This window comes from Nocardiopsis nanhaiensis (assembly GCF_054778635.1).
Genome location: NZ_BAAGZJ010000036.1, coordinates 1 through 57671, shown reverse-complemented (window position 1 = coordinate 57671; position 57671 = coordinate 1). Strand labels below are relative to the sequence as shown.

Here is a 57671-nt window from a genome sequence, read left to right as displayed (position 1 = left end):
AACCCGAAGTACAGCTGCTGGCCACCGAACCCCCGGTTCAGCCCGGTCGGGGTCTTGTTGCTGACCACCGCGCGCGAACGCAGCTCCACGGCCTCGATGCCGTAGGCCCCGGTGATGTTGCCGAAGCAGCGGTAGAGCGTGCTCGGTTCCGGCGGGCGCAAGTAGGCGCCCACGTTGTCCACCAAGTCCACTCGCAGTGCCCTGATCCGGGCGTCGGCGCCGAGTGCCGCCTCGAAGGACATCGACCGGTCGGACCCGGCGGAGCTGGCGGTCAGGTGCTCGATACGGTCCTCGGTCCACCGGACGGGGTGGCCCGCGTGCCTGCTGGCCAGGGCCAGCAGCGCGACGTAGGGGTAGATGCCGGCCTTGATCCCGAAGCTGCCCCCGTTGTCCGGCGGGACGATGAGGCGCACGCTGGAGGCCGGGACTCCCAACGCCCCCGAAAGCACGGGGACCATGGAGAACGGGCCGTGGAAGTTGGCCCAAGCGGTGACGGCGGGGCCATCCGCTTCGTCTCGCCACTCGGCGATCACGGAGTAGCACTCCATGGGGGTCGAGGAGTACCGGGGGAACTCGTAGCTGCCCCGCACCGTGCGTTCCGCGTCGGCGAACTCCTCCTCGATCGGGCCGAAGGTGAACGTGCGGTCGGTCGCGACGTTGCTGTTCGCCTCGTCGTGTAGCAGGGGAGCCTCGGGCTCGAGCGCACTATGGGTGTCCACCACGGCGGGCAGCGGATCGTAGTCGACGTGAACCAGCTCGGCGGCGTCCTCGGCAGCATAGCGGTCCGCGGCCACCACGATCGCGACCGGTTCGCCCACGAACCGGACCTTGTCCGTGCCGGTGGGGTAGTAGGACATCGGTGTCGTCACCGAGAGCGGGAAAGGGCGCAGCGCCTCCAGGACCTCGGTGGGGCCGACCACAGCCGCCACTCCCGGCCGGGCTAGTGCCCGGCTCGTGTCCACGCCTCGAATGCGCGCGTGTGGGTGCGGACTGCGCACGATGGCGGCGGTGAGTGTTCCGGGCAACGGGTCGATATCGTCCAGGAAGCGGCCCTGGCCGCATAGCAGGGGCGGATCTTCGATCCTGGCGGTCACGGGATCGGTGTTCGCTTTCGGGCTGGTGGCCATGCTTTACCTCTCCCTCCCGGTACGGGCCTCGGCAAGGGGCGAGTAATCGCCCGCGGTGAGTTTGCGGCGCAGGATCTTCCCGACGGCCGACTTGGGGATCTCCGGTACGGCCACCAGGCGCTTGGGCCGCTTGAAGGAGGGCAGCGGGCACTCCTCGCGCAGGTAGACGGTGAGCGCCTCGACGGCGTCCTGGGGTGCCATTCCGGAGCGGGGGACGATAAAGGCGGTGGCCGCCTGGCCCCAGCGGTCGTCTGGCAGGCCCACGACCGTGACCTCGGAGACAGCGGCGCAGCGCACCAAGGCGTCCTCGATCTCGTCCGGGTAGAGGTTCTCGCCACCGGAGTTGATCATGTCGTCGACCCGCCCGCTTACCCACAGGTCGCCGTCCTCATCGGCCACGGCCAGGTCACCGGGGAAGTACCAGCCGTCCCGGATGCTCTTGGCGTCCGCGTCGGGACGCAGCCAGTAGCCCGTGAACGCCTCGGGGCTGTCCATGCTGGCCGCGATCTGACCGGTCTGGCCGGGTTCGACCAGCTCGTCGGCGGTGGCGCCCGGTTCGGGTGAGACGAGCCGCACGTGGCCGAAAACCCCGGCTCGGCCCGCGGACCCGGGCTTGGCGACCACGTCCGGGCCGATGGTAAAGGTGTAGAGCTCGGTGCTGCCGTAGTGGTTGACGAACGACTCGGGATTGACCGCCTCGGCCACGCCCGCGGCCAGCGCCGGTGTCATGGCCGCCCCTGCGTAGGCCAGGTTGCGCAGCGACTTGGCCTGGTCGAGCTTGCCGGTGCGTAGCAGGTCCCAATAGAGAGTGGGCACCAGGTAGAGGGAGTTGATTCGCTCGTCGTGGATCAGTTCCAGGCACTCATCGCTGTTGAAACGCACCTGCGGGACCCAGGTGCCCGCGCTGACGACGCTAGCCAGTAGTGTCCGCAGACCCATCGTGTGGAACATCGGCATCACGCCGAGCGTGCGGCTAAAGCATCCCAGACCGGTTTGCACCAGGTGCGCCACAGCCGCCTGGTGCTCGGCGTAGTGGGTGCGGGGCACCCCCTTGGGGCGTCCCGTCGTACCAGAGGTGTAGAGCATGACGCTCACGTCGGAGTCTTGCACGGCGACATCAATACGGCTGTCGCCCTGTCTCTGGGCAAGGTGTTCTACCGTGCCGCTCTCCGGGATCGCCCCGTTCGTGCTGGAGTAGACGTGTGGTACCCCCGATTCCCGTATGGCCGGGTCGGCTGAGCCGGCCATACGGGAATCGGTGATCAGCAGGACGGGGGCGGCGTCCTTAAGGCAGTAGGTGAGTTCGTCCGTGCCGAGCCGGAACGACAAGGGGACGGAGATCGCGCCGACCTTCTGTGCCGCCAGGTGCAGGCTCGCCAATGGCTCCCCACCGGCCAAGAGTAGTGCGACTCGGTCGCCCCTTCTTACTCCCCGATCCAAGAGAACTCTTGCCAGCTGGTTGGTTCGGGAATCCCACTCCCGATACGTCATCGGCCGGGCGCCGCCCACCGCACGACGATGCGGGTACCTCTCGGCAGTCCAGCTCTGCACCGTTCCCAGGTCCATGAGCACTCCTCTGCGGGGGTTTCACCATGACAGTATGAAACATACGGTCTGTTAAGTACGGTTGGAAACGTACGGTATAGTCCGGGGAGTGTCAACAGCCCGTCTCTCCACCACCTCGTACGTGATCATCGGAATGGTCGCCATGCGCGGTCCCTCGACCTCCTACGACCTCAAACGCGCCATCGGCCACTCCGTCGGGTACTTCTGGAACTTCCCGCACGCGCAGCTGTACTCCGAACCCAAACGGCTGGAGAAGCTCGGGCTGCTGGAGTCCGAAGAAGAGGTTTCCGGGCGGCGGCGCCGCACCTACTCGGTCACGCAAGCAGGGATGGATGCCCTGCGGGACTGGCTACGGGAGCCGACCGAGCAGCACTTCGAGCTGCGCGACGTCGCCGAGATCAAGCTCTTCTTCAACGAGTTCAGTGAGCCCGGGGACATCGCTCGCCTGGCTGCCGACCAGCAACGCCAGCATCAGAAGCGGATCGAGGACTACGAAGAAATGAAGGCGCGCTTCGGGGAGCGCACCGATATCGCCTCCCGGATGATCACGCTGCGCCTGGGGCTGGAACTGGAGTACGCGGCCCTGCGCTTTTGGAAGACGATCAGCGAAGAGATCGAGAACCAGGATTTCCCGACGGGTCCCTCAGAGGATCCTTGATCTCTGAGGTGCACAGATGGCCTCACCTTGGTTCGGTGGGCAGTGAGGTGATCCCAGCGATTTTGGAGCGGGGTGAAAGCGGCAAAACGAACACAAAGGGAGGAATGTCCGTTCGGCAGACATAGACGTGGAGCCCCAGGTAGAAGGCGAGGTGTCGAATCTTGCCGGGCTACCGTGAAAGGCTCCACGTGGTCACCTATGTTGCCACCCTGGACGTCCCCAGGGAAGTTGTTCTCTTCCTCTCCCGCCTCCTGGCCGCCGAACGCAAGCTGCGCGGCACCCGCAAGGGAACCCGTGCCCTGACCTGCTTCCACCAGGCAGTCATGGCTCTGCGCCACTTCCGCGAGGGGACCGACCCCGCCACCCTGGCCCGCGACCACGGCATCGGCCGATCCACCGGCTACCGCTACATCGACGAAGCCACCGATGTCCTGGCCGACCCCCTCCGTCAGGCTCAAGTGGGACACCCAAGGACACGGAGCCTTCGGGTCGCGGCGGTGGACCCCTCGACCCTGCCGGGTCGAGGGGATTGTTCTTTTCGGCTCTTCAGAGATGAGGTTGTAGGGGGTGGCGGCGCCTCGCTGGTCCAACCATGATCGGCGTTCTTCGAAAGACGCGGTGGGAGGGAGCCTGTCACGACGATAGCGGTTGATCCGAGCGAGCCGGCGTCGCGGCGGCGGGCGATTGCACGCCGTAGAAGCGCTCGGCGGTGTGGGACCAGAATGCCTCGGCCTCGGCGGGACTCAATTCGGTGACGAGGCGGTCGGTAAGTGCGACCACCTCGGTGTAGGCGAGGAGCTGGCTGGAGACCGGCCAGTCGCTGCCGAACATGACGCGGTCGGCGCCGAAGGTCTCGAATAGAAAGTCCGCGTAAGGCTGGAACTGCGCCGGCGACCAGCCGGGGCCGACCTCAGTGAGCATCCCGGAGAGCTTGCACCAGGTATTAGGCCGCTCAGCCAACCGCAGCATCCACTGCCGCCACTGGTCGTCGGCGTCCGGCCGGTAGGAGGGCTTGGACAGGTGGTTGATCACTGCCGGCAGCTCCGGGACTGCCTCCAGCGCGGCTTCAAGGGCGGGCAGGTGCTCGGTACGGGTGAGGGCCTCGAACCGCAGCCCCAGCTCGTTGAGCCGCTCAAGGTTGGCGTGCACCTGCGGGCGTGTGACCCAGTTCGGGTCGGGCAGGTCGTGGATCATGGGTCGCACCGCCCGCAGATACTCATCGGCGGCGAGCCCGGCCAGCAGCTCGGCGTCCTCGGGCCGGTCGAGGGCCACCCACCCGGTTACACCGAGTACGAAGTCGGTGGCGTGGGCGGTCTCGAGCAGGAACCGGGTCTCCTCCACCGACTGTGCGGCCTGCACCACGATCGTCCCGCCGACCCCGGTGGCCTCGAGGGCGGGGGCGAGGTGCTCGGGCAAGTGATCCCCGCGCAGCGGCCCGTCCGTGGGCATCCAGTGGTAGTCGCCGCGCTCGACTCGCGCAGCGCTCCACAGGTGGTGGTGTGCGTCCACCCGCCTGCCGGGCAGAACCTCAGGGAGATGAGTCATCGGCACACCTTTCCTCTCCGCCTCTAGCGGCTTCAGATTCTCAGCCCGTGGGTCAGGCGGGGTTGAGCACGACCTTGGTCCAGCCGTCTTCGCGGGCGTCGAAGTGCTTGTAGGCCTCCGGCGCTTCCGCCAAGGCCAGGTTGTGGGACAGGATCCGGGAGTAGGCGACCTTGTCGGCGGCGATCAGGTCGCCCAGGTGGCGGTTGTAGCGCTTGACTGGGGCCTGCCCGCAGGCCATCTGCTGGCCCTTGAACCAGAAGTCTCCGAAATCGAAGCGGACCTTGCCCTGCCGGGACAGCCCATACGGGCCGCCTGGGTCCTGGGAAATGAACACCCCGACGGTGCCGATCCCGCCAGTGAACCGCACCGAGGCCACCAGCTTATTCAGGGTCGCCGCGTTGTCCTGGTTGCCCTGGGGGGCCTGGGCCCGGTGACGGACACACTCGGCACCACGGCCGACACCGACCCCCTTGGTGTGCTCCATGACCTGCTCGACCGGGTCACCCTTGGAATCATCGATCGCGATCGCCCCGACCCGCTCGGCCAGGCGCAGCCGGTCGGGATGGCGGTCAACGACCATCACCTTCAGCACCCCCTTGACGCTCGCGGAGAGGGCGGCCATCAGCCCGACCGGGCCGCCGCCGTAGATGACGATGGTTTCGCCCGCCTTCAGGCCCGACATCTCCACGGCGTGCCAGCCTGTCGGGAAGATGTCGGAGAGCATCACGTAATCGATCTCTTATCGCGGGCGTCCTCGGGCAGGCGCAAGCACTGGAAGTCGCCCCACGGGACACGCAGGTACTCGGCCTGGCCGCCGATCCAGCCGCCCATGTCGGCGAACCCGTAGGCGCCGCCGACCATGCCCTCCACGTTAGCGGCCAGGCAGTAGCTAATCAGCCCGTGCTCACAATTCTGGCAGTGTCCGCAGGAGACGTTGAACGGCACCGAGACCATGTCCGCGACCGCGGTCTTGGCGATCCCGGCGCCGACCGCGATGACCTCGCCGACGTTCTCGTGGCCGAGGATGCGGCCCTCCTCGAAGTCAGTGCGGCCCTCGTCCATGTGCAGGTCCGACCCGCAGATGTGGGTCGCTGTGATCTTGACCAGGACGTCAAAGGGTTGCTCGATACGCGCGTCCGGAACGTCAGCGATCCTCACGTCGTGGGGTCCGTTGCAGACAAGTGCCTTCATGATGATCGCCTTATGCGAACTGTAGCCAGGTCAGGTATGGGCGCCGTACCGGCTCGGTCCCGACAGAGTCGCGGGCGAGCTGATCGCGGGCAGCGACCACATGGCGTGGCTCTCCCTCCAAGACCTCCCGAGGTTCTGTCCAGTGAGCAATCGCGATCGGACGGCCCAACCCCATGCTCCACCATCACAACCCGGCTTACAAGCGTGTGCACCCCGGCCGGTGAAGTCCTCGATGCGTGCCGCCGACGGTTCCAACAGGACGCACGCGGGCATCGTGGCCGCAAAGTCGCCCCGTAAGAGCCTCTTTTTCTTCGGCGCTGTCCTTCGAGGGTTATTCAGCGGGTCGCGTAAAAATGTAGGCCGACTTCGGCCGAGATCGCTGAAGTGAAAGTCGATATCGGTCGGCGATAATCTATGTGCATAATTCTCCAGGGGGTTGCCGGAAAATAAGGCACAGTCTTGGTCATGGCTCCTACCGACCAAGGCTTCCAGGGCCCTGGCTGTGAGCGCGGTGATCGGGGCCGCTGCGACCGTATGCCGCAGACCATCGAGCACAGGGACGATCTCCAGCACCGCGTCTCCGACCGCTGCGGCGGGCGCGCTGAGCAACCGCGTCAGCTCGCCCTTGCGCGTCCTCCACCGGAAGTGGATGAAGGTGACCTGCAGCCGGTCCGACAGCGAGAGCGGTCCTCGTCGCAGTGCTCGGTGACGGACCCGCTTGTGGTGCAGGCTGATCGGCGGATGGTCGAGGATGTACCGCTCGGCGTCGGCCAGCAGCGCCGCGAACTCGTGTGCCTTGAGCCCGGTGAGCATGACGTGGTGCAGCCAGGCGGGCGCCCAGTCCTCGGGTTGGGTACGGTCCTCCTGCCTCGGAACCGGTGTCGGCGCGAGCTCCTGGGGCCGCAGCGTGTAGTTCCATGCGCCGTGCCAGTCGTGCCCGGTCAAAGGAAGGGCGTCCATGACCTCATCCGGCACAGTGAAGCCGGTGGGGTAGCTGCCCGGGTCGAGTTCGGCGTGCACCCTGATCCCGGTACGGGTGGTGGTCGCGCCGATGGTGTTGACCACGACCGCGTGGCTGGTCAACGGCCTGCCGCGTCAGTTGGTACTAATTGCGGAGAACAGCCGGTGCTCAATCTTGTTCCATTTCGAGGTGCCCGGCCCTCCAGCCCGGTCTCGTAGGCGAAGTCGGCCAGGTGCTTCTGCACTCCGTAAACTCCATCGGCGAAAAGGGATACATCGGCGTTGGCTTGATAACACCGTTCCGGAAGCCACGAGGAGGCGAGCTATTGGGCGGGCAAAAATAATTCAACACGAAGATCAATAAGATTCGCTATGTGATCGAACGGTCGATCACGAACTTCAAGACATGGCGGTGTATGTTCACAGTCTATAGAAGGCCACTTCGCACCTATGCCACTGCCTTTCGCGCCGTCTGAGCACTCCACTTCTTCAAGCTACTTTTTGCATAAGCCTCGCTGTTCCAGCGCAGTTCGGGCTGGTGGCCGAGCTGGATGTCGTTGGCGTCCAGTAGCACTTCGTCCTTGCGCGGCGCTTGCTCAGCTGTCGCGACCCCGAAGCCCTGTCCCCGGAAGGTTCCGCCTAAACGGGCGAGAGCGGCCGCCAACCACGGCCTACCAGCGGCGGGGATTGGGGACCCGGCGTCCCGGCTCTCCTGGCGGTCAGTCACGGAACCTTGACGTGTCTTGTCCGAATCATGGGCGTGAGGCTGTTTCGTCCCGGTGCTGGGAGAGCAGGGGACAGATCAAGGGCAGGTTCCCCACCAGTCCGAGTCCGCCCCGCACCCACGCTTGGAGAAGATCATGAAGGCCCTTGTGTACAACGGATCCCGCGATGTCTCCGTCGAGGAGGTCCCGGATGCCCGGGTCGAGCGTCCGACCGACGTGCTCGTGCGCATCACCGCCACCAACATCTGCGGTTCCGACCTGCACATGTACGAAGGGCGCACCGACCTGGAGCCCGGCAAGGTGCTCGGGCACGAGAACCTCGGCGTGGTCGCCGAGGTCGGTGACGGCGTGGAGCGCGTCAAGGTCGGCGACCACGTCTGCCTGCCCTTCAACATCGGCTGCGGGTTCTGTCGCAACTGCGAAACCGGCATGCCCTCCTACTGCCTGACCGCGAACCCTGACTCCGACATGGCCGGGGCCGCCTACGGCTTCGCCGGGATGGGCCCCTACTCCGGCGGGCAGGCCGAGTACCTGCGCGTGCCGTTCGGGGACTTCAACTGCCTGAGGCTGCCCGAGGACGCGCAGGAGAAGGAGGACGACTACGTCATGGTCGCCGACATCTTCCCCACCGGCTGGCACGCCACCCGCCTGGCGGGCCTCAAGCCGGGGGAGTCCTGCGTCGTCTACGGCGCGGGTCCTGTCGGACTGATGGCGGCCTACTCCGCGCTGCTCCAAGGGGCGTCCCAGGTGATGGTGGTCGATCGCCACCCCGACCGGCTGCGCCTCGTGGAGAGGATGGGGGCGATCCCTGTCGACGACTCCAAGGGCGACCCGGTCGAGCAGATCCTCAACCTCACCGACGGCCGCCGTGCGGACTGCGGATGTGAGTGCGTGGGTTATCAGGCTCATGACCATCTCGGTGTCGAGCACCCCGAGATGACCATGAACAACCTGGTGAAGTCGGTGAAGTTTACCGGCGGCATCGGGGTCGTGGGCCTCTTCCTGCCCTCCGATCCCGGAGCGGCGGACGAGATGGCCCGCAACGGTCGGCTCACCTTCGAGATGGGGACGTTCTGGTTCCAGGGGCAGAGGATCGGTACTGGCCAGGCGCCGGTGAAGGCCTACAACCGGCAGTTGCGGGACATGATCCACCGGGGCCGGGCGAAGCCGTCCTTTATCGTGTCCCACGACCTGCCGCTGCAGAGGGCGCCGGAGGCCTACGAGCACTTCGACAACCGAGAGGACGGCTGGACCAAGGTGGTGCTCAAGCCCGCGCTGGCGTGAGCGGGGCCGCTGGTTGGCCCGTCGGCCACGCAGCCGACACCACGGGGGCACGGAGGAGCTTAGGTTCTCATGGTGGTGGCAACACCTTAACTTCCAGGAAATGGCGACGACCGTGTCGTTGTCGCGGGAAGAGCGGTGATGTTGCTTCGGTTCGATGGACAGATCGGCATCGTCACCGAGGTAGGCCGACTGATCGAGATCAACCGGTATACCGCTTTCGGGTGGGCTCGTCAGGCCGGACCGCGCTCACGCCGCAGGAAACGGCCGCACCCAGCGCGCCAGGAGTACGAACGCCTGTGTACAAGTGCCCCGCGACAGACCGCGTGAGAAGTCGGGGTGAACGAGCGCACCGCAAGGGACTGGGACCACAGGGCACGCAAGTCCGGTAACGGTCGGCTCTACACCGACGGGTGCCGCGTGGACTCCCTCACCGGGTAGACGACCATCAAGTCCCTGGCCCGCTCTCCGCCGACGCTAGCCGCGCTCGAAGCGCAGGTGTACCCGCGTTTTCTGACTCTGACCGATCGGGGCCGGAGCGCGGATCTGCACCGCCAAGGCCAGAGCCTGCCAGCGATCGGCCGCCAACTGGGGCCCCTGCCTCGACCATCAAGCACACGCTCGGCGCTGTCACGACCGCAGTCAAGCAGTTCAGAAATCATGACAAACCGGAAGGCCAACTGGAGTGCCGGTCGTGACGCTGTGGGCACACCTGAAGGACCATCTGGTGAACCGGGCGTTCCGGGGCTTGGAGGAGTTGGGGTGGGTGCTGCGGTCCCATCTGCGCTCGGTCCAGCGACAGCCGGGTTGCTGCACGGTTTCGTCCGATCGGTCCGGTTGGATCCGTTCCCTATCCCGTCAAGCGCCTAATCAAAGATCAGTAGGACCGAAGTGTATCCCGTTGAGCGGCCGACTACACTTTTCACTCTTCCCATATCAGATTCCAGTAGGGGATCAGATACCGTTTCTGAGGCAATGAGGCCTGTGTTGGCGAAATTCATGGTCTGGTGTTTGCTTTCAAGGCTTGTGAATCAGCTTTCCCGGATTATTCTTATTCAATAAGAGAGGCAGAGTCTTGGAGGCTTATTCATAAGGCCTGTTCGCCGCAGAGGTCCGACCATCCGTCGAAAAAGCCAAAACGGGACGATCCGGACGCGTTTTCGCGTTCTGACCACACAGCAACGGCTCCTCCGCTGAAATCTGGGGTTGAGAAGACCAACCAGACGAAGCGGAAGAGCCGTTGGACCTGCAGCGTATAACCGGACTGACCCACGAACAACTCACCGACATCACCACCCGCGTCCACCTCCGGCTCGGGCCCCTGATCCGCCCCGGAGGCCGACCAGCCGCACTGGGCCTGTACCGATCGACCGCCCTGGTCGTGGCCCTGCACCGCCACAACCTCACCCAGGAACTGGCCGGCGCGGCCTTCAGCGTCTCCCAGGCCACGGTCAGCCGCCGCTGGGACTGAGGGGCCCTGCTGTTTCCGGACAGGCTTTGAACCGCCTGTCTCACGCGGCCAGTCGCATCTCCTGATGCGCCGCGTAAATCTCCGCGGGCGTGTTGTATCCCAACGCGGAATGAAGACGCCTGTGATTATACCAGTGCTCGATATACCGTGTGATGTCCCTCTGGGCGCGCTCACGCGTGGGATACACCACCCGATTGACCCGCTCGTTCTTGAGTGCTCCGAAAAACGACTCAGCCAGGGCGTTATCGTAGCAGACGCCCGTTCGCCCTGCCGGCCGTTTCAACCCGTTCCCAGCGAGGAAGTTACCAAATTCGCGTGACGTGTAGTTACTGCCCCGGTCCGAGTGAAAGATCGCCCCTGCGGACACCTTCCCGTTCCGCTGGGCGTTCTTGACCGCCTGGATGATGAGCGGGGTCCGGTAATGGTCGCCCATCGCGTATCCGACGACCTCTTTGGTACAGCAGTCGATTACGGTCGCCAGATACAGCCATCCCTCCCAGGTGGGAATGTAGGTGATATCGCCGACGAGTTTCACCCCGGGGCGCGGGGCGGTGAAGTCGCGCTGGACCAGGTCGGGGATCGCGGCGGCCTCGTCGCCGTCGGTCAGGCAGACCCGGGCCGGGCGTGGCTGGCAGGGCTCCAGGCCCATCTGGCGCATGAGCAGGCGTACCAGCTCGGGACCGGCCTGGACGTCCCAGCGCTGGAGCCGGGCATGGATGCGCCGGTACCCGTAGGTCTCATCGGAGTCCTTGAACGCTTGCCGTATGAGGAGCTTGAGGTGTTCCCTGCGTTCGGCGGTCGCCGACTCCGGCCGGTTTCTCCATTCGTAGAAACCGGAACGGGAGACGTCGAGCGTGTCGCACATGAACGTGACAGGGTAAGCGTACTCCGCGTCGCCGATTTTCTGAGTTTCCATGAACTCGTACTTGGCGGCTACCGGTGATCCTTCGCGAAGTACGCTGCGGCTTTTTTTAGGAAGGAGTTCTCGCGTTCGAGTTCGGCGTTGCGCCGTTCGAGTTCGCGCAGGCGGGCCCGGTCGCTCATGTCAAGGGTGGGTGCTTGGTTGTGGTGATCGCGTTTGTGCCGTCGCACCCAGTTGCGGAGTGTCTCGGAGCTGATGCCGAGTTCCTTTGCGACCTGGGCGATTGGCTTTTGTGTTTCGATCACCAAGCGTACCGCTTCCTCGCGGAACTCCGGTGAGTACTTGCTTGTCCTGCCCACGTTTCCCCTCGTTTCCTTACGAGACCATTGTATTGGGTCCCTGTCCGGAAACCTCGGGGCACCTCAGACCTCCTTCGCCCCCTCATCGGTGCCGAACTCACCGCCCTGATCCCCGACCCGGCCGACATCACCGGCGCCTCGACCGTCCTGATCGACGGCACCCTCGCCCCCACCTGGGACTGGAAGGCAGCCCAGAGCATGTACTCGGGCAAGCACGAGACCACCGGGTTCAACCTCAAACTCGCCGCTACACCCGCGGGCCACATCGCCGCTGTGGGGCCGGTACCGGTCCCCGGGGCACGTCACGACGCCCACGCCTACTACGCCAGCGGCCTGTACGACCTGGTCAGCGAATCGAACGGTATCTTGGGCGACAAGGGTTACCAGGCCCACGCCGACATCAGCCCGACCAAGAAGCCCTCCGGTGGGGAACTAACTGACCAGCAGGAGGCCAACAACACGGTGGTCGATAGTGTGCGGGCCGCCGTCGAGCGGGCTGTCGCTCACCTGAAGACCTGGCGCATGCTGCAGAGCCGTTACCGTGCCCCGCTGTCCAAGTTCAAAGAAGCCCTCGCGGTGATCATCGGTCTGTACTTTTACACCCGCTACTTCGGGGCTAATGAATAAGCCTCTTGGCCGACGCAGAACGCCAGAAGGGCCAGAACGAGAGCCGCCTCACGGTCGGTGTGCTCGCTGATCCTGTCGCCATGCCAGTTCTGATCGGGGAACAGCTCGCTCAGGACCTTCCACAGTTGTTGACTCAACAAGTCGACTCAGAACAAAGCTGGGCCGCCCAGGCACACTGGGAACACCTGCCGCCCAGCGACAGCCGCCACACGGCGATGATGGAGCTCGCCGAGACCAAGTTGGCCGAGCACGGCTGGGACATGGTCGTGTGCGTGACCGACCTGCCCATGCGCAGCGGCGGGCGAGCGATCATGGGTGACATGAACAGCCAGCGGCGCGTAGTCGTGGTCTCGTTGCCGGCCTTCGGGGCCATGGCGCTGCGGCGCAGGGTCGGTGCGGTCGTGGCTCAGCTCGTCGCTGATATGTACAGACCCGGGACTCCCCAGGAGGGGACCGCGCAACACGCACGAAGCCGGATCCCCCTACTAGCGGGGCGTTTTCGGCGTCACACCCCCGACCAGCCCGGAGTCGATGCCCGGATCTCCTCCAGGTGGGGGGTCTGCGCTTGTTGTTGGGAATGGTACGAGCCAACCGGCCTTGGCACCTGATCTGGAGCTTGACCAGCCCGCTGGTCGGTGCCTTTGCCTTCAGCGCATTCTATTTGCTAACGCCGGGACTGTATAGATAAGGGTGTAACTCCAAGAGGGTAGGAGTGCACCATGAGTGACAAGACGCAGGTCAAGACGGATACTGGCAGGTCGGACGAGGCCCTGGTCGCGGAACTGGTCGCCAAGGCCAAGGCCGAGGGCATCGAGCTGGTCGGCGAGAACGGGCTGCTCTCACGGCTGACCAAGACCACCCTGGAGAACGTGCTCGAAGCCGAGATGGACACCCACCTGGGCTACGCCAAGCACGAGCGCTCCACCGAGACAGCCGGCAACGCCCGCAACGGCACCCGGTCCAAGACCTTGACCACCGAGGCCGGGCCCGTCGAGATCGAGGTACCCCGCGACCGGGACAGCTCCTTCGAACCCCAGATCGTGCGCAAACGCCAGCGCAGGCTGAGCGGGGTCAACGGGATCGTGCTCTCGCTCTCGGCCCGCGGACTCACCCACGGCGAGATCTGCGCCCACCTGGCCGAGGTCTACGACGCCAACATCTCCAAGCAGACCATCTCGGCCATCACCGATGCCGCTATGGAGCGCATGTCCGAGTGGCAGAACCGGCCCCTGGACCCGGTGTACCCGGTGCTGTTCGTCGATGCGATCAACGTCAAGATCAGCGACGGCCAGGTCGCCAACCGGCCCATCTACGTGGTGCTCGGGGTCACGGCCGAGGGCGAGCGCGACATCCTGGGCTTGTGGGCCGGTGACGGGGGCGAGGGCGCCAAGTACTGGGCGCACGTGTTCACCGAGCTGCGCAACCGCGGGGTTGAGGACGTGCTCATGCTCGTGGCCGACGGGATCAAGGGCATGACCGAGGCGGTGGAGGTGGTCTGGCCGCGCACGGTGGTCCAAACCTGCATCGTGCACCTGCTGCGCAACAGCTTCCGCTACGCCTCGCGCACGGACTGGGAGAAGGTCGCGCGTGCCCTCAAGCCGGTCTACACCGCCGCGACCGAGGAGGCGGCCCTGGAGCGCTTCGCCGAGTTCTGCGAGGACTGGGGGCAGCGCTATCCGGCGATCGTGCGCTTGTGGGAGAACGCCTGGGCCGAGATGGTGCCGTTCTTGGCCTTCGATGTGGAGATCAGACGGATCATCTGCACTACGAACGCGGTCGAGTCGATCAACGCCCGGATCCGCCGTGCGGTCAAGGCGCGCGGGCACTTCCCCAACGAGCAGGCCGCGCTCAAGTGCGTCTACCTGGCGTTGCTGGCCTTGGATCCCAAGGGAACCGGGCGAGCCAAGTGGACCAACCGGTGGAAGCGGGCGCTGAATGCCTTCGAGGTGACCTTCGAGGGCCGGCTGACCCCGACACGCCGCTGACCAGGAAAAATAGTTACACCCTTAACTTGACACACCCTGGAACCGCAGGTCACAGCACAGAACATGAGTCTCTAACCAACCCGGGGCGATTCAGGTGAGGACATCGGGGTGGTCGGGTCCCAGTACTACAGTTGCGCTTCCGTTTTGTCATGATTCCCGCGCTGCCCGTCTGCGGTAGTGAAGCCGTTGAGCTCGCGCTTGATGAGCGCGTCTGAACACCGACCAAGCCAACAGATGCTCCAGACCGTGCTCGACCTTGAAGAACCCGTGCAACAGGCGGGTGATCTCGTTGCAGGTCAGCGCCACCAATCCCGACCAGGGCGGGTAGTGGTACAACTCCCGCAGACGGCAGATGGCCAGGAAGGCGTAGGCGACCATCACCAGCAGGCTCCACCGGTGCCAGGACCTCCACGTGCGCACCTGGTGCTCGTCCAGCCCGGCCAGGCCCTTGCCCTGGGCAAAGGACTCCTCCACCCGCCAACGGCGCCCAGCCACCGCCACCAGCCGCGCCAGCGAGACTGCCTCGGGTGCGTAGCAGCGGAAGAACGCCAGCTCGGCGGTGGTGCGATTGCGGCGCATCAGCACCCACCGCACCCCGGCCTGGTCCGCGTGGTCGTCGATGAGTGCCCAGTCGTAGAACCGCTCGCCCTTGGACCCGGCCCCGGCGGAACGCTTCTGCCTGGCCCCGGCCGGGGCCAGGACGGCCAGCTCCTTGACCTTGATGGAACCGCGCGGGGTGGCGAGGCTGTCGGTAGCGGCCATCTCCATCACATAGCCGACCCTGCATTTCTCCAGGTAGGCGCGTAGGGCGGGGTTGCGTCCGTACACCTCGTCGCCGGCCACCCACGCATCCGGAGCGTGCTGTAGGGCAGTGGCGATCATCTGGCGGGCCAGCACTGGCTTGGTGGCGAACTCCACCTGTTCGGGCACGCCCGCTGCGTGGAGTCGGGACTGGTCCTGGGTCCAGCAGGAGGGCAGGTAGAGGCGGTGGTCGATCAGGGCGTGGGCATCGGGTGTGGTGTAGGCGAGGTAGAGTCGGGTAGGACCGCCGCATTGCTGCGACGGTCCCCCTCAGAACCGGCCGTGCGGGCTTTCCCCGCAGCTCGGCTCAAGCAAGCCCTGAAGGCTCACAGGCATGCAGCAGCACAGGACGAGTGGATAAGACGGAGCCGCACCCCGTCCGAGCATCCGATCCCGCGATAGGTGATCATCCTAGTGGTGATCGCCCGGCGGGTGACCCGCACCCATTGCTCCCACTCGGTGGGGCTGGACGGCGAGTCATCGGCGTGCAGCAACAGACCCCGGCAGATCAGACACTGCCCGTTCTGCGCCTGGAGCAGACGCAGGGTGGCACGGTCGATCGGCGGCGGTGCGCTGGTGCGGCGCCGTTGGGCCCAGTAGGTAGCCAGGGCAGGATCGTCCGGGGACGCCCCGCCGTGGACCATCTGGTGTCGGACGATCTTCGTCCAGGCGAATTTCAGCAGGTAGGCGCCGCTGTCGCGGTCGCCGAAGACCCACTGGTCCTGCCGGGACTTGTTGAACGTGCCGTAGTACCGGGCGGTGACCCAGTGCCGTGGCTTGTTCGGGTGAGCGCGGGTCGCCCACTTGTAGGTGAGCTTCCACATGTAGTCGTCCAACCCGGTGAAAACCTCGCTGGCGACCACACTCCGGTAGTAGGCCGACCACCCGCGGACGATCGGGTTGAGTCGTCGTAGCACCGCGGCGGCGTTGGCCCCGTGCAGGGACCGCACCTCGGTGCCCAGCCTGTTCCGGATCCGTCTGACGGCCTCGCGGCTGGGTTTGATCAGCAGCTTGCCGTGGTAGCGGCGGATGGTGAAGCCGAGGAAGTCACAGCCCTCGTTGAGGTGGACGACGTGTGTCTTGTCCTCGTTGAAGACCAGCCCTCTCGGGTTCAGCCACTGGGCGAGCCGGGCCTTGACCTGTTCGGCCTGTTCCCGTGAATGGCACAGGGCGACAAGATCGTCAGCGTATCTCACCAGCAGCGGGGAGCCCGGCATGGTGTCACCGGCGCGACGGCCGGACTGCCGGTACCGGACTCCCGCAGCCGTCTCCATCCCGTGCAAGGCGATGTTCAACAGCACTGGGCTGATCACACCGCCCTGAGGAGTGCCCTCCTCGGTCGGCATGAACCGGCCTTCTTCGACCACACCCGCTCGCAGCCACTGCCTGACCTCTTCCCGTGCGGGAAAGGACCCGAGCTGCTGGAGAAGGTGGTCGTGGTCGATGCGGTCGAACGCCGCTGCCAGATCCGCGTCCAGCACCCACCGGCGGCGGGCTCTGCTGCCCTTGGCCGTCCAGTAGATCGCCGCGATCGCGTCCTGACAGCCGCGGCCGGGCCGGAAGCCGTACGACTTCGGCTCGAACCGCGCTTCCCACTCCGGCTCCAGTGCCTGACAGACCCGGGCTTGCTCGACCCGGTCCAGGATCACGGGAATGCCGAGTGGGCGTTTCTTGCCGCCTGGTTTGGGGATGTACACCCGCTTGGCGGGCCGGGCCGTGCCTGGGCTCGTTCGGTGCTGGACCCAGTGGGCCAGTTCCGCTTTGCCCGAGGCGGTCAGGGCCACCTGACCGTCGATCCCGGCCGTCTTGCCTCCTGCGTTGATCTCCGTCACTCGCCGTACGCTGACCAGCGTGTTGGCTCGGGAACGGAGCATCAGTTTCTGCAAGTTGCGGACCCTTTTGAGGTCCCCTGCCTGTGATGCCGCGAAGATTCTCTGCCGCAGTCGCCGTACTGACTCCTGCTGGGCCTGCCAGTCGATGGCGTCCCAGTCGAGCGGGGTGTCCTCCGGTCTGTTCACCGGGTCGGTGCTGGTCGCGGCCGGATCAGCAGCGGATATGACCGTCACGGTGTCTAACGTGCCCTTCGGTTCCGGTTCCTTTTCGACAGGACTCTTCACAGGCTCACCCGGCCCACGTCAGCACCCTTTCGGGTCCGGGCATGTGCCCGTATCCGGCCAGTTATGCGGGACTCGGCGGAGGTGCCGGTACCGTCCCGGTTTCCTGTTGCCTTTCGGCGTGCCGGCCTTGGCTTCTTGGGCCGTCCTGCGCCCGCTGGGGACTTGGGCCTTCCTTGCGGTTGGCTGACCAGACCAGTGGGTCTGGACCCCAACGGGGTTGTCGCGTTCCGCACGCGTGAGATGCGACCGGGTTGGGCGCCCTCATTACCCCGGGACGGTGGTGTCCTCCCGGCCGACTCGCCGTCTTCGACCGGCACCTGCCGTTTCTCAGCGGCCAGTCCTGCGCCCCGCCCTTGCTTTCCATCTGCGAGGCTTGCCATCACGAGGCATCGTTGAGGGTTCAGGCAGCTTCACCCGTCCGGTCTTCCCCTTGCCTGTAACCCCCGGATGCAGCGGGGGTGTCCTTGGGCTTCTTCCCCGAGCTTCGCACCCCGCCGTTACCAGCGGTGCACGTCAGGGAGGGGACGGGCCTTGGACACTGGCCCGGGCTACGTCCTCGGCACCATGCCGACCTCCTTCCTTGCGTAGCCACTCACAACGTGCGACTTCGCTTCGCACCGGCAACCTGGCAGTTTTCGACCTGGCTGGTGACGCCCGTGTACTGGCGGGCCACGCCGACGGTGTCGCGGCCCTTCTTGATGTCTCCGGTCTCGTCGACCACCAGGACCACGTCGTGGGGTGCCCAGGTGGCCGATGACGTAGCCGCGCAGGGCCCCTCACAGGGACGCCTCGTTCATGGAGGCCTGGGACAGCAGGCGTTGGATCCGGTAGGGGGACCGGTGTCCGGCCTGTTCGGCCAGGGTCCAGCAGTTCTTGGTCGTGAGCGGGGCGAGCAGGCAGGTGATGACTTGGCGGGCGGTGGTGCGGGTCTCGGGGCGGGCCAAGTGCGGATCGATGACTGTTTCGGTGAGCTCGTTCAGTAGGCGCGGCCAGCGCTGGGCCGCTACGCTGGTGGCTGCGGCTGCCGCCTGTTTTTTCTTTGTCTTCACAACCATCGATGATCGGGCGGTGGCCGTTGTTGTGTCCGGCAAACGCTCAGATCCGCGACATCATGCCCGACCAGTTCACCCCAGAAGGCATCAGGTCAGGGCAAAACGGAAGCGCGACTGTAGTACCAGGATGCGCTGTTGGTCGGGTAGTAGTTCTTCGAGGGTGGTGGTGGCTGTGGTGGGGTTTCCGGCCTGGCCTTGCCAGTAGGCGAGTTCGTGGCGGGTGTCCAGGGTGGAGGGGTGGTCGGGGCCTTGGATGCGGGTGCGGTCGGGTAGTAGTTCTTCGAGGGTGGTGGCGGCTGCGGTGGGGTTTCCGGCTTGGCCTTGGAAGTGGGCGAGGTTGGCCCGGGTGTTCAGGGTGTGGGGGTGGTCGGGTCCCAGGATGCGCTGTTGGTCGGGTAGGAGTTCTTCGAGGGCGGTGGCAGCCGCAGCGGGCTCTCCTGCCTCACCCTGGAAGCGGGCGAGCTCGTGCCGGGTGGTGAGGGTGTGGGGGTGGTCGGGTCCCAGGATGTGTTGTTGGTCGTCCAGCAGGTGCTCATAGGCGGTGACGGCCGCAACCGGGTTTCCGGCCTCGCCTTGGAAGCGGGCGAGGTTGGCTCGGGCGTTGAGGACATCGGGGTGCTCGGGTCTCAGAGTGCGTTGATGGTCGTCCAGCAGGTGTTCCAGGGCGGTGACGGTGCCTGCGGGGTCTCCGAGCTCACCCTGGAAGTAGACAAGAGCATGGCGAGTGGTCAGGACATCGGGGTGGTCGGGTCCCAGGGTGCGGGTGCGGTCGTCCAGCAGGTGTTGCAGGGCGGTGACGGCCGCTTGGGGGTCTCCGGCCTCGCCCTGGAAGCGGGCGAGAACGGCCCGGGTGGTCAGGACATCGGGGTGGTCGGGGCCCAGGATGCGTTGTTCGTCGTCCAGAAGGTATCGCAGGGCGGTGGCAGCCACGGCGGGCTCTCCTGCCTGGCCCTGCCAGCGGGCGAGTTCGTGGCGGGTGTTCAGGGTGTGGGGGTGGTCGGGTCCTTGGATGCGGGTGTGGTCGTCCAGCAGGTGCTCATAGGCGGTGACAGCCGCAGCGGGATCCCCGTCCTCACCCCGCCAGCGGGCGAGAACAGCCCGAGTGGCTAGGACCTCGTGGTGCTCGAGTCCCAGAGTGCGTTGTTGGTTGGTCAAAAGCTGTTCCAGGGTGTGGACAGCTCCGGCCGGGTCCCCGGCTTGGCCTTGGAATCGGGCGAGTTCGTGGCGGGTGGTCAGGACATCGGGGTGGTCGGGTCCCAGGACGCGCTGTTTATCGGGCAGGAGTTCTTCGAGGGTGGTGGCGGCTGCGGCCGGGTCCCCGGCTTGGCCTTGCCAGCGGGCGAGGTTGTGCCGGGTGGTCAGGGTGGAGGGGTGGTCGGGGCCCAGGATGCGTTGTTGGTCGGCCAGGAGGTGTTGCAGGGTGGTGGCGGCTGTGGTGGGGTTTCCGGCCTCGCCGTGGAAGCGGGCGAGTTCGTGGCGGGTGGTCAGGGTGTGGGGGTGGTCGGGACCTTGGATGCGGGTGCGGTCGGCCAGGAGGTGTTGTAGGGCGGTGGCGGCTGTGGTGGGGTTTCCGGCCTCGCCGTGGAAGCGGGCGAGTTCGTGGCGGGTGGTCAGGGTGGAGGGGTGGTCGGGGCCTTGGATGCGGGTGCGGTCGGCCAGGAGTTCTTCGAGGGCGGTGGCGGCTGCGGTGGGGTTTCCGGCTTGGCCTTGCCAGTAGGCGAGTTCGTGGCGGGTGGTCAGGGTGTGGGGGTGGTCGGGGCCGTGGATGCGGGTGCGGTCGGGCAGGAGTTCTTCGAGGGCGGTGGCGGCTGTGGTGGGGTTTCCGGCCTCGCCGTGGAAGCGGGCGAGTTCGTGGCGGGTGTCCAGGGTGGAGGGGTGGTCGGGGCCCAGGGTGCGTTGTTGGTTAGTCAGGAGATGTTGCAGGGTGGCGGCGGCTGCGGTGGGGTTTCCGGCTTGGCCTTGCCAGTGGGCGAGGTTGCCTCGGGTGTCCAGGGTGTGGGGATGGTTGCGTCCCAGGGTGCGTTGTTGGTTAGTCAGGAGATGTTGCAGGGTGGCGGCGGCTGCGGTGGGGTTTCCGGCCTCGCCTTGGAAGCGGGCGAGTTCGTGCCGGGTGTCCAGGGTGTGGGGATGGTTGCGTCCCAGGGTGCGTCGTTGCTCAGCTCGGAGCTGTTGTAGGGCGGTGACCGCGCCTCTGGGGTTTCCGGCTTGGCCTTGGTAGCGGGCGAGTTCGTGGCGGGTGGTGAAGGTGCCGGAGTGATGGGGGCCGAGGCGTTGATGAGCTGTGTCGGCCATGTGCTGCCAGTAGTCCACGGCCTCGCCCACCCGGCCGCCTTCTCCCAGGCTGCGGCCCGCGCGGAACAGGACCGGGTGGCCATCGGGCTCCCACAACCAGTCCTCGCTGGTCGAGCCGTGTGCTGTGTGGTAAGTGCGCAGTATGGCGGTGTTGCTGCGCAGTAACTGGGACAAGGTGGTGTCGCGCTCGATCTCGGGCCAGATGTGCAGCAGGGCGTCGGCTAAGGAACGTACGTCTTCTCGGGTAGGGCGGGTGTGGGTGTGTTCGCGGGTGGCGCGTTGGACGAGTTGGTGGGCGCTGATCAACTGGCCACCGGGCTGGGGCGGCTCTTGGGCGCTGGATGGGTTGGTGCGGGTGATCAGGTTCAGCCGGTGCAGGCTGGCCAGACCAGCGCTGATGTCCTGGGCCGACCAGGCAGGTGCCGGTGCCTCGTCGGTGCGGCCGGTGCTTTTTACGGCATGTAGTGCCCGTCTGACCCTGTGCCACCAGCGTTTCGCGCTGGGAGCACTGTGGGAGTCGGTAGCGGGTTCGGTGGCCGGCGCGCGGCTACTGGCCAGGTACTCCAGGACCGGTGGGGCGGTCAGGACCTGTTCGGGGATGGCGGTGCCGTCCAGCAGGGCGATCAGTCCCATCAACGGGCGGGCCAGGCCCTGGGGGGTGAAGGTATCGGCCCGGTTCAGCGACAGGTCCCAGGTGGCCGCCAGCGGGGTCGGGGCCTCCCAGTCGGGGAACACTTCGGCCAGGGTGCGCACCCGGTCGCCGAACAGCTGCCGGTAGGCGGCGGGCTCCAGACCGAGTTCGGCCATGTAGGTCACCGCCTGGCCCAGGGCCAGGGGCAGATACCCCAGGTCCCGGGCCAGGCAGTCAAGTTCAGAAGCACTGTGGCCGATCCCGGCCTCGTCCAGGGCTTGGGTGAGGAAGGTGCGGGCTTCGTCGGGGGTGTAGACATCGACCTCGAGTAGGTGCCGTCCCTGCTGGGTCAGGGAGTGGTCGCGCCTGCGGGTGGTGACCAGGACCCGGCCCTGGGGCTGCTCTTGCGGGGGCCACAGGTCCTTGGTGTGTGCGGGGTCGGCCAGGTCGTCCCAGATCACCAGCCACCGTCGATCCTGGTGTTTGTTGGGGTCCTGGAGCCAGGACAGGAACAGCTGCGCGGCATCTTCGGGATCGTCGGGGGTGGTGGCGAACAACTGGCGGGCGGCCTGGGCGTAGGCGTCGGTGATCTGGTCGCGGGTGGCGGCGTTGGCCCAGATGAGCACGTCCAGGCGTTGTTCGGGGTCGGTGGCTTGGGTCAGGGTGCGGGCGTGGTGGGCGGCGAGTTGGGTTTTGCCGACCCCGCCGGTGCCGGACAGGACCTGGCGCAAGACGACGGTGCCGAAGCTGTTCAGCGCGGTGTGGAGGTGCTCGGCGATGTGCCGGTGCTGGTAGTGGGCCACCTGCTCGGGGATCGCGCCGATACGCAGGGGCCAGTCCACCTGGTGAGCCGGGTAGTGGTGGTGGTTCTCCTCCTTGCCGGTGACGGGTCCGTGGAAGGTGCCATGGCTGAAGTTGATGTGGTCGCCGTCGTAGGAAGAACTCACCTGTCTGGCTCCGTGTCGGGTTCCTTGTTGCTGTGGGGGGCGGTGCCGGAACGGTCGCCCTTCTTGCCGGTGACGGGTCCGTGGAAGGTGCCATGTTCGAAGTCGATGTGGTCGCCGTCGTAGGAGGTGCTGCCTGTGTGTAGGTCGCCGGTACTGCCTGTCTGAATGACGGCTCCTCCGGAGATATTCTCGGTGGTATTGGACGTGCGTGTGTGGCTCGGGAGCCCTGTGGCTTGGGGAGGAGAGGAGGGTGTGCGGGTGGTGGCCCAGATGATCGCGTTGACGGCGAGGGCCAGCGCGCAGGTGATGCCTGCTGCCCAGGCGGCTGCTTCCCACCCCGCTCGAGTGGTGGGACCTCCGCCAAACCACAGTCCCGCGCCGAGTGCAGCCACGATTGTGACGGCTGCTGCCATCGCGCCGATCCGCCTCGCTTTGGTCATGTGATTGATTGTGGCGCGTGAAGCCGCGCTGGGTAAGGGGTTGTGTCGGAAACGGTCATGTGGGGGCCACGGTGGCGGGGTAGGACGGGCCCGCTGCCGGGTATACCCCACGCGGGGCAGTCAGGGCGGCTGTGGGGCGCTGACGGGCGAGCCCAGCGTGTCGCGGTTCGGTCACGCGTAGGTCAAGTGCTCCGGGAGGTCGAAGCCCACCTGCACCCACCTTGTACTGGGGAGCACACCAGGAGCACACCTGGCCCCCAAACGCCGCGAGGACCTCTTTCGAGGTCCTCACGCACCCCGTCTGACCTGGGGTTTTGTGGTGCACCCGGCAGGATTCGAACCTGCGGCCGTCGGATTAGAAGTCCGGTGCTCTATCCACTGAGCTACGGGTGCGCGATTGAGTTGTGGCCCGGCGTGGCAGGGCGTGGTGACCGCAGTGTCGCCGGTCGTGGGGCCGGGAAGGCGATCCTACGGTCGGGAAGGCCCGTGCCGTGGTGTCTCTGGTGTCCCGAGCAGACATTCTAGGGTATTCGTCTGATGTCGCTCACGGGAGGGCAAAGCCTCACCAACTACGGTGATTCGTAGTTGCGTCTCGTTACCACGCGCGTTCCACCAAACCGGTCGCTTTGGGCCTCGCGCCCCACGTTACCGGTGATTAACACCTGGTGCGCTGCTGTGCTGCTGGCGTTTCGTCAAGTCCGGGGGCCGCCCCTGGTGAGGGGCGGCCTGCTAGGTCAGAAGATCCACCATTGACCTGCCAGGATCATCAGTGATGCCACAGCGACCAGCATGCGGTCCCCTCCCCGGGTCGACTGTAGGGCGCTCTAGGTGTATGGGCGAATACATTGCGTGGCAAACGTGGTTTTGCTGTGGTTTGGAAACGACAGGGAGTGCTGTTGACTGGGTGGCTGAGACGAGGGCTCGTTGGCGGGTTTCTGCTGGACAGAGCGGTTCCCGACCCTGAGCGAGGGCATCCGGTGGCGCTCTTCGGTGCCGTTGCGGGGCGCTTGGAGCGTTGGCTCTACCGGGACTCGGTGGGGGCCGGTGCGCTCTTCGCGGGCGCGGCCGTCCTGCCGGTGGTTCTGGCGGGATCGCGTGCCCGGGGGACCTTGGCGACGGCGGTGGCCGCGTGGACCGTGCTGGGCGGCAGCATGTTGGGGCGTGAAGCGGAGCGCGTCGCTGACGCTTTGGAAGCAGGCGACTTGGAGCGAGCCCGCGCGTTGGTGAGGGGGCTCTGTGGGCGCGACCCCGAGTTCCTGGACGAGTCCGGGGTCGCCAGGGCCGTGGTGGAATCCGTCGCCGAGAACACGTCGGACGCCGTGGTGGGCCCGTTGGTCTGGGGTTCGCTGTGCGGTGCCGGTGGGCTGGTGGGCTTTCGGGCGGTCAATACCTTGGATGCGATGGTCGGGCACCGGAACGCGCGTTACGAACGCTTCGGGAAGGCCTCCGCGCACCTGGACGACGTGGCCGGGTGGGCGCCCGCGCGGCTGACCGCGCTGCTCGCCGTGCTAGCCGCGCCCGTGGTGGGCGGGGATCCGGGGCGGGCGTGGCGCGTGTGGCGGCGGGACCGCCACGCGCACCCGAGTCCGAACGCCGGGCAGTGCGAAGCCGCTTTCGCCGGCGCGCTGGGGCGCACTCTGGGTGGGACGAACTCGTACGGGGACCGTGAGGAGCGGCGCCCTTTGATGGGAGAAGGGCTTCCGGTTGAGGCGGGCGACATCCGCAGGGCGGTCAGGCTGGCGAAGGCCGTGAACCTCGGTGCTCTGTTGGTGGCGGTGCTCCGGTGAACGCTCCCTCGGGCGGCGGGGGCGGGCCGCGGGTTCGTGGTGGCTTCGGACACCGACGTCGCCGCGGCCCGTGAGTCCCGGCTGGATGCGCTGGGGGATCTAGTGGAACACCACATGGACACCGGTGCCGTCTAGCGGCTGCTGGCCGAGGGTGCCCCGAGGGGTTGCCGGTCATCCCGCCGGGTGGCCCTGCGGCATGATTCAGCGGGGTGTTCCGGTCGGATGTTTTCGGCCTGTGTGGGCCCGGGTTCAGGCCGCGAGCGACCGTGCGTGGTTGACCTGCTGGTTGACGTGGTGCACGTAGGCCTTGTTGTTCACCGGGATCTGGGCCGCGTGGTAGTGACCACCGCCCTGGACGGTGACCTGGATGTGCCCGGTGGTCTTGGTCTCCTTGACCAGCAGGATGAGCAGGCCGAGCAGACAGGTCCACCAGAAGGTGAGGATGGCCGCGATGATCGCCCAGACGGGGGTGGACTGCTCGGTGCGACTCATGTCGGTCACGGTCCACACCGTCCCCCTGATGGGGAAGCGTCCGCCTGGGGTGATCACGGTGTTCTGCGTGATCGCGATGTCCCCGATGGTGTCGAGTGTGGGCTCGTTGGGCACGGGCTGGCCTCCGGTGTCGGCGGCCTGGTAGCCGCCGGTGCCGTAGGGCTCCAACTGGCCGCCGGTGTGCTGCTCAGGGGGCAGCCCCCAGCCGGGGGTCTCGCCGCTGGGCTGTTGCCAGGGTTGCCCCTGATGGGGATTGGGGTGCTGATTCATGGGGGGATTCTGTCAAAGGACGCTTGTATGTCCACTGTCAGTCTCAGTATGAGAACGGGGTGTGGCCGAATGTGGCCAAAGCCGACCGTGCGTGCTGAGTCCTGCACCCCAGGCACGCAGGGATTTTGCCTGGTGTGGCGTGGGTCACTCCAAACCACCCATTTTTCGCCGCCTTGGATCAGGCTGGCCGTAAAACATGAATGTCTTTCGCACTTTCCTTACTCGTGCGTAACATTCGGCTGATCCATCGCCCGCACCCCCAGGTGGTGACAGCACATGCCCCCATCCCTCCGACGACGGCTCCGCACCGGTGCCGTGGGCGCCGCCCTCGCGATCACGGCGTCCACCGTCGCCGCCCTGCCTGCGATACCGGCCTTCGCCGAACCCCCGACCTACGAGGACTACTGCGCGCCCGACGGGTGCCTCGACATCCTCCCGCCCGGCCAGAACGGCAGCGCCACGCTGGCCGAAATCCTCGCCCACCAGGCCTTCGGCACCCGGCCAGAGCACTCCTCCAGCCAGCTCGACATGTACGACGACCTCGTACACCACTACGACGGACTCACCGACGAGGGCCTCGACGACTTCTTCATCGACGCCACCTTCGGCGTGGAAGAGGACGACGTCGGCCGTGAGTACCAACCACGCGACGACGTCACGATCACCCGGGACTCCCACTACGGCATCCCGCACGTCCAAGGCACCACGCGCGAAGGCACCATGTACGGCGCCGGATACGCCGCGGGCGAGGACCGCCTCTTCCTCATGGACGTCCTGCGCCGCGTCGGCAGCGGTGAACTCACCTCCTTCGCCGGAGGCGCGGAGGGCAACCGCGAACTCGAACAGGACCTCTGGAACACCGCCCCGTACACCGAGGAGGAGAAGCAGGCCCAGATCGACCGGGCTGCCACGGAGGGCGGCGAGCGCGGTGAGCAGGCCCTCGCCGACGTCGACGCCTACCTCGAGGGGGTGAACGCCTACGTCGACGACGCCGACAGCGGCCGCTACTTCCCGGGCGAGTACGTCCTGACCGGGCACAAGGACGCCATCACCAACGCCGGGGAGATCGAACACTTCACACCCACGGACGTCGTCGGGATCGCCGCGATGGTCGGCGGCATCTTCGGCGGCGGTGGCGGCGGCGAGGTTCAGGCCGCGATCGTGCTCGCCAACTTCCAGGACCGCTACGGAGCCGAGGAAGGGCTCGAGCTCTGGCACGCCTGGCGTATGGAGAACGACCCAGAAGCCGTGGCCAGCGTCGACGGCGAGTTCCCCTACGCCCAGACCCCCGACGACCCGGTCGGCGAGGTGGCCCCCGACGCCGGCTCCGTGGAGCCCTACGACATAGTCCACGACGAGTACGGATCCGCCGAGTCCGACGCCGCGGCCGATTCGCTCGCCTCCAGCGCCGAAGACGTGCCTGGACCCGACGCGCCCACCGTCGACGAGCTCCCCGAGGAGCAGCAGGCGGAACTCGACGAGATGGTCGAGGACGGCGACCTGTCCGCCGCTGAGGGCATCTTCGACGACGGCGTCCTGCCCGAGGACTTCCTCGACCCGCGCGGGATGTCCAACGCGCTGCTCGTGTCCGGGGAGCACACTGAGAGCGGCAACCCCGTCGCGGTGATGGGGCCCCAGACCGGCTACTTCTCCCCGCAGCTCCTCATGCTCCAGGAACTCCAAGGCCCGGGCATCAGCGCCCGGGGCGCCTCCTTCGCGGGGGTGAGCTTCTACGTGCAGATGGGCCGCGGCGTCGACTACGCCTGGAGTGCCACGTCGGCGGGCCAGGACATCACCGACACCTTCGCGGCCGAACTGTGCGAGACCGACGGTTCCGACCCCGACACGTCCTCGCGTTCCTACGTCGACACGGCGGGGGAGTGTACGGACTTCGAGGAGCTGAGCGTCAGCAACGACTGGACGCCCACCATCGCCGACGGCACGCCCGAGGGCGGATACACGCTCACCTCCCTGCGCTCGGAGTTCGGCCTGGTGCGGTCGTTCGCCACGGTTGACGGCGCACCCGTCGCCTTCACCGAGCTGCGGTCCACCTACATGCGCGAGGTCGACTCGATCCTCGGCTTCCAGCAGTTCAACGACCCCGATGCCATCACCTCGGCGGAGACCTTCACACAGGCCGCCGACGACATCGAGTACGCGTTCAACTGGCACTACGTCGACGACCAGGACATCGCCTTCATCAACTCCGGCGCCAACCCGGTCCGGACCGAGGGCACCAACCCGACCCTGCCGATCGACGCCTACTCCGACTCCGGCTGGTCCGGCTGGGACCCGGTCACCAACGAGGCCGACTACCACCCGCAGGAGGATCACCCGCAGGAGACCAACCCGGACTACATCGTCAATTGGAACAACAAGCCCGCCGACGGGTACACCTCGCCCTGGTCCACCGGTTCGGTGCACCGCAACGATCTGCTGGACACCCGGGTGTCGGACCGGATCGGGGAGGGGCACCAGTTCACGTCGGCCTCGCTGACCGCCACCATGATGGAGGCCGGAGTAGCCGACCTGCGTGCCGAGGAGGTCCTTCCGGTGCTACTGGAGGTGATCGACACCGAGGCGGTGGACGCCCCCGAACTGGCCGAGACGGTGGAGGACCTGCGTGCGTGGAGCGAGTCCGGTTCCCTGCGCCGCGAACCCGAGCGCGACGCCGGGCACTACGACCACGAGGACGCCATCCGCGTGCTGGACGCCTGGTGGCCGCTGCTGGTCGAGGCGCAGTTCGAGCCGGGACTGGGCGAGGACCTGTTCACCGAGCTCAGCCGGGCGGCGTCGATCGACGAGGCGCCGTCGGGCGTAGGCCACGTGGGTTCGGCCTACCAGTACGGCTGGTGGTCCTACGTGGACAAGGACCTGCGCACGGTCCTCGGCCACGACGTCGAAGGGACGCTCGGTGACCAGACCTACTGCGGCGACGGCGATGTCGACTCCTGCCGCACGGTCCTGCTGGACACTCTCGCGGTGGCGGAAGCCACCCCGGAAGGTGAGGTCTACCCCGGTGACGACCACTGCTCGGCCGGTGACCAACTGTGCGCTGACACGGTGATCCACCAGTCGGTCGGCGGCATCGACATGTGGCCCATCGCGTGGCAGAACCGGCCCACGTATCAGCTCGTCTACCAGTTCTCCGGCGGCAGGTAGCCCGGAGCAACGGATGCGGCCCGCGGTGCCCCGAAGCGAACGGGGCGGCGCGGGCCGCAATCGTGTATCCATCTGGCTGATTTTGTGGTGCGCCGGGTCTGTGTGGGTAGCTTAAGGACTACCCGAAACCACAGCGGGAGGGCCACAGAAAAATGCCCTGGCTGATCTGGATCATTCTCGCGGCCGCCCTCGGGGTCGCCGAGTTCTTCACCATGACCTTCGTGCTCGGACTCATCGCGGCTGCCGCACTTGTCGCCGGGCTCCTCGGGGCCATCGGGCTCCCGTTGGTCGTGCAGATCATCGGTTTCCTCGCCGCGGCCGCCGCTGGCCTCGTCCTGGTCAAACCGATCATGGACCGCCAGATCGAGCGCGGACCGGACATCCGTTCCGGAACCGCCGCACTGGTGGGCAAGTCCGGGGTCGTCCTCAAGGAAGTCAACGCCGACGAGGGGAGGGTCAAACTCCAAGGAGAGGAATGGTCGGCACGCTGCCTCGACGAGGACCTCGTGATCCCGGTCGGTGCCCACGTCGACGTCATGGAGATCGACGGGGCGACGGCCGTGGTCTATCCGCGGGAGGCGCTGCCGGAACTGCCCGGGCTGAACCGGCCCGAAGAGAACTGAACCGGTCCGCAGAGCACTGCACCGGTTCGGAGGCAACGAGCAGGACCGAAAGCAGCGAATCGGCACGAAGAGTACTGATCCGACCCGAGGTGGACCGGCGTGGGCAGAACGGCCGCACCGGACCGGCGAGCAGAGTCCGCCACCCGTCACGTCAACGACAGACACCGAGCCCAGCCACAGCCACAGACACGTCCCCCAGACCTAGGCACAGGTGCCGAACGTGGAAAACATACCGTTCATCATTACCGCTGTACTCCTGGTCGCCATCGCTTTGTCGGCGATCCGTATCGTCCCGCAGGCGAGGGCGTACAACATCGAGCGCTTCGGGCGCTACATCCGCACTCTCGACCCCGGCCTGAACTTCATCATCCCGGGCGTCGACCGGGTCAACACCAGGTTCGATCTCCGTGAGCAGGTATTCAGCTCGCGTCCGCAGCCCGTGATCACCGAGGACAACCTCGTGGTCAACATAGACACGGTGCTCTACTACCAGATCACCCAGCCCAAGGCCGCTGCCTACGAGGTCGCCAACTACATCCAGGCCATAGACCAGCTCACTGTCACGACGCTGCGTAACGTCATCGGTTCCATGGACCTGGAGAAGACCCTCACCTCGCGCGAGGAGATCAACACCCGGCTGCGCGGGGTTCTGGACGAGACCACCGGCAAGTGGGGCATCCGCATCAACCGGGTCGAGATCAAGGCGATCGACCCGCCGCCCACCATCAAGGAGGCGATGGAGAAGCAGATGCGGGCCGACCGTGACAAGCGGGCGGCCATCCTGCACGCCGAGGGTGAGCGCCAGTCACGCATCCTCAAGGCCGAGGGCGCCCGCCAGCAGGCCATCCTGGAGGCCCAGGGTGACCAGCAGGCGGCGATCCTGCGGGCCGACGGTGAGGCCAAGGCGATCGAGCGGGTCTTCCAGGCCGTGCACGACAACAACGCCGACGCCAAGCTCCTCGCCTACAAGTACTTGGAGACGCTGCCGAGTCTGGCCGAGGGCGACGGCAACACCTTCTGGGTGATCCCGGGTGAGCTCACCGAGGCGGTCAAGAACGTCAGCCACGCCTTCGCAGGCGATGCCGCCCAGGCCACCCCCTCCACGACCAAGCGGCCCGACGCGGAGGAGGGGGAAGAGGGCGGACCGGCGCAGATCACCGGCCCCGACCCGGCGAAGGCCTCCGCCTCCGCGCAGGCTGCGGCGGACGCGGCCGAAGCTGCGGAAAAGGCGGTCGCGGACGCGCGCGACGATGTCCGCAGGGCGGGCGCGCGCATGGGCCCGCCAGCTCCGGAACAGCGCGAGGGCGACTGACCGCCCCGTAGGTGCGGCAAGTATCTCCGGTGCACAACTGACTTACCGAGGCACAGCGTAAGAACGGCGGTGGCGGCGGGTCCCGAACGGAGGGGCCCGCCACCACCGCCGTGAGGTCTGTGTGCTCGGGCTGTGCCCGGCCGGTCAGACCAGGAGCAGCTTGCCGGTGGTGCCCCGCGCCGCCAGGTCGCTCTGGGCCAGTCCCGCCTCGTCGAGTGCGTACCGACCGCCGATCCGCACATGAAGGCGGTCCTGCTCCACCAGGCCGAAGAGGTCTTCCGTCCGCCCCAGGAGTTCTTGGCGGTCGGCCACGAAGTACGCGAGCGAGGGGCGCGTCAAGTACACCGAACCGGCGCTGTTGAGACGCTGCGGGTCGACGGGGTCCACCGGGCCGCTGGACTGTCCGAACAGCGCCAGTACGCCGCGCGGCCGCAGCGATTCCAGGCTGGCCTCGAAGGTGTCCCGCCCGACCCCGTCGTAGACCGCGGCCACGCCCTCGCCCTTGGTGAGGTCGCGGACGGCCGGGGCCACCGGTGTCTCGGTGTAGCGGATGATCTCGTCGGCACCGGCCTCGCGCGCCACACGCTCCTTGGCGTCGGTGGAGACGGTGCCGATCACCCGGGCACCGCGCGCCTTGGCCAGCTGCGTGATGAGCAGCCCGGTACCGCCTGCTGCGGCGTGCACGAGGACGCTCTCGCCCTCGCCCACCGGGTGTACCGAGTGGGTGAGATAGTGCGCGGTCAGCCCCTGGAGGAGCAGCGCAGCGGCCTGTTCGGTGGATACCGCGTCGGGCAGGGGAACCAGAAGGGACGCAGGCACCACTGCCCGGTCGGCGTACCCGCCCGGGGCCATCGCCCAGCCGACCCGCTGGCCCACCCGCAGGTCGCTCACGCCTTCCCCGAGGCCGGCGACCACACCGGCGGCCTCCATTCCGGGGATGTGGGGCAGGGAGATCTTGTAGGCGCCGCTGCGCTGGTAGATGTCGATGAAGTTGACGCCTCTGGCCTCGACGTCCACGAGCACTTCGCCGGTGCCCGGCACGGGGTCGTCGGCGTCGGCCAGGCGCAGCACTTCGGGGCCGCCGTTCTCCTCGATCACGATCGCGCGCATGGTTCTCCTCACTGGGGGACGGGTGCTGGAGCGACTGCGAGGACCGGAAACGGACCGCGGCCCGGTGAGCTCAGTCCTCGACGTTGATCCTGTACAGAGCGTAGTCCGTGAACGCGGCGGCGAGCGGTTCCGTTCCGGCGGAAGGGCGCATGACGGCACCGACCCGGCGCCGGTCCTCGTCGTCGAGGTCGCCGTCGTCCGGAAGCGGGTTCTCGTCCGTGGCGGAGACCACGAGGCTGTCGTTGACCCACATGTTCAGGTCCATGTACGGGTCCTCGCCCTCCTCGTTCACGTATTCGCAGGAGAGCTTGAGGTTGTTGGTGACCAGGTCGGCCACCTGCACGTCGTAGGGCAGGCCCGTCACGGAGGAGCGCTCGTCGTAGAGGTCGAAGGTCTCGAAGCCCCCCACGTCCGTGGTTTCGGCGAGCGCGTTGTTGCCGCTCTCCTCGGTCACCCTGCGGATCTGCGCCTCCTCCCCGTCGAAGCGCAGCAGTGCCTCGTACTGGGTGCGCTCCTCCTCGCCGTCCTGGTCCCAGCACCGAACACCGACCTGTCCCTCGCCGGGCCCGTCCAGAGCGGCGACGTTGGTTTCGATGAGGACTTGCTCGGGGGTCTCCCGTTCGAACGGGACGACCACCCCGCGGGAAGGGTTGGAGTCGGGGTCGAGCTGGAACACCATCGCGTTCTGCTCCTCCCAGTGACCGTCCGAGTCCTCGGGGTCGCCCTGGTCGAAGGAACGGTTGCTGATCCAGTCGGGATCGGTGGCGAAATCGGTGGCGTAGATGCTGGTGATGTCCTCGGGAGTAGCCTCCGAACCGGACAACAGAGCCGTGGCTCCCACACCGATCAGCAGCACCACCGCGGCCGCCGCGCCGCCGATGAGCACCAGTCTGCGCCGCCCACCGGCGGACCCGTCGGCCCCGTTGGCAGCGGTTTGAGCGGTCGGGGGCTGGCCGGGGCCGCCCGAGCCGCCCTGTGCTCCGAAGACCGCCTGGCCATGGGCTGGCGACTGCCCGTGTGGGGGGTGTCCCATCTGCTGGGACCGCGGAACGGGCGGTTGACCGCCGCTCGGACCGTACGGGCCCTGGGGGTAGTGGCTGTGCGGTCCCTGCGGACCAGGGCCGCCCTGCCCCATGCCCTGCTGGGGCGGCAGGTTCGGGTTGTGGAACTGGCCCTGCTGGGGAGCGTTTCCCGGGGGGTAGGGCTTGCCCTGCTGAGGAGGTGGCATCTGCGGGTCGTGCGGTGCCGGCGGATGCGCCTGGGTGGACTGAACGCCGGCCTGCGTGGGCTGGTCACCGGTCTCGGTGGGCTGACCGGCAGGTGGGGTGGAACCACCGGCGGGTGCCTGTCCCTGCCCCGCCTGGGTTTCCTCGGGTGGCAGGCCGGGCACGGGGGCGCTGCTCGGCGGCGCCCACGAGGTGCTGATCGTGCGCCGCACCTCGGACTCCTCCGGCTCCGACTGGCCGGTCAGCCGGGCCAGGATCTGCTGCGAGGTGGGCCGGTTCCCGGGCTCCTTGTCGAGGGCGGAGCTCACTAGGTCGAACAGGCTCGGGTCGAGCCCGTCCAGTTTCGGCGGTGCCGAGGAGATGTTGTGCAGGACGGCGGGCACCGTGGCGGCGTCGAAGGGTGCCTTGCCGGTCCCGGCGAAGGTGACCAGGCAGCCCCAGGCGAAGATGTCCGCGGCCGCGGTGGCCTGCTCGCCCAGGATCAGCTCGGGTGCCATGTAGGAGGGAGTGCCCATGAGCTGGCTGGACCGGGTTACCGCGCCACCGGTGTCGTCCAGGGCCCGGGCGATGCCGAAGTCGATCACCTTGGGGCCGACAGGGGAGAGGAGGACGTTGGCCGGCTTGAGGTCGCGGTGGACGATACCCGAACCGTGGATGGCGGTGAGCGCGGCCGCCACCCCCATCGCCAGGCCCTCCAGAGTGCCGCCGTGCATCGGTGTTCCGCCGCGGACCGCCTCGTCGAGATTGGGGCCGGGCACGTACTCGGAGGCGATGAAGAGGGGCTCGCCCTCCAAACGGGCGTCGATGACCCCGGCGGTGGAGAAGCGGGCGACGCGTCGGGCGGAGTCCACCTCTCGGGCGAAGCGCAGCCGGAAGGATTCGTCGTCCGCCAGGTCCGGGTGGATGAGTTTGATGGCGACGGAGCGCTCGGTGGCGTCCTTGGCGAGGTACACGGTGCCCATGCCACCGCGTCCGAGGCGGCTGACGATGCGGTAACCGTCGAGTTCGCGTGGGTCCCCCGCGCGTAGGGGTTTGCCGCTTTCGTGCCCGTTGGACGTCACAGTTGGGGGTCCCTTGTATGGATCGTGAGTTTCGCGCTTATCAGCGTACCGATGCCGATACGCGGACAGGTTCTGGTGGTCCTCGGTCCGACGGGGCGTGGGCTGCGGCCGAGCGGGGGACCGAGGCCGGGGCGCTCTGTGGTGCCGGTGGTGACAGAGCTGGTGCTGAGAGCCGGTGCTATTTGAGGTGATGCCGGAAACGGGGAAACAGTTCCCTAGAAGCCTCACCTTCGCTATCATTCGAATGTGTGTTCGAACGCCTGGCCGTACTTCCCCACGGGCGGGCCACCCGGCGGCGCGCCTTCCCGCGCGGCCGGACGCTGAGGCAAACAGGAGCGGGTCGATGTTGAGGGGAACAGTCGTGGGGCGGTACTACGGGGCGGAGGTCACGGTCGTGGAGGACAACGGGCGGCCCACCCGTTTCACTTGGGACGGCAGGGTCTACGGGGTGCGCAGGATCCTCGACTACTGGGTCACTCTGCGCCGCGACTGGACACCCGGTGAGGGGTCCCAGGTGCCCGAGCGCAGGCACTGGCGGGTGGAGGCAGGGTCCGCCTACTCGCAGGGCGTGTACGAACTGTGCCATGACACGAACGCGGAGGAGTGGCTGCTCTCCCGGGTCTGGGGTTGAGCGGCCCGCGCCTCCCGTTGGTCCCCGCTGGCTTCGGGCCGGAGAGCACCGGAGGGCATCAGCGGCCGGTGGGGCCGGAGATCGACGGGGTCGGCAGCCGATGAGGTCAGTGGCCGACCAGGTCGGAGGGGATGAGGCCGTACACCGCCAAGTCGGCACGGCCCTTGTGGAGCGGCATCGCGTTGCGCTCCACACCCTCGCGGACGAACCCGGCGGACTCGGCCACCCGGCGCGAAGCGGTGTTCCCGCTGGCCGCCTTGAGTTCCACGCGCTGGAATCCCTGGTCGATGGCCCAACGGGAGACGGCCACGACCGCCTCGGCGGCGTAGCCCTGGCCACGGCCCCAGGGTGAGATCCAGTAGCCGGTCTCCGTGACCATGGCCGGCCACTGCGTGCGCAGCAGGGCCACCGACCCGACGAAGCGGTCGGTCTCCGCTTCCACTACGGCCCAGTGCTGGCCGTCGCCGCCGGTCCGGACGGACGGTGCGACGTGCAGGCAGAACTGCTCGGCGTTCTCTCGGGTGTAGGCCTCCCCGGGGGCGGGGATCGGGATCCAGCGCTGCAGCTCGGTGTCCGCGCATGAGGCGTACACGTCGTCGATGTCGCGCTCGAGGATCGAGCGCAGACGGAGGCGGTCGGTCTCGAGGATGACCGCGGGCATGATCGGGGAGCTCTGAACGGTGGCCATGTTGGGAGTCCCCTCTGTGCTTCGACGTGCCAGCGCCTCACCGGCGTGGATCACCATACGCGCCTGCGTTCCGGGTGGAACAACGGGCTTCCCGCCCGCCGGGGCCAGGCCCAGTCTTCGGTGGGCGTCCCAGGCGGACGGCACACACGGGTGCTGGACGGGCGTGCCGGGGGGTGTCAAAGCGCGTGTCAGCGCCAGCCGTCGATCACGCGCTGGCGGATCGCCGTGTCGAACACCTCGGCGAAGGCGCCCCCCGGGCACTCCGTGGAGAGCCAGTCACGGTGCCGGGCCACCGACCCGGCTTTGGCTGCGACCGAGGCGTGCTGCGCCCCGAGAGCCTTGGCGCAGCCCGACGCCTGGGCCAGGGCGACGGCCGGTCACCGAGAAGAGCTCGCTGCGGCGTTGAGCGGGCTCGGCCTGTCCGTCGTCCCCGCTGTGAAGGCCTCGTTCCTGCTGGTCAGAGCGCCCAACGCGGAAGAACTCAGGCCAAGGCTGGGGGCGCGCGGCATCGCGGTTCGCCGCGGCGACACCTTTCCGGGGCTGGTACGGGAGTGGTTCCGTGTGGCCGTACGGGAACCGGGTACTCAGCGCGTGGCCGTGGAGGCCTTGAAGTGGTTGCTGGCGGGCTGACCGGCGCCCGGCCGGGCGAACTTCGGGTGGGGCGGAAAGCGGTGGACTGGGCCTGCCGATCTGGTGAACGGCCGTCAGGCCCAGTCCACTTCCAGGGTGGTCGGGTGGGCTCCCGTGTCGTGTCCCTTGACGTTAAGGAGGCGTCTATCTAAGGTGGCTATCAATATATAGAAACTGACTCTCATATTATGAGAGTATCCCTAGCGGTGGGAGGCCGTATGGGCGACTACGTGAAGATCGACGCTTTCTGCCACCTCATGCCGCGCGAGTACTACGATCAGTTTTTTCGGCTTGATGTCGGCCCGCATGCGCGTAACCTGCGCAAACGAGTCTCCAACATCCCGGCGCTGGTCGACATGGACGTTCGGTTCGCGCAGATGGACGAGTTCGGCGACTACCGGCAGATCATCAATATCGCCGCGCCTCCGGTCGAGACCCTCGGTTCGCCCAAGGTCTCCAGGGAGATGTCGCGGATCGGCAATGAGGCGATGGCGGAGCTCGTCCGCAAGCACCCGGACCGCTTCGTAGGGTTCACGGCCTGTGTCCCCATGGACGACCCCGACGCCGCCGTCGAGGAACTCGACTACGCGGTCGGAGAGCTGGGCGCCTTGGGCGCGCAGATCTACACCCACGTCAACGATGAGCCGATGGACCAGCCCGTCTTCGATCCCTTCTATGCGCGGGTCGCCGAGCTCGGAAAGCTCCTACAGGTTCACCCTTGTCGGAGCTCCGAGTGGGCCGACTACCCGACCGAGGACCGGTCCAAGTACGAGATCTGGTGGACCTTCGGTTGGGAGTACGACCTTTCGGCGTTCATGGCCCGCATGGTTTTCTCCGGGGTCTTGGAGCGCTACCCGGACTTGAAGATGCTCATCCATCACGGGGGCAGCATGGTCCCCCACTTCGCTGGCCGCGTGGGACCCGGCTGGGACCAGTTGGGTGCCCGCACCCCGGAGCACCAGAAGGGCGACATCGAGGGGGCCGAACTGACCAGGCGGCCGATCGACTACTTCCGGATGATGTACGCCGACACCGCTATGTTCGGTGCGGCGCACGCGCTACGGTGCTCAATCGATTTCTACGGCGTCGACCACGTGCTGTTCTCCTCGGACAGCCCTTACGACCCCGAGCGCGGTCCGGGGTACATCCGCGCCACGATCAAGAACCTCGAAGAGATCGGTCTCAGTGACACCGAGCGCGAAGCGATCTTCCATGGGAACGTCAGCCGCCTCCTTGGGTTGAACGTCACGAAGTGAGGCTGGGAGCCCCTGTCGCCTTGTGGTTGCCAACCCAGGAGGTACTCAGATGAACCACACACAGGTGTTGATCGTCGGCGCGGGACCGGTCGGCCTGACCCTGGCTCTCGAACTGGGGCAGCAGGGCGTCGCCTGCCGTGTCGTAGACAAACGGCCCGCTCCTGGCTTCCTGCCGAAGATGGAGCGCTGTAACGCGCGGACCATGGAGATCTACCGCAGACTAGGGCTCGCCGAGCGTATCCGTGAGGCTGGCTTGGACAACGACATCCCGATGGACGTCTTCATATGTGCCGTCGATATCACCAGACCCCCGCTGGTGCACCACGAGTACCCCTCGGTGAATGCCCTCAAGGAGCGTAGCGCGGCCTGTCGTGACGGTTCGGAACCAGCAGAGCCGTACCAGTTGATATCCCAATACACGCTGGAACCACTTCTCGTTGAGGAGGCCCGCAAGACCCCCGGGGTGGAGGTCGAGTTCGACAGTGAACTGGTCTCCCTCGATGACCACGGGGACTCCGTGACCGCCGCGGTGGTCTCAGCCGACGGGCAGCTGCGACGCATGGGTTCCGACTACCTGGTCGGGTGCGACGGAGCGGCGAGTACCGTCCGCCGGGAGCTGGGGATCGATCTCGAAGGCGACTCCCTGTTGGAACTCAGACAGGCACTGTTCTACTCCGAGGACCTCTTCGACAGAATCCCCATCGGTCGGGGGCGTCACTACCACGTGGCGGACGACCGGTCCTCCTTCCTGATCGTGCAGGACGACACCAGGCACTTCTCCCTGCACGCCACGGTTGAATCCGACGAGGAGATGCCGCGCCTCTTCGAGGAAATCGTAGGGATGGACGTCTCCTACGAGACCCTCTACGTCGGCAAATGGCGCCAGCGGCTCATGGTCGCCGAGCGCTACCGCCAGGGCAGGGTCCTGATGGCGGGCGACGCGGTCCACCTGGTCATCCCCACGGGTGGCCTCGGGATGAACACGGGGGCCGGTGACGCGAGTGACCTGGGGTGGAAGCTGGCGGCCGTCCTCCAAGGGTGGGGCGGCGAGCACCTCCTCGACTCATACGAAGCCGAACGGCGCCCCATCGGTATCCGCAATGTCGCGGCCTCCCGCAAGGCTGCTAAGGGAAGGCGCGCCTGGCGCTCGCTCTGGGAACCGGAGATCACGGACGATACCGCGGAGGGGCAGCGGGTCCGGACCCGGCTCGCAGAGCGAGCCGACCTCGAACAAAGGTGGAGCAACGACCTCTTGGGCATCGAGATGGGATACCGGTACGTCGGTTCCCCCCTGACCTGTGACGAGGTGGGAGGCCCCGATCCCGATAGTTTCCGCTATGTACCGACCACTTGGCCGGGCGCGCGCCTGCCGAACGTGTGGCTGCGCGACGGTCGGGCCCTCCAAGACGCGGTGGGGCGCGAGTACACCCTCCTGAGAGTTGGGGAGGGCAAATCGGTGGACACAAGCGCCGTCGAGAGGGCCTACGTGGACTTGGGAATCCCGTTCTCGGTATTGGACGTGGATTCAGAGGACGCCGCATCCGTTTTCGGTTGCGCGCTGGTACTCGTCCGCCCGGACCTGCACGTCGTGTGGCGCGGCAACGGACCGCCGGAAGAGCCGGTCAGCGTTGCCCTGCGGAGCGCAGGCCACGTAGGTGCCAAGAGTTAGGCTGGACTTCGGGTGTGGCTGGCCGACCGGTCCGGATCGCGGGTCCGTGCGCGCCGCCCGGAGTATCAGACCGACAGAGGGGAACAGGATGGCTAAGCCCGGCTCTGAGGTCGGTGAACAGGGCGGTGTGAGCTTGAAGGAGGCGAACAAGCGAACCGCGGGCGCCAGTAGTGCGCGCAGGGTCCTGGAGCTGCTGCTGTCGTTCTCTGAACGCCGTCCCCGCGCGACCGTGGCCGAGCTCTCCGAACTCTCGGGCGCCCCCATCGCGACCACCTACCGGCACGTCGCCCTCCTCAAAGAGTTGCGGCTTCTCGAGGAGGGGCCGGACAACCATTACCACCTGACCTCCCAGGTCATGCCCTTGGCGCGCGCCGCGCAGATGGTCAACGACCACGCTCGACTCGCCAGGCCGACCATGGTGGTGGCCAGTGAGGAGTTGGGGGAGACGGTAATGCTGTTGCAGCCGGCCGGTGAGACGGCCGTGTGCGTGGAGCGGGTGGAGTGCGACAGGCCCATGCGCTTCACGTTCGAACCAGGTCACTCACTACCGCTCGGTTACGGAGCGTCCGGGAAGATGCTTCTGGCGTGCCTGCCGGAGAAGGCGCGCAGCGCACTTCTGGAACGTGTCGACACCGCCGCTCGCGTTGAACTCCTGGAGGAGCTGGCCCTCGCGCGAGAGCGCGGATACGCGTTGAGTTCGAGCGAGATAGACGAAGGGGTCTGGGCGTGCTCGGTACCCGTGGTCGACTCGGGCAGCTCTTCGGCGGTCCTTACCGTCGCCGGTCCTCAGGTTCGAATGCGGCCAGAACACCGAGAAACGGTCCGTGAGCGCCTGCAGGAGCACGCGAAGGAGATTCGGCAAAGAATCTCCACTTTCTCCCTCTAGGGCCTATTTGTGCCGATTTATGGGGCGTCTGCTGAAAGCCAGCGGGCGCCCCTTTCGTATGCGCGGGAAGGCTCGTCCTGTGCTTTCCCACAGTGAGGCGAGCCTGCTCGGGATCCCTTTGTGCGGATCCGTGGCTCTTTCGCCTCAGGCAGGCTTGACGTGAGTGACCTGCATCACTTAGAGCGTGTTTGAGAAGGGTCAGGAAACGCGGTCCTCGCTCGTCCAGGCACGCTGGCGAACGGCATCTCGTCCTCGGGCGAGGCGGCGGGCCATCTGGCCGATCGCGGCCCAGCGCACCATGGCCTCGGACACCGCGGGGTCGCGCTCGTAGTCCCTGGCCAAACGCCGGTGAGCGGTCAACCACGCCAGCGAGCGCTCCACCACCCACCTGCGCGGGATCACCGCGAACCCCACCTGTCCGGGAGCCTTGCGCACGATGTGCACCGTTGTGGCCACGAACCTCTCGGCCCAGGCCACCAGCCGTCCTGCAAACCCTGCATCGGCGAACACGAACCGCACCGGCGTGCACAAGTACAGGCTCAACAAGGTGGTCCTGGCCCCGTCACGATCTTGGACCGAGGCGGCCATCACGCACACCACCAGCAACAACCCCAGAGTGTCAGTGACGATGAACCGCTTGCGGCCGTTGACCTTCTTGCCCGCGTCATAGCCCCGGGTGGGCTGGCCGACGGTGTCGGCACCCTTCGTGCTCTGGGAATCGACGATCCCCGCCGAGGGCTCGTCCCCACGTCCTTGCGCTGTGCGCACCCGGCGGCGCAACACAGCCATGACCTGCTCGGTCACCTTGGCTTCCTCCCAGCGGGAGAAGTACCAATACACGGTCTGCCAGGGAGGGAAGTCCACCGGCAGGTGCCGCCAGGAGCAGCCCGTGCGCACCACGTAGAGGATCGCGTCCACCACGTCGCGGCGGGGGTGCTTCTCAGGTCGGCCGCCGGTGTTGGCCGGCGGGAGCAGGGGCTCGATCAAGGCCCACTGGTCATCGGTCAGGTCAGAGGGGTAGGTCGGACGTCGCGACATGTTGGCCATGCTCGCGACCCGACAGCAACAGTGCGGGCGAAGTGCCCGGACCGTTACCCACCCTTCTCAAACACGCTCTTAGCTTAATCTCACTATAAAATAGATAATTATCACATAGTGATAATTATTCCGGTATCAGGTTCTCCAGAGTCCGTGGAAGCGGAGTAGCGCCCTCCTCCGGGCATGCGCCTCGGCCGCCGCAGGCTGAAAACCTGGTGTGAGAGGAGCTGCCATGGTTCATCTGACACGCCGCTCGGCATTGTTGGCCGCGGCGGCGCTCGCGGCGGCCGGATGTACACGGAGCAACGACCGGCCTTCCACGGACACGGTTCGAATGACCACCGGTGCGAGCACCATCACTGATTTCGACGACTATGTGGCGGATGCCCTGGGTCTGTACGACCGGCACGGAGTGACCGTGGACCGGATTGAGACACAGACGGCCGCCCAGTCAGTGCAACTGCTCGCGACTGGTGACGCCGATATCGGCCGGGGCCTGCCCAACGCGATCCAGGCCCGAGGCCGGACGGCTGGACGACTCGACTTCGTCTCAGTGGCCGACCCGATGCTGAGACCCCCCTTCGTCATGGTCACCAGCGGCCCTACTGGCTGGGATGCCCTGCGCGGCACGAAGGTGGGGGTCTCCTCGGTGACCGACCAGACCACGGTGGTCACCGCTGGGGCACTGAAACAGCTCGATGTGCCTGCGGGCGACGTCGAGCTCATCCCCGCAGGCGGTACGGGAAGCCGCTTGGCAGCACTCGACGCCGGGGGCATAGACGCGAGCCTGCTTCTGCCGCCGGTCAACTTCGAGGCGGAGCCGCTGGGGCTCAGGGAGATGTCCTATCTGCCCACCGACCTTGGGGAGAAGTGGCAGTTCTCCTTCACCGCACTGCTCACCAGCGAAACCTGGGCGGGGCGCAACGACGAACTCCTCATCAGGTTCCTCCAGGCCAGGGACGATGCGCTCCGGTGGTTGGCGGACAGCAGCAACGCGGATCAAGCCGCGGACATTCTCGCCGAGTACACCGACACCGAGATCGGGGAGGCCGAAAAGACCTACGAGCTGGTTTACGGATCGGAGGTGGCCTCGTTCGCTGACCGCATCGCTGTGTCGCCGAAGGCCGCCGAAGGAGCCTTTACCGGCCTGGAGGCAACAGACCTGTACACCTCCGCCGACACCACGGTTGAGGACGTCACTGAGGACACGTACGCCGCTGAGGCCCGACGGAGGAACGACACATGAGCGACGAAGCGGATACCAGAACCAGACAGAGGCCGGAAGCTGCTGCGGCCCCGGGAGGGGCGGCCAAACGGAGCCATGCGGTGGCAACCGCTCCACAGCGGACGAAACTCATCGGAGCGGCTTCCGTCACGGGTGGGGTTCTGATGTGGGAGGTGGGAGCGCGGCTCTTCTTCGACCCGCTCTTCCTCCCGCCACCCAGCGCCGTGTTCGTCCGGTTCCTCGAGCTCCTGGCGGACGGAACGCTCCTGCGTGACATCGGAGTCTCGGGGCAGGCCTATCTCCTGGGCCTGGTCATCGCCCTCGGTGTAGGTGTGACGGTTGGCCTCGCCATGGCGGCGTCGACGCTGGTACGCGACATCTTCGACCCATGGGTCTCAGCACTGAACGCCACCCCGACGATCGCGCTGGCTCCGCTGTTCATCCTGATCCTCGGCCTGGGGGTGGGTTCCAAGGTCGCGATCTGCGCCATCGTGATGGTTTTCCCGATCCTGATCAACACCTACTACGGCTTCTCCAACACCGATCGGCAGTTGGAGGAGGCGGCGCGCGCCTACTCTGCCTCGCCCCGGCAGGTACTCCTCAAGGTGAAGCTGCCCATGGCGCTGCCGTCGTTCATCGCAGGACTGCGGCTGGCCGCAGCCCACGGGCTCGTGGGAATCGTGGTCTCCGAGCTGTTCGGGGCGAACGCCGGGATCGGGCTGCTGATCCAGACATCGGCGGAGACCTTCGACACCAGGGCGCTGTTCGTCGGGATCTCCATTCTCGGAGTCTTCGGTGTGACCATCACCTACCTGCTCATCTGGGTCGAGCGGCGAGTCGGCCGCTGGCGCGTCGAATCCTCGGAGGGATAACGATGAGGACGGAACAGAAGCTGAACCTGCAAGGAGTGAGCAAGACCTTCCACCAGAGGGGAGGATCCGTCCAGGCGCTCGACAACATCACTCTGGACGTCTCCGAGGGGGAGTTCGTCAGCCTGATCGGAGCCTCTGGGTGCGGAAAGAGCACACTCCTGAGGCTGGTGGACGGTCTGACCAAACCGAGTGGGGGCGAGCTCATCCTCGACGGAAGCCAGGTGACGAGCCCGGGTCCCGACCGTGCGTTCGTCTTCCAACAGGACCGGCTGCTCCCGTGGCGCACCATCAAGGACAACGTGGCCTTCGGCCTCGAAGTCCAAGGGGCGCCGAAGGACGAGGTCGCGACACGGTGTGCGGAGCTGTTGGAACTCATGGGCATTCCGGGTTTCGCGGATGCCTATCCACACGAGTTGTCTGGCGGCATGCGTCAGAGGGTGAACATTGCCCGCGCTCTAGCGGTCGATCCTCAAGTCCTGCTCATGGACGAGCCCTTCGCTGCTCTGGACGGTCAGACCCGGGAGATCATGCAGGCCGAGCTCATGCGGGTGTGGCAGGAGACCAAGAAGACCGTCCTTTTCGTCACGCACCAGATCGACGAGGCGGTTTACCTGTCCGACCGCATCATCGTGCTGACGGTACGACCGGGACGGGTCAAACAGGAAATCCATGTTGATATTCCTCGTCCAAGGACGCTCCAGACCAAGCGGACACCCGAGTTCACCCGCTACGTGGACGAGATCTGGGGGCTGATCGAACAGGAAGTCAGGGAATCGATGAGCATGGAGCTGCGCAATGGCTGAGGAAGCTGCTTCGCGGAGCGAAGACGAAACGAGAACGCTGGTATGCCAGGCGGGCGCGATACTGGACGGTCTGGGCCTGGTCGACTACCTCGGGCACTGTAGCGCCAGACTTCCCGGCACCGACCACATCGTGATCAAGCCTAAACACTCGCCCCGCATCCGCCGGATGAACCAGTTGACCCCTGCGGACCTGTCGATCGTCGACCTCGATGGTGAGCTCATCTCGGGTTCCCACCCCGCACCGACCGAGGTGTTCATCCACACGGAGATCTATCGTGCGCGGCCGGACGTGAAATCAGTCGTGCACACGCATCAAACCGCCGCGACACTCATGGGGGTGCTCGACCGCCCAATCCTCCCTCTGCTGCACGTGCCCGCGTCATTCGTCCCGGAAACTCCGGTCGTCTGGCCGCGCCCAGTCCTGGTGAACAGTCCTGAGCTTGGCCGGGACCTGGCGAAAGCTCTCGGGGAAGCCTCCTTCTGCCACCTGCGCGGACACGGAATCGTGAGTGTGGCCGATGACACGCGTCGAGCGACGGTCGGAGCGATCATGCTCGAAAAGTTGGCTGAGGCTTCTCTCTCCGCCGTCCAAGCGAAGGTAGTACCCCACACGATCGGACAGGAGGAACTGGAGACGTTGCGAGGCCAACTCGCGGGCGTCGAGGGCCGATGGGCCTACTTCCTGGAGGTGACGGGACAGAGCCGCTGAGTCGGGAACGATCCGGGTGGCCGCTCAAGGGTGCCACCCGGATCGTTCCTGCGGCACTGCAGACTCCGGCTGTGTCGCCCCGAGTCCAGCAACCGGCCGGGTACCCAGCGCGCGGTCACGCGAACTCTGGCACAGTTGATGATGACTTGAGGCCCCCGGCGTTCCAACCGGAGCAGGCTGCCCCGGGCCGGGGGACCCGTGTGAGCGGCTTGGACGCCGCGGACTACGCTGGACCGGACCCGTATCGGACCAGGCGAAAACGGGCAGCTCACAGACTTTTTCTTCGGGGAGCGACCATGACCGATGACGACCGCGAGGACGCGCGTCCGGAAGAGGGCACCAAGCGGCGCGGTAGCCGCTCCACGCCCGGACTGGGTGGTCTCCTGGGCGGCCTCCTGGACGGGCTGCCGGAGAGCGGCAAGGGAACCAAGGCACAGGAGCCGAAACCCTCCGCCGTGCCGAACAATCCGTTCCGGCGCACCGCTCAGGAGCCGACCCCGGAGCCCGAGCCTGCACCGGCTCCTGAACCCGCATGGCACGCGGCTCCCGCGCAGCCCCAGGCCCCGCAGCCCCCAGCGCACCCCGGCCCCGCGCAGTCACCGCCCCAGCCCCAGGTCCAGGCGCACCCCCCGGCGGCACCACCATCGCCCCCCGCGCACGGGACCCGGCCGAACGTCATTCCCTTCCGCGGAGGTAACCGGAACCCGGACGGCCCACCACCCGGCCCCCAGACTGGTCCGCAGCCGTCTATGTCGCAGGCTGGTCCGCCCCAGACCGGTCCGCAGCCCGCACCGCCCTACCCCGAGCCCCCGACAGGACAGGCCCACCCCGCGTCGACAACACCCCCGCCTCCCGCGCACACCACGATCCCCGGCCACACGGATGCCAGTCCTATGGCCACCGACCCAGAGCAGAGCGACACCGTGCACGCACACCAGGCAGCGGCGCCCCTTCCGGAGCCGGAGCACACCGGTCCGCCTCAAGGGACCGGACCCCAGGCAACCCAGGAAGCACCGACCCACCCCGCCCAGGCTCCGAGCCAGCCCCAGGTAGTGAACCAGCAGTCCCAGCCGGGTCAGCCCACCGCGGCCAGCGACGACGCCTGGCAGCTCGACGTCCACGCCTTCGAGGAGACCGAGCGCGCGGCCGTCTACCGCGCCATCCGTGAACGCCGCGACGTCCGCGCGGGTTTCCGTCCGGATCCGGTCCCCGTTGACGTGCTCACCCGAGTCCTGGACGCCGCTCACCAAGCGCCCAGTGTCGGACACACCCAGCCCTGGGACTTCCTGGTCATCGACGACCCGGAGCGGCGTGCCCTGGTACGTGACCTCGCCGAGAACGAGCGGGACTCGCAGGCACACGCCCGACCCGGCCCCCGCGCTCAGGCGTTCTCCGGGCTCAAGGTCGAAGCGGTTCTGGAGAGCCCGCTCAACATCGCCGTCACCGTCGACCCGACCCGAGGGGCGCAGACCGCAGGTCGGCACTCCAAGCCCGCCTCCTATTCCGCCGCGCTGGCGGTCGAGAACCTCTGGTTGGCCGCGCGCACCGAGGGGCTCGGGGTCGGCTGGGTCGCGTTCGCCGACGAACGCGACGTGGCCCGTGTGCTCGAGCTTCCCTCCCACCTCGAGGTCGTCGCCTACCTGTGCGTCGGCTACGTCGAGGAGTTCCCCACCGAACCCGAACTCAGCCTCGGTGGCTGGGCGAAGGGACGCCCCCTGTCCTGGGCGGTGCACCGCGACCGCTACGGTCGCCGAGGTCTGCCCGGCCAGGAGCCCACCACCCTGCTGGAGGAGACCATCACCGCCATCGGAGCGCTCAACGCCCGTGCCGTGGAGGAAGCCAGCGAGCGGCAGGCCCGGATGACCAAGCCCCAGGGGTCCCTCGGAATCCTGGAAGAGGTGTCGATCCAGCTCGCGGGGCTGGCGGGAGAGTGCCCGCCGCCGATCCCCGAGCCCGCGGCTGTCGCGGTCTTCGCCGGCGACCACGGGGTGTTCGCCCAGGGGGTGACCGCCTGGCCGCAGGAGGTCACCGCGCAGATGGTGCAGAACTTCCTCGACGGTGGGGCCGTGGTCAACGCCTTCGCCGAGCAGGTCGGCGCCGAGGTCACCGTGGTGGACGTCGGTGTGGTCGGCGACCTCCCGAACGCGGCCGGACTCCTGCCCCGCAAGGTGTCCCGGGGGACGACCGACTTCACCCAGGGCCCGGCCATGACCCGGGACCAGGCCCTCCAGGCGATCGAGGGCGGCATCGAGGTCGCCCGCGACCTGGTGTCGGCGGGCAATCGCTGCCTGGTCACCGGCGACATGGGTATCGGCAACACCACCCCGGCCGCGGCGCTGTTCTGCGCCTTCACCGGGGCCGACCCGTCGGTCGCCACCGGCCGCGGGACTGGGCTGGACGACGCGACCTACGAACACAAGGTCGAGGTGGTCCGTCGGGCGCTGCAGGCCAACCCGGTCGCCCCCGAGGACCCGATCGGAACCCTGGCGGCGCTGGGAGGCCTCGAACACGCGGCGCTCACCGGGTTCATCCTGGGCGGTGCCGCACTCCGGGTTCCGGTGCTGTTGGACGGGGTGGCCGCCGGTGCGGCCGCGCTCGCCGCCGCCTCGATCTCCCCGGAGTCCCTGAGCTCCTGCTTCGCCGGCCACCGTTCCGCCGAGCCCGGACACGGTATCGCCCTGGAGTACTTGGGCCTGACCCCGCTGGTGGACCTGGAGATGCGTTTGGGCGAGGGATCGGGTGCGCTGCTGGCGCTGCCACTCCTCCAGGCGTCGGCCAGGGCGCTGCGCAACGTCGCGACCTTCGATACGGCGGGCGTTTCGTCGGCTCAATGAGGTGGCTCGGCCCGGTGGAGCCGCTCTTCACCCATCCCCGAGGGGATCGGAGGAGGGGCCGCACCGGGCCGTTCAACGGCAACGAACACGGCAACGAACACGGAAACGAACCCGGCGATAAACGCTGTGCGTTGGCTTCGATGCGTTCCGTGTCACTCTGTCCCTTGTGCGTTGATTTACCTCTGCGTAACACCGCTCTGACAAGGTACTTTGGAGAAATCGCCGAACATCGCCGGCGGCGCGTTGAGAGCAAGCCTTCGCACGGCCAGCCCTCGTACGCGCACCCCGCCGTCGAAGCCGGGGGCCGGTGCGGACGACCGGACCGGAGGGGTGCGACCCGTGACCTATCTTCTTGGCTTGCGCATGCGGGACCGTGACGTCCTGGTGGTCGGTGGTGGGAGGGTCGCCCAGCGGCGGGTCCCCGTCCTGCTCGAGGCCGGTGCCCGCGTCACACTGATCTCCCCGGAGGTCTCCGCGGCACTGGAGGACCTCGCTGACGCCGGGCGCCTGGCCTGGCTGCGCCGCCCTTGGGAACCCGGCGACGTCGTCGGCCCCGACGCGGCGCCCTACTGGCTCGTGCACGCCGCCACCGACGTCGCCCAGGTCAACGCGGCAGTCGCCGAGGAGGCCGAGAACTCCCGGATCTGGTGCGTCCGCGCCGACGACCGGCATGCCTCCTCCGCCTGGACCCCGGCCAGCGGTTCCGCCAACGGGATCACCGTCGGCGTCGTCGCCTCCGGGGACCCGCGCCGTTCCGCCGGGCTGCGGGACGCCGTCATCGACGGACTGGCCGACGGCACCTTGGATGCGCGGCGCGGTCGTGAACGCCTGCGCGGTGTGGCCCTCGTCGGGGGAGGCCCCGGTGAACCCGGGCTCATCACCGTGCGGGGACAGCAGCTCCTCTCGCAGGCTGACGTCGTGGTGGTGGACCGCCTCGCTCCGACGTCACTGCTCGACCGGCTGCCCGCGGACGTCGAGATCGTGGACGCCTCGAAGATCCCCTATGGGCGCTCCATGACACAGGACGACATCAATTCCGTCCTCGTCGAGCGCGCCCAGGAGGGTAAGTTCGTGGTCCGCCTCAAGGGCGGGGACTCGTTCCTCTTCGGAAGGGGCGGTGAGGAGGCGGCCGCCTGCGCCGCTGCCGGTGTTCCCGTCATGGCGGTGCCCGGTGTGACCAGTGCGCTCGCTGCACCGGCCAGTGCCGGGATCCCCGCCACCCACCGCGGGGTGGCTCAGGACGTGCACATCGTCTCAGCCCATGTCGTCCCAGGTGACAGCCGGTCCACGGTCGACTGGGCCGGGCTGGCCCGGGCCGGAGGTACCGTCGTCGCCCTCATGGGCGTGGAGCGGATCGAGGCGATCGCCGACGCCTTGGTGGAGCACGGCCGCGGTTCCGACACCCCTGTCGCGGTGGTCCAAGACGCCACACTGCCGGGCCAACGGGCCGTGACGGGTACGCTTGCGGACATTGCCGCCTCGGTCCGATCGGCCCAAGTGCGGCCTCCCGCAGTGGTGATCATCGGAGAAGTGGTCAAAACAGCGCGGGATCTTGACATACTGCACACGGGAGCCCAGCTCGAGACCGATCGACTGGCGACCGGGCGCGATCTTCAATGAGACCTTCGGCGGCGGCGCACGCCAGTCACGTCGACGGGGGAACATCAGTACCGATGAGGAGGGCATACCGATCATGACCCGGCCGTCGGCCGCACCGCACACCTCGGGTTCCGGTGCCTCGGACCGGTTCGGAACCGGACCGGACGCCGCCTCCGACCAGCCCGCCGCCGCGGGCTCAGAAACCGCGCCCACGGCCGGTGTACCCGACGGCGAACGCCGCGGACCCACCGTCCCCGTGTCCGCGGGACCGGCCAAACACCGCGCCCCCGTCAACGAGGACGATCGCTTCGAGCAGGTGCTGGAGTCCCTGCGCAAGCAGATCCGCGACCTCGAGTTCGCCGAGGGCCTGGCCGGCGCCGACGAGGGCAAGGAGCTCCAGACGGATGTTCTGGCCCAGCTCTCCGACTACGTCCTTCCCCGAGTCCGCCGCCCCGACATCCCCCTGCTCATCGCCGTCGCCGGTTCCACCGGCGCGGGGAAGTCCACCCTGGTGAACAGCCTGGTGGGTGATCAGGTCACCACCACCGGCGTGCGCCGTCCCACCACCAACAGCCCGGTGCTCGCCTGTAACCCGGCCGACGTGGACTGGTTCAGCGAGGCGTCCTTCATCCCCACCCTGCCCCGCGTCCGCCAGCAGGGGCTGGCGATGCCCGGCAAGGACGGCATGCTCGTGCTCGCGGCCACAGAGGCCATGCCTCCGGGTGTAGCCCTGCTCGACACCCCAGACGTCGACTCCGCCGTGGCAGCGCACCACGAGTTCGCCGCCAAGTTCCTCGACGCCGCCGACCTGTGGATGTTCGTCACCACCAGCGGCCGCTACGCGGACGCGCGGGTGTGGGAGTTCCTCCAGGTGGCCAGGGACCGCGACACCTCCCTGGCCGTGGTGCTCTCCCGCGTCCCCCGCAAGGGCCGTCGGCAGCTGCTGGACCACTTCGGCGCCATGCTGGAGGCCAACGGGTTGGCCAACGCCGCCCGGTTCGCGATCCCCGAGACCGACCAGATCCAGGGCGAGCGCTTCACCTCCAACGTCGCCGACCACATCCGTGAATACCTCGCGGACGTGGCCGGTGAGGCCGGGCAGCGGGACCGGGTCTCGCGCCGTACCTTCATCGGTGTGATCGAGAGCTTCCGCACCCGTGTGCCCGAGCTCGCCCGTCAGGTCGAGGGGCAGATCGAGACCGGGCGCTCCCTCAGCGCGGTCGTCGACGACGAGTACGCGGGCGCAGCTGCCCGTATCGACGGCTCCCTGAGAGACGGCACCCTGCTGCGCGGCTCCCTGCTCGCACGCTGGCAGGAGGTCGCGGCCAGCGGCGAGCTCGCCAAGAGCCTGCGCTTGCGCCGCAAGCGCGGCCGCAAGGGCCGCGCCGACCAGGCCGAACGCGGGCAGCGGGTCAGTGCGTTGGAAGGGGCCGTGCGTGACGCGCTGGAGGCGTTGGTGGTCTCCGCCAACGACCGTGCCGCAGACCAGGTCGAGCAGCGCTGGCAGGACGTCCCCGGCGGCGCGGAACTGGCCTCCAAAGCCCTCAACCAGCCCGGCACCGGGCTTCTCGCCAAGCAGGTCCGCCAGGAGATCACCGAGTGGCAGCGTGAGATCGCGGAGATGACCGCGGCCTCCGGTGCCACCAAGCGTTCCGTGGCCCGGTTCGTCACCTTCGACCACGACATCGTCGCCCTGGTCATGATCGTCGACCTGCTCGGCTACGAGCGGTCCCATTCCGGTGGCGGGGTCCACGCGGCCGAAACCTCCGGTCCTTCCCCGCAGAGGCTGCTCAAGGGGCTTTTCGGCGCCCAGTCTTTGCGCAGCATCGGCGGGACGGCGCGGGAGAACCTGCGTCAGCGGGTCCTCGGGCTGCTCAAGCACGAGCGGGTGCCCTTCGACCACGCGCTGTCGACGGCGGGGATCCCGTCCGAGGACAGTGCTGTCCAGCTCTATCAGGCCACGTACAACCTTGAGATTGCACGATGACGACTCAGTGGAACCCTGCCCACGCGGGGGACACCGGACCGGGCGAGACCGGACCGGGGGATACCCGTGCTTCGGCGGAGGGCGGGGAGCGCGAGAGCGGGCCCGCCACGTCCGGGCCTGGGAACGACGAACCCGCGGCGGGGCCTTGGAACGACGAATCCGCCGGGCCCCGAGATACCTCGGCCCGCGACGCCTCCCCCTATCAGAGCAGCCCTTGGCGCGGCTACACCATGCCTGTGCCCGAACACCCCGAGCACGCTGAGCAGCGGGAGCGCGCCGCTGAGGATCCGCCTGCCTACGACGGGATCACCGGGTATCCGGACCCGTCCGGAGCGGGCTCGGCACAGGGCGTCGATCCCCGCGTCCCTGAGGGGCGCGAGGGTGGCTCAGCGCAGCCGGATCCTGGCTCTGGGTCTCCGCAATCGGCTTGGGCCCAGCAACGGCGCTCTGGGCGGCACGCGCGCCCCTCCGCGCCCGCGCGGGAAGAGCGGCACGGTTCCGGAGGGGAGCGGAAAGGTCCGGGCAGTGGGGACCACGACGACCCGGATGGTCTCGCGGGCTGGGTCGACAGCCTCACATCAGCCGCCGACGACACCCGGATCGCAGGGCGCAATACCGGTACCTTCCCGGTGATCTCCGCGGACACCGAGCGCCCCGGGGAACTGCCCTCGGACGAGCATTCCGACGGTTCAGCCGACCTTTCCGGAGAACGGGGCAGGCTTCAGCGCCGCCCTCGGGGAGCCCTGGGTGGCCACCAGGCGCGCACCACCACCGAGGGGGTGCCCGGCGCCGAACCTGATGAGCCCGTGGAGGACACCTGGACCGAGCGCGCCTGGTTGGCGAGTGCCCGGGTCGAGCGTGAGCGGGCGCAGCGTGAGCGGAGCGGTGGTACCGCCGCTCAGGAGGCGATCGCAGGGGCGGCGCACGCCAGGACCGACCGGACCGGGCCCCGTGTGCCCGAGGATGACGAGCAGCAGGAGCACCACGAGTCCGGGACAGGGCACTCCGAGCCCGACACCGGTCCCGCAGAACACGGAGGACACGGTGCGCCCGGTGGGCCCATCGGGCACGGAGACTCCGGCACCGCACAGCTTGCCGGGGACCCGCACGGCGCCCAGGCAGCCGAGGCGGATCAGCGCGAAGGCGCTCCCGAACCGCTGCCCCGCCGCATTCCCGGACCGTCCGCGGTCTCCGGGGCCTTCCGGGCGATCGGCGGCGGCACCGCCGCTTCCGGTCCGGAAGGGCGTACCCGGGACGAGGGCGCGGGGGAGAACAGCCCCGGGCCGGAGGGGGCCGCCGAGGAGGGCCCCGACGGGCAGGGGACACATGCGGTGGAGGCAGAGGAGGAGTACCGCCCCACCACCCACGATCACTGGCAGCCCACCAGCACCACCAGCCGCGCCGAACTCATCGAGCGGTTGGACGCCCTGAGCACGCTCACCGAACTCGGTCAGGACGACCTTCCCGCGGAGGTCCTCGGCCGGGCCGGGCAGCTCCTCGACCACGCCGGAGCGCGCCTGCGCCTGTCCGGTGAACACACCGTCGTGGCCCTGGCGGGCGGTACCGGAAGTGGTAAGTCCTCCCTGTTCAACGCCTTGTGCGGGCTCGAACTCTCGCAGACCGGTGTCACCCGGCCCACGACCTCCAAAGCACACGCCTGCGTGTGGGGGCACGAGGGGGCCGACGCCCTCCTCAGCTGGTTGGGCGTGCCCGCCCGGTACCGCCATTCCCGAACCAGCGTCCTGGACTCGGACGCTTCCGAGTTGACCGGCCTGGTCCTGCTCGACCTGCCCGACCACGACTCCGTCCGCAGCATGCACACGGCGGAGGCCGACCGGCTCATCGGCTCCGTCGACCTGCTCGTGTGGGTCCTGGACCCCCAGAAGTACGCCGACGCCGCCGTACACCACCGCTACCTGGCGAAGATGGCCGGGCACGGAGCGGTCACCGTGGCCGTCCTCAACCAGGTGGACAAGGTGGAGTCGGACGAGCTCGAGGAGCTGCTCACCGACCTGCGCCGTCTTCTGGAGTCGGAGTCGGGCGTGCACCCTCGGGTGATCACCACTTCCACCCTCACCGGCCAGGGCATCCGCGACCTGCGCGAGTTCCTGGGGGAAACGGTCACCGACCGACGGGCCCTCGTGGACCGGCTGGTGGCCGACTTGGACCAGGTCGTCGAACCGTTCGAGGAATTCTGCGGCGAGGAGTTCCCCGAGACAGTGTCCGCACAGGTGCGGTCGCGCGTCCAGGAGGGGTTGGCCGGCGCGGCCGGGGTCACCGCGGTCTCGGACGTGGTGGAGACCAACGATGTCCGGCGAGGCAAGCGCCAGGTCGGGTGGCCGGTGGTCCGCCGCGTGGCCAAGCTGCGCAAGGACCCCTTGGCCGCGGTGCAGCTGGACTTCCTGCGCCGGGACGAACCCGGGGTCGGCGGCCCCGTCGACGCGGGGGAGGCCGAGCTGGAGACGGTTCTGGGCGAGGTGGCCGACGAGGCGTCCGAGGGGATGCCCGGTCCGTGGCGCCGTCGGATGCGCGCCGCAGCCCGTTCCGGTGTCGCCGAACTCCCCGCCGAGCTGGGCGAGGCGGTCTCCGGTGCGGTCGGAGACCCGGACCGCAGCCCTTCGTGGTGGCGACTGGCCCGAACGGTGCAGTACGCGCTGTTGGCCGTGGCCGGAGCGGGACTCGCGTGGGCGCTGCTCGCGCTCGTGAGCTGGATCGGTGGCGGGTTCACCGGTCTGCGGGTGTTCGATGACCCGGTCTTCATCGTCTACTCGGGCGCGGTGGTCCTCGCCGGCCTCGTGGTGGGATGGCTGATCGGGGTGGGTTGCGGAAACCTTGTGGAGGTCGCCGCGGTCCAGCGCCGCGAGGACGTGGAGCGCGCTGCCCAGGGGCGGGTGCGGGAGATCGCGGGCCTGCGTGTTGTGGCGCCGATGGAGAAGGAACTGGAGCGCTATCGGGCCTTCCAGGCCGCCTACGAGGTGGCCGGGGTCCAGCGGTGACCGCGCTGGTGCGTGACAGGACATGAGGAAGGTCGGCCGAGGGTGAATCCCGGCCGACCCGGAGTAACCGGGGACGGGCAGCCTGTTGGGTGTCCGTCCCCGTTTGCGTTAGGGAGGGGGATCTAGTTCCAGTTCAGAACCTTCTTGGCCATGTGATGCTCCTTCGTTCGAGTGCTGGATGCAGGCGCGCTCGAGCGGTCGGTACGACAGACGGACGGACGAACCGGGCCAAGTTTCTGGCCGAACCGCCGATGCCCTATGGCAGGATGCCCTAATTTGTCACGGTTACCAACCCCCCTAGAACAGAGGGTGACAGCTACGGTAGCCTCAACCTGCGCGTCCCATACAATCGGCAATTAAGTTATTACTCAAAGTAATGTAAAGTAAGGAGGGTGTGCTTGCCTCCCGCCTACCTGGGAGATTGTGCGTTCCTGCCGGTGACCGAGCGGCACCACGGGGGAACGCGGGGCGAGTCCGGTTCGTCGAATGGAGAACCGTAGGGGGCGATGGGCACATCAGAGTCGGGTGTATGGCACGGATGGCAGACGGTGAAACTGGGAGGGAGGATGGAGCGGTGAGTATCTCGGAGAAGCCGATGGCGGCCGAGGAGAGCCTCCATGGCGGACGACGGTCCTGGCCGTTCTTCCAGCAGTCCCGAGGACTGATCGTCTACCTGCTCCTGCTGGTCTTCGTGGCGCTGTTCCTGTTCGGGGTGGCCGCGGCACAGACGGTTCTCACGCTGTTCGACCTCACTGTCTTCTTCGCCCTCGTGGTGTCCGCGGTGGTGTGCGTGGAGGCGATCCGGCGCATCGGCATGCCATCCGGTCTCAGCCGTGACCTACTGGGGGCCTGGTGGCTCCCCGCGATGCTCCTCCTGCCGCCGGTCTACTCGCTCCTCATACCCATCCCCGTGTTCATCCTGCTCCAGCGCCGCAGCCGACGCATGCTGGTGCACCGCAGGCTGTTCAACGCGGCATCCGTGGGCGTCTCCGGGTTCCTCGCCTCGGTGGTCTGGCACGGATCCCAGGTCGGGTTGCCCGCCGGGATCGGTGGGTCACCGGCCACACACGAGGTCTTGACCACCGTGAACGGTGTGTTCGTCGCGCTGCTGTGCTGCGCGGGGTTCACCCTGCTGAACACGCTCCTCGTGTCCATGGCCGCCAGGCTCAGCGCGGGTGCCAAGACCAACAGCATGTGGGACCGAGAAGCGCTCCTGGTGGACTCCGTCGAATTATGTGTCGGTGTCACCGTCGCCATCCTCGCCCAGCTGTCCCTGTTCCTTCTGGTCATCGCGGTGCCCCCGGTGCTGCTGCTGCAGCGCAGCCTGGTGTACCAGCAGTTGCAGGTCGCGGCGCGAACCGACCCCAAGACGGGGTTGCTCAACGCGCCCACCTGGGAGCAGGAGGCTGCCGACGAGATCGCGAGGGCCCGTTCCTCGCGCGGTCGCGCTGCTGTGCTGATCGTCGACATCGACCACTTCAAGCGGGTCAACGACAGCCACGGGCACCTCTTCGGTGACCAGGTTCTGCTGGGGGTGGCGACCACGATCGCCCAACAGCTGCGCCAGTCCGACCTGCTCGGCCGGTTCGGCGGTGAGGAGTTCGTGGTCCTGCTGCCAGGGGCCGACACCACTGAGGCTTGGCAGGCGGCAGAACGGCTGCGCTCCCAGGTCGGGCGGATGGAGATCGCCGTGGACGACGTCCCGGTGTCGATCACCATCTCGATCGGGGTGGCCGTCGTCGGCTATCACGGCAACGATCTCGTGGAGCTGCTGACCGCGGCCGACCTCGCGCTCTACCGCGCGAAGGAGACCGGGCGCGACCGGGTCTGCCTGCCCGCGGGCCGCCCAGAGGTCACCGGAAAGATTCCGGGGCCCAGGGAAGGTGAGCTCTCCGACCCGACCACCAGTCCCGGTGAACCCTCCTGAACTGCTGAAACAGTGAGGTGGCGTGAGTTGTCCACAGCTCCGGGCAAGCCCGGTTGCACGTTGACGTCCAGTGACCGAACGTAAGGTTATGCCCTGTGATCAGCATGAACCTTCCTCTGATCCCTCCGACGACCCCCGGGCCGACGCCCTGTCGGGCCGCCAGCCCGACCCCCGGCCCGAGTCCGGGTCCGCGGCCACACCGGAGGTTCCGGTAGCGCCCGGTTCCCCGACCGTCCCCGCCCCTCGCGCGTCCCCAGACGCCGATATGGTTCCACTCCGGCTGCGCAACCCCGTCGACTTCCTGGCCGCGCTTCCGTACCTGGTCACGCAGCCACTGACCGACGCGGTAGTGGTGCTCGTCCTCGGGGACGGGAAGGTCCAGGGGGTGCTCTACAACGGGCTCGACCACCTGGACCGGGTCCTGCCCCCGGCCCGCAGCGGGGTGGCGGCGGTCCGGGCCGCGCTGGCCGCCGACGCAACCGCGATGCTCGTGGCCGGGTTCGGTCAGCCAGCGCGCGTCACACCACATGTGAGCGCACTCCGGTCCGAGGCCCGGGCGAGAGGGATGCCGGTCCTGGAGGCACTCAGGGTGACTGACGGACGCTACTGGTCCTATATCTGCCGGAACCACGCCTGCTGTCCCGCCGAGGGCAGGCTGTTCGATCCGGGCGTGTCCACGGTCCCAGCCGAGGCGGTCCTGCGGGGCCTGGTTCCGGGGGGCCCAGCCGAGACCGACCGGGCCCGGGGCCTCCTGGAACCCGTGCACGGCGCCCTCCGCGCGGCGGTGGCCGAGGCGGTGGCGGCCGAGGAGGCACTGGTCGCACGGGAGGACACCGAGACGGCACTGGTCAACCGGTGGATCCCCGAGGTGCGCGGCGCGCTTCGCCGGGAGGAGAAGGACCGTGTCACCGAGCCCGCGGCCCTGGCCCGGCTCGGCGTCCACCTCACCGAGCTCCGGGTCCGCGATGACATGTGGACACGGATCGTCCCGGAGACCGCCGAGGTGCACGTCCGTCTGTGGTCGCGGGTTACCAGGCATGTGCCCGAACGCCTCCGCCCGGCGCCCGCCGCGCTCCTCGCGGTAGCCGCCTGGCAGTACGGCGACCAGCGGTTGGCCAAGGCCGCCCTGGACGCGGCCCTGTCCGTGGACCCGCGGTACTCCATGGCGGTCCTGATGAGCCGTGCGCTGAGTTGGGGACTGCCCGCCGAACGCTGGCGGGGGTTCGTGGCCGAGCGCCGGGATGCGGAACCGGACGGGGACGATGATGAGGCCGGACCCGACGGGGAGGCCTGGCCTGATGGAGAGGGGTTGCCACCCCAAGGGTAGCTGGGGTCGGCCCTGACTCACCGAACCCGCACAGGGGGCGTGACGGCGCGCGTGGACGCCCCCTGTGCGGCCACCCCTCTGCTCAAGGCCCACCAACCCGTGGCGGGCCTTGAGCGGAGGGGCCTTCTTCTGGCCTACTGCTGCCAAGGCTCGGGGAGCGGAGCGCCCTCTTGGAGCGTGCTGGTGAGCCTTTGCCAGTAGACCGCCGCGCTCTGAAGGGCTTCGGCGCTTTCCGAGCAGTCCCACTCCGCGCGGAGGACTTCGGAGACCGAGTCGTACAGCGCGGTGACGTAGACCCACGTGGTGCAGGAGTCGCCGGGCGTCACCTTCCACGTGTCCGGGGGCTCCGCACCGGAGCGCAGGAGGGTGTCCAACCCCAAGCGGAGTGGGTCCGACAAGGGCGCCTGACCGAGCTTGCCGCGCGAGCCGATTGGAGCCTGGCCCATCGAGGCCTGTTCGAAGACGGTGCCTAGCTGTACTTCGCTGGTGCGGTGTGGTGTGGGGCGGTGCGGTGTGTGCCCGTGGGGCCGTGGTCTTGTGCGGGTGGTTTCCCCGTTTCCTGCCGCCCGATGGTGGCCGTCTCCGCTGCGCGCGTCAAGGTCGTCGCCATCGAGCGCTTCGCGCGCTCCACCTTGACCCGCTTCGCTGCGACGGCGGGTAGGCGGCTATCAGGAAACCGGGGAGGTGTGGTCGGGAGGCGATGGCCCCTTCGGGCCCGAAGGGCCCACGGCACAAGCACGGCCTGGCGGCCGTCAGCTGCCACTCCGCCAGCGCGTTCACGGTTGCGGGTGTCGCGGCCGGTCCATGTGCGCGGCGAAAAGCACCACCGAAAACACAGAAAAACCTGGAATTCCAGGAGCGGATAAACACCGCACCAGGTGGCCTGAAATAGGAGACTCGAAGAAAGTCAGGGG

General features: G+C 67.6%; 40 protein-coding genes, 1 tRNA gene and 5 pseudogenes (1 of these 46 running past the window's edge). 27 read left to right on the top strand and 19 right to left on the bottom strand.

The genetic code is table 11. The features are described from left to right. Both ACYVD1_RS18290 and ACYVD1_RS18285 read right to left on the bottom strand, forming a co-directional pair. A protein-coding gene (locus ACYVD1_RS18290; protein ID WP_460757779.1) for a xanthine dehydrogenase family protein molybdopterin-binding subunit crosses the window boundary here: on the bottom strand, nt 1-1127 show its 5' end (the start). It extends 1348 nt beyond the left edge of the window; 1127 of the gene's 2475 nt are visible here — the first part of the coding sequence; it begins with the start codon at nt 1125-1127; its stop codon lies beyond the left edge, outside the window. A 3-nt stretch (nt 1128-1130) separates the two neighbouring features. After that, nucleotides 1131-2693 carry a class I adenylate-forming enzyme family protein gene (locus tag ACYVD1_RS18285; protein WP_460774055.1) on the bottom strand — a complete coding sequence of 521 codons (1563 nt, stop codon included), beginning with the start codon at nt 2691-2693 and terminating at the stop codon, nt 1131-1133. Between the two features lie 88 nt (nt 2694-2781). Here ACYVD1_RS18285 and ACYVD1_RS18280 point away from each other — a divergent pair, with 88 nt between their 5' ends. Both ACYVD1_RS18280 and ACYVD1_RS18275 read left to right on the top strand, forming a co-directional pair. Further along, entirely contained in the window at nt 2782-3351 is a 570-nt protein-coding gene (locus ACYVD1_RS18280; protein WP_460774052.1) for a PadR family transcriptional regulator, read from the top strand. Between the two features lie 161 nt (nt 3352-3512). Beyond that, complete coding sequence (locus ACYVD1_RS18275) at nt 3513-3947, top strand: hypothetical protein (protein ID WP_460757782.1); 435 nt, start codon at nt 3513-3515, stop codon at nt 3945-3947. A gap of 37 nt (nt 3948-3984) precedes the next feature. Here the strand turns inward: ACYVD1_RS18275 and ACYVD1_RS18270 are convergent, their stop codons facing one another. The 4 genes and pseudogenes from ACYVD1_RS18270 to ACYVD1_RS18255 all read right to left on the bottom strand — a co-directional run. After that, nucleotides 3985-4896, bottom strand: a complete 912-nt coding sequence (locus tag ACYVD1_RS18270) for an amidohydrolase family protein (protein ID WP_460757783.1) — start codon at nt 4894-4896, stop codon at nt 3985-3987. A gap of 52 nt (nt 4897-4948) precedes the next feature. After that, entirely contained in the window at nt 4949-5620 is a 672-nt protein-coding gene (locus ACYVD1_RS18265) for a zinc-binding dehydrogenase (protein WP_460774085.1), read from the bottom strand. Then, nucleotides 5620-6087: an alcohol dehydrogenase catalytic domain-containing protein gene (locus tag ACYVD1_RS18260; RefSeq protein WP_460757784.1), complete on the bottom strand. Its 468-nt coding sequence runs from the start codon at nt 6085-6087 to the stop codon at nt 5620-5622. The genes ACYVD1_RS18265 and ACYVD1_RS18260 overlap by 1 nt, the downstream gene beginning before the upstream one ends. Before the next feature lie 30 nt (nt 6088-6117). Further along, nucleotides 6118-7245: pseudogene (locus tag ACYVD1_RS18255) on the bottom strand (ISAzo13-like element transposase-related protein); the annotation flags it as partial. Between the two features lie 662 nt (nt 7246-7907). Here ACYVD1_RS18255 and ACYVD1_RS18250 point away from each other — a divergent pair. From ACYVD1_RS18250 to ACYVD1_RS18240, 3 genes and pseudogenes are all read left to right on the top strand, one after another. Further along, nucleotides 7908-9056 carry a glutathione-independent formaldehyde dehydrogenase gene (locus ACYVD1_RS18250; RefSeq protein WP_460757785.1) on the top strand — a complete coding sequence of 383 codons (1149 nt, stop codon included), beginning with the start codon at nt 7908-7910 and terminating at the stop codon, nt 9054-9056. A 336-nt stretch (nt 9057-9392) separates the two neighbouring features. Continuing rightward, nucleotides 9393-9676, top strand: a pseudogene (locus ACYVD1_RS18245) (helix-turn-helix domain-containing protein); the annotation flags it as partial. 617 nt (nt 9677-10293) lie between these two features. Further along, nucleotides 10294-10524, top strand: a complete 231-nt coding sequence (locus tag ACYVD1_RS18240) for a helix-turn-helix domain-containing protein (protein WP_460774048.1) — start codon at nt 10294-10296, stop codon at nt 10522-10524. A gap of 40 nt (nt 10525-10564) precedes the next feature. Here the strand turns inward: ACYVD1_RS18240 and ACYVD1_RS18235 are convergent. After that, a protein-coding gene (locus ACYVD1_RS18235; RefSeq protein ID WP_460774045.1) for an IS3 family transposase occupies nt 10565-11745 on the bottom strand; the annotation gives its coding sequence in 2 pieces (ribosomal slippage) (nt 10565-11484 and nt 11484-11745; 1182 coding nt in all). Between the two features lie 27 nt (nt 11746-11772). Between ACYVD1_RS18235 and ACYVD1_RS18230 the strand changes: the two genes are divergently transcribed. The 3 genes and pseudogenes from ACYVD1_RS18230 to ACYVD1_RS18220 all read left to right on the top strand — a co-directional run bounded on the left by ACYVD1_RS18230 (nt 11773) and on the right by ACYVD1_RS18220 (nt 14357). Then, nucleotides 11773-12372, top strand: coding sequence for a transposase family protein (locus ACYVD1_RS18230; RefSeq protein ID WP_460774041.1), 600 nt, complete (start codon nt 11773-11775; stop codon nt 12370-12372). 5 nt (nt 12373-12377) lie between these two features. Continuing rightward, a pseudogene (locus ACYVD1_RS18225) lies at nt 12378-13039 on the top strand (hypothetical protein); the annotation flags it as partial. 52 nt (nt 13040-13091) lie between these two features. After that, the gene (locus ACYVD1_RS18220) at nt 13092-14357 is read left to right on the top strand and encodes an IS256 family transposase (RefSeq protein WP_460774039.1); all 1266 of its coding nucleotides are present in this window, start codon (nt 13092-13094) and stop codon (nt 14355-14357) included. 147 nt (nt 14358-14504) lie between these two features. On the opposite strand, the pseudogene ACYVD1_RS18215 reads toward ACYVD1_RS18220, so the two are convergent. The 6 genes and pseudogenes from ACYVD1_RS18215 to ACYVD1_RS18190 all read right to left on the bottom strand — a co-directional run. Further along, nucleotides 14505-15392 (bottom strand): annotated as a pseudogene (locus tag ACYVD1_RS18215) (IS701 family transposase); the annotation flags it as partial. A 92-nt stretch (nt 15393-15484) separates the two neighbouring features. After that, entirely contained in the window at nt 15485-17224 is a 1740-nt protein-coding gene (gene ltrA / locus ACYVD1_RS18210) for a group II intron reverse transcriptase/maturase (protein ID WP_460774036.1), read from the bottom strand. Between the two features lie 670 nt (nt 17225-17894). Next, nucleotides 17895-18255 (bottom strand): annotated as a pseudogene (locus ACYVD1_RS18205) (transposase); the annotation flags it as partial. A 159-nt stretch (nt 18256-18414) separates the two neighbouring features. Then, a complete protein-coding gene (locus ACYVD1_RS18200; RefSeq protein ID WP_460774032.1) occupies nt 18415-22197 on the bottom strand; it encodes a tetratricopeptide repeat protein in 3783 nt (1260 codons plus the stop codon). Then, on the bottom strand, nt 22194-22637 hold the full coding sequence (locus ACYVD1_RS18195; RefSeq protein ID WP_460774029.1) for a hypothetical protein: 444 nt from the start codon (nt 22635-22637) through the stop codon (nt 22194-22196). The genes ACYVD1_RS18200 and ACYVD1_RS18195 overlap by 4 nt, the downstream gene beginning before the upstream one ends. Nucleotides 22638-22954: 317 nt before the next feature. Beyond that, nucleotides 22955-23030 (bottom strand) — tRNA-Arg (locus tag ACYVD1_RS18190). 497 nt (nt 23031-23527) lie between these two features. Between ACYVD1_RS18190 and ACYVD1_RS18185 the strand changes: the two genes are divergently transcribed. Beyond that, entirely contained in the window at nt 23528-24424 is an 897-nt protein-coding gene (locus ACYVD1_RS18185) for a cobalamin biosynthesis protein (RefSeq protein WP_460774024.1), read from the top strand. A 249-nt stretch (nt 24425-24673) separates the two neighbouring features. On the opposite strand, the gene ACYVD1_RS18180 is transcribed toward ACYVD1_RS18185, so the two are convergent. Further along, on the bottom strand, nt 24674-25186 hold the full coding sequence (locus ACYVD1_RS18180; RefSeq protein ID WP_460774020.1) for a hypothetical protein: 513 nt from the start codon (nt 25184-25186) through the stop codon (nt 24674-24676). Between the two features lie 276 nt (nt 25187-25462). Between ACYVD1_RS18180 and ACYVD1_RS18175 the strand changes: the two genes are divergently transcribed. The 3 genes from ACYVD1_RS18175 to ACYVD1_RS18165 all read left to right on the top strand — a co-directional run bounded on the left by ACYVD1_RS18175 (nt 25463) and on the right by ACYVD1_RS18165 (nt 30283). Then, on the top strand, nt 25463-28348 hold the full coding sequence (locus ACYVD1_RS18175; protein ID WP_460774016.1) for a penicillin acylase family protein: 2886 nt from the start codon (nt 25463-25465) through the stop codon (nt 28346-28348). A 152-nt stretch (nt 28349-28500) separates the two neighbouring features. Beyond that, nucleotides 28501-28971, top strand: a complete 471-nt coding sequence (locus ACYVD1_RS18170) for an NfeD family protein (RefSeq protein ID WP_460774013.1) — start codon at nt 28501-28503, stop codon at nt 28969-28971. Nucleotides 28972-29191: 220 nt separating this feature from the next. After that, nucleotides 29192-30283, top strand: coding sequence for an SPFH domain-containing protein (locus ACYVD1_RS18165; RefSeq protein ID WP_460774010.1), 1092 nt, complete (start codon nt 29192-29194; stop codon nt 30281-30283). Between the two features lie 144 nt (nt 30284-30427). On the opposite strand, the gene ACYVD1_RS18160 is transcribed toward ACYVD1_RS18165, so the two are convergent. Together ACYVD1_RS18160 and ACYVD1_RS18155 are read right to left on the bottom strand one after the other, a co-directional pair. Then, nucleotides 30428-31393 (bottom strand): quinone oxidoreductase family protein, encoded by a 966-nt coding sequence (locus tag ACYVD1_RS18160; RefSeq protein WP_460774007.1) that lies wholly within the window; start codon nt 31391-31393, stop codon nt 30428-30430. 70 nt (nt 31394-31463) lie between these two features. Further along, nucleotides 31464-33680: a serine/threonine-protein kinase gene (locus ACYVD1_RS18155; protein WP_460774004.1), complete on the bottom strand. Its 2217-nt coding sequence runs from the start codon at nt 33678-33680 to the stop codon at nt 31464-31466. Nucleotides 33681-34023: 343 nt separating this feature from the next. On the opposite strand from ACYVD1_RS18155, the gene ACYVD1_RS18150 reads away from it, so the two are divergent. Further along, nucleotides 34024-34311, top strand: a complete 288-nt coding sequence (locus tag ACYVD1_RS18150; RefSeq protein ID WP_460774001.1) for a DUF6504 family protein — start codon at nt 34024-34026, stop codon at nt 34309-34311. A gap of 106 nt (nt 34312-34417) precedes the next feature. Here ACYVD1_RS18150 and ACYVD1_RS18145 read toward each other — a convergent pair whose 3' ends face one another. Beyond that, a complete protein-coding gene (locus ACYVD1_RS18145; protein WP_460773997.1) occupies nt 34418-34999 on the bottom strand; it encodes a GNAT family N-acetyltransferase in 582 nt (193 codons plus the stop codon). A gap of 303 nt (nt 35000-35302) precedes the next feature. On the opposite strand from ACYVD1_RS18145, the gene ACYVD1_RS18140 reads away from it, so the two are divergent. From ACYVD1_RS18140 to ACYVD1_RS18125, 4 genes are all read left to right on the top strand, one after another. Continuing rightward, complete coding sequence (locus tag ACYVD1_RS18140) at nt 35303-35629, top strand: hypothetical protein (RefSeq protein WP_460773994.1); 327 nt, start codon at nt 35303-35305, stop codon at nt 35627-35629. A 218-nt stretch (nt 35630-35847) separates the two neighbouring features. Beyond that, nucleotides 35848-36885, top strand: coding sequence for an amidohydrolase family protein (locus tag ACYVD1_RS18135; RefSeq protein ID WP_460773990.1), 1038 nt, complete (start codon nt 35848-35850; stop codon nt 36883-36885). Between the two features lie 49 nt (nt 36886-36934). Continuing rightward, nucleotides 36935-38554, top strand: a complete 1620-nt coding sequence (locus ACYVD1_RS18130; RefSeq protein ID WP_460773986.1) for an FAD-dependent monooxygenase — start codon at nt 36935-36937, stop codon at nt 38552-38554. Nucleotides 38555-38642: 88 nt separating this feature from the next. Then, complete coding sequence (locus tag ACYVD1_RS18125; RefSeq protein ID WP_460773984.1) at nt 38643-39440, top strand: IclR family transcriptional regulator; 798 nt, start codon at nt 38643-38645, stop codon at nt 39438-39440. Nucleotides 39441-39638: 198 nt separating this feature from the next. Here ACYVD1_RS18125 and ACYVD1_RS18120 read toward each other — a convergent pair whose 3' ends face one another. After that, complete coding sequence (locus ACYVD1_RS18120; protein ID WP_460773981.1) at nt 39639-40478, bottom strand: IS5 family transposase; 840 nt, start codon at nt 40476-40478, stop codon at nt 39639-39641. A 232-nt stretch (nt 40479-40710) separates the two neighbouring features. On the opposite strand from ACYVD1_RS18120, the gene ACYVD1_RS18115 reads away from it, so the two are divergent. The 10 genes from ACYVD1_RS18115 to ACYVD1_RS18070 all read left to right on the top strand — a co-directional run bounded on the left by ACYVD1_RS18115 (nt 40711) and on the right by ACYVD1_RS18070 (nt 56757). Then, the gene (locus ACYVD1_RS18115; RefSeq protein ID WP_460773978.1) at nt 40711-41724 is read left to right on the top strand and encodes an ABC transporter substrate-binding protein; all 1014 of its coding nucleotides are present in this window, start codon (nt 40711-40713) and stop codon (nt 41722-41724) included. A gap of 143 nt (nt 41725-41867) precedes the next feature. Beyond that, nucleotides 41868-42575 (top strand): ABC transporter permease, encoded by a 708-nt coding sequence (locus tag ACYVD1_RS18110; protein WP_460773975.1) that lies wholly within the window; start codon nt 41868-41870, stop codon nt 42573-42575. A gap of 2 nt (nt 42576-42577) precedes the next feature. Further along, a complete protein-coding gene (locus ACYVD1_RS18105; RefSeq protein WP_460773972.1) occupies nt 42578-43378 on the top strand; it encodes an ABC transporter ATP-binding protein in 801 nt (266 codons plus the stop codon). After that, entirely contained in the window at nt 43371-44087 is a 717-nt protein-coding gene (locus ACYVD1_RS18100) for a class II aldolase/adducin family protein (protein WP_460773969.1), read from the top strand. Before ACYVD1_RS18105 ends, ACYVD1_RS18100 begins: the two co-directional genes overlap by 8 nt. Nucleotides 44088-44383: 296 nt before the next feature. Next, nucleotides 44384-46921, top strand: coding sequence for a nicotinate-nucleotide--dimethylbenzimidazole phosphoribosyltransferase (gene cobT, locus ACYVD1_RS18095; RefSeq protein ID WP_460773966.1), 2538 nt, complete (start codon nt 44384-44386; stop codon nt 46919-46921). Between the two features lie 339 nt (nt 46922-47260). After that, nucleotides 47261-48541, top strand: a complete 1281-nt coding sequence (gene cobA, locus ACYVD1_RS18090) for a uroporphyrinogen-III C-methyltransferase (RefSeq protein WP_460773963.1) — start codon at nt 47261-47263, stop codon at nt 48539-48541. Nucleotides 48542-48614: 73 nt separating this feature from the next. Beyond that, nucleotides 48615-50507: a dynamin family protein gene (locus ACYVD1_RS18085; RefSeq protein ID WP_460773960.1), complete on the top strand. Its 1893-nt coding sequence runs from the start codon at nt 48615-48617 to the stop codon at nt 50505-50507. Then, the gene (locus ACYVD1_RS18080) at nt 50504-53503 is read left to right on the top strand and encodes a GTPase (RefSeq protein WP_460773957.1); all 3000 of its coding nucleotides are present in this window, start codon (nt 50504-50506) and stop codon (nt 53501-53503) included. Before ACYVD1_RS18085 ends, ACYVD1_RS18080 begins: the two co-directional genes overlap by 4 nt. Nucleotides 53504-54077: 574 nt before the next feature. Then, nucleotides 54078-55430, top strand: a complete 1353-nt coding sequence (locus ACYVD1_RS18075) for a sensor domain-containing diguanylate cyclase (protein WP_460773955.1) — start codon at nt 54078-54080, stop codon at nt 55428-55430. Nucleotides 55431-55695: 265 nt separating this feature from the next. Further along, nucleotides 55696-56757 (top strand): DUF4192 domain-containing protein, encoded by a 1062-nt coding sequence (locus ACYVD1_RS18070; RefSeq protein WP_460773952.1) that lies wholly within the window; start codon nt 55696-55698, stop codon nt 56755-56757. A 134-nt stretch (nt 56758-56891) separates the two neighbouring features. On the opposite strand, the gene ACYVD1_RS18065 is transcribed toward ACYVD1_RS18070, so the two are convergent. Beyond that, entirely contained in the window at nt 56892-57203 is a 312-nt protein-coding gene (locus ACYVD1_RS18065; protein ID WP_460773950.1) for a hypothetical protein, read from the bottom strand. Nucleotides 57204-57671: the final 468 nt, after the last annotated feature.

Coding starts and splice junctions, on each gene's coding strand:
- ACYVD1_RS18285 (WP_460774055.1), bottom strand. CDS start 2,693: ATGGACCTGGGAACGGTGCAGAGCTGGACTGCCGAGAGGTACCCGCAT.
- ACYVD1_RS18270 (WP_460757783.1), bottom strand. CDS start 4,896: ATGACTCATCTCCCTGAGGTTCTGCCCGGCAGGCGGGTGGACGCACAC.
- ACYVD1_RS18265 (WP_460774085.1), bottom strand. CDS start 5,620: ATGCTCTCCGACATCTTCCCGACAGGCTGGCACGCCGTGGAGATGTCG.
- ACYVD1_RS18260 (WP_460757784.1), bottom strand. CDS start 6,087: ATGAAGGCACTTGTCTGCAACGGACCCCACGACGTGAGGATCGCTGAC.
- ACYVD1_RS18250 (WP_460757785.1), top strand. CDS start 7,908: ATGAAGGCCCTTGTGTACAACGGATCCCGCGATGTCTCCGTCGAGGAG.
- ACYVD1_RS18220 (WP_460774039.1), top strand. CDS start 13,092: ATGAGTGACAAGACGCAGGTCAAGACGGATACTGGCAGGTCGGACGAG.
- ACYVD1_RS18195 (WP_460774029.1), bottom strand. CDS start 22,637: ATGACCAAAGCGAGGCGGATCGGCGCGATGGCAGCAGCCGTCACAATC.
- ACYVD1_RS18180 (WP_460774020.1), bottom strand. CDS start 25,186: ATGAATCAGCACCCCAATCCCCATCAGGGGCAACCCTGGCAACAGCCC.
- ACYVD1_RS18175 (WP_460774016.1), top strand. CDS start 25,463: ATGCCCCCATCCCTCCGACGACGGCTCCGCACCGGTGCCGTGGGCGCC.
- ACYVD1_RS18170 (WP_460774013.1), top strand. CDS start 28,501: ATGCCCTGGCTGATCTGGATCATTCTCGCGGCCGCCCTCGGGGTCGCC.
- ACYVD1_RS18160 (WP_460774007.1), bottom strand. CDS start 31,393: ATGCGCGCGATCGTGATCGAGGAGAACGGCGGCCCCGAAGTGCTGCGC.
- ACYVD1_RS18150 (WP_460774001.1), top strand. CDS start 34,024: ATGTTGAGGGGAACAGTCGTGGGGCGGTACTACGGGGCGGAGGTCACG.
- ACYVD1_RS18145 (WP_460773997.1), bottom strand. CDS start 34,999: ATGGCCACCGTTCAGAGCTCCCCGATCATGCCCGCGGTCATCCTCGAG.
- ACYVD1_RS18135 (WP_460773990.1), top strand. CDS start 35,848: ATGGGCGACTACGTGAAGATCGACGCTTTCTGCCACCTCATGCCGCGC.
- ACYVD1_RS18130 (WP_460773986.1), top strand. CDS start 36,935: ATGAACCACACACAGGTGTTGATCGTCGGCGCGGGACCGGTCGGCCTG.
- ACYVD1_RS18125 (WP_460773984.1), top strand. CDS start 38,643: ATGGCTAAGCCCGGCTCTGAGGTCGGTGAACAGGGCGGTGTGAGCTTG.
- ACYVD1_RS18120 (WP_460773981.1), bottom strand. CDS start 40,478: ATGTCGCGACGTCCGACCTACCCCTCTGACCTGACCGATGACCAGTGG.
- ACYVD1_RS18115 (WP_460773978.1), top strand. CDS start 40,711: ATGGTTCATCTGACACGCCGCTCGGCATTGTTGGCCGCGGCGGCGCTC.
- ACYVD1_RS18110 (WP_460773975.1), top strand. CDS start 41,868: ATGTGGGAGGTGGGAGCGCGGCTCTTCTTCGACCCGCTCTTCCTCCCG.
- ACYVD1_RS18105 (WP_460773972.1), top strand. CDS start 42,578: ATGAGGACGGAACAGAAGCTGAACCTGCAAGGAGTGAGCAAGACCTTC.
- ACYVD1_RS18100 (WP_460773969.1), top strand. CDS start 43,371: ATGGCTGAGGAAGCTGCTTCGCGGAGCGAAGACGAAACGAGAACGCTG.
- cobT (WP_460773966.1), top strand. CDS start 44,384: ATGACCGATGACGACCGCGAGGACGCGCGTCCGGAAGAGGGCACCAAG.
- ACYVD1_RS18085 (WP_460773960.1), top strand. CDS start 48,615: ATGACCCGGCCGTCGGCCGCACCGCACACCTCGGGTTCCGGTGCCTCG.
- ACYVD1_RS18080 (WP_460773957.1), top strand. CDS start 50,504: ATGACGACTCAGTGGAACCCTGCCCACGCGGGGGACACCGGACCGGGC.
- ACYVD1_RS18070 (WP_460773952.1), top strand. CDS start 55,696: ATGGTTCCACTCCGGCTGCGCAACCCCGTCGACTTCCTGGCCGCGCTT.
- ACYVD1_RS18065 (WP_460773950.1), bottom strand. CDS start 57,203: ATGGGCCAGGCTCCAATCGGCTCGCGCGGCAAGCTCGGTCAGGCGCCC.